The organism is Morganella psychrotolerans, assembly GCF_001676155.1.
Taxonomy (GTDB): domain Bacteria; phylum Pseudomonadota; class Gammaproteobacteria; order Enterobacterales; family Enterobacteriaceae; genus Morganella; species Morganella psychrotolerans.
The window spans coordinates 519,044-573,416 of sequence record NZ_LZEW01000001.1; the positions used below are offsets into that span (position 1 = coordinate 519,044).

Here is a 54,373-nt window from a genome sequence, read left to right on the forward strand (position 1 = left end):
GCGCATCTTTATGAGCCTGACAGCTATCCTGTTTAATCCGTGGATAGCCGGTATTCTGTTGTCCGCTATTCTTGCGGCGGTAATGAGTACGCTGAGCTGTCAGTTACTGGTCAGTGCCAGTGCGCTGACAGAAGATATCTATAAGCCGTTCTTCCGTAAAAATGCTTCACAAAAAGAGATGGTGATGGTCGGGCGCATTATGGTGCTGGTGATCGCGGTGATTGCCATCTATATCGCCAGCGACAAAGACAATAAAGTGCTCGGGTTAGTGAGTAACGCATGGGCCGGGTTCGGTGCCGCATTCGGACCGGTTGTGCTGTTCTCGGTTATCTGGCAGCGCATGACCCGCAACGGTGCACTGGCGGGCATGTTTACCGGTGCCGTTACCGTTCTTCTCTGGATGGAATATAAATGGTTTGATTTATATGAAATTATTCCGGGCTTTATCCTGGCGGTGATTGCAATAGTGGTTGTCAGTCTGGCAGGAAAAGCACCGGGTAAAACAGCGCAGGAGCGGTTTGCTCAGGCGGAGAAGCGGTATCTTGGTCATGCAGAATAAGCGTACCCTTATTCATTCAAACTGCAGGTTCGTTGGCGGTACTCAGCTAGCCGGGTCACATACTAATGTATGCTCCCCAACTATCTTCCCTTGCCGCCTTCCTGCATCCCGAATGACGTTGGGTATAAACATTCTGTAGTATAAACATTCTGTAGTATAAAGATTTCGTAGTATAAATATTTCGTAGTATAAAAAATCCCGGCACAGTACAGACTGCGCCGGGATTTTTTTTATCGTATTTTACAGACTGCGATGTTTTTTTTACCTGCCGGTAGCCGACTGCCAGCAGCACAAACCATAACGGCGTGACGATCAGTGCCTGACGGGTATCCGGCTCCAGGGTTAACAGCACAATCACAAAAGCAAAAAACGCCAGGCAGACCCAGGGGATCCAGCGACCGAACGGCATTTTATATGCAGAGGCAAGGTGCAATTCCGGACGGCGACGGCGATAAGCCAGATAACTACACAGGATCATGCTCCAGATAAACATAAACAGGATAGCCGATACGGTTGTTACCAGGGTGAACACATGCATCACATCCGGGATAAAATAGAGCAGCACAACCCCGACAGAAAGGCAGATGCAGGTAAAAATCAACCCGGTCGCCGGAACAGCCTGTTTCGATAACTGACGAAACTGCTTTGGTGCGCTGCCCTGTTTTGATAATCCGAATAACATCCGGCTGGTGGAGAATACGCCACTGTTGGCAGATGATGCGGCGGCGGTTAATACCACAAAGTTCACCAGGCTTGCTGCCGCAGGTATTCCTATCATAATAAACAATTCAACAAACGGACTTTTATCCGCCGGAATAGAGCGCCACGGCGTTACTGACATAATAATGATCAGCGCCAGCACATAGAATGCAATGATGCGAAACGGGATAGCATTAATGGCACGGGGCAGGGCTTTGGTCGGGTCACGGGTTTCAGCTGCCGCCGTACCGACCAGTTCAATACCGACAAACGCGAATATGGCTATCTGGAACCCGGCAAAGAAGCCGATAATCCCTTTCGGGAACATACCTCCGTCAGACCAGATATTTGACAGCGCCGCCTGATGTCCTTCAGGTGACACAAAGTGCGTGCCGATAAGAAATGCGCCGATAATAATAAGTGCAACAATGGCGACAATTTTTATCATTGAAAACCAAAATTCCATCTCACCAAATAATTTCACGGTCGCAAGATTCAGGGATAACAGCAGCAGAATGCAGAGCAGGGAACTGACCCAGCGCGGAAAATCCGGCGCCCAGTGCATAATATAGCCGGTGATCGCCACCACATCGGCAATGCCGGTAATTACCCAGCAGAACCAGTAAGTCCATCCCACAAAAAAACCGGCCCAGGGACCTATCAGATCACCGGCAAAATCACTGAACGATTTATAATTAAGGTTTGAGAGAAGAATTTCGCCCATTGCCCGCATTACAAAGAACAGAACAAATCCGATAATCATATATACAAATAAAACCGAGGGACCTGCCAGCGAAATGGTTTTTCCGGATCCCATAAACAGTCCGGTGCCGATAGCCCCGCTGATAGAAATAAGCTGAATATGGCGGTTGGTCAGACTGCGTTTAAGTTCGCCCCGGGGCGCGGTTGCCGCGGGTGTGACAGGTGTATTTTCGTCCATAAAGATATCCGGTATATTAAAAAAGTAACTATTATTTTTTTTAATCCAAAAACAGGATTTTCACTAAATAGTGTGACACATTTCTCAGAGCGAGTAACGCAGAATTTTCCGGAGAATTCAGTGAGTTGATGATTTTTATTATGAACAGCATCTATTATCGCATTAGTTTTTTTTATAGGTGAATAAATAACGAAATTCCGGATTTAAGGCAGCAGGATTTATAATTTATTTAATAACATTAATGGGAAGGGCAAAATTAACAGGTGTGAGTCAGAATAGTATATTTAGGGTATTTTCCGGCTATACTCAGTCTGTTGCCGATATGTTTTTTACAGCATTTAAATCTCGGCGGATGAAACTAAGGAGCCAGACTATGAAAGACCCACATGATATTGCGGCGTGGGCAAAAGTTCGCGAAACCTCTGTTGAAATTGCACAGGCTATCTTTGAACTGGCCGGTAATGACGAAATTTTAGCAGAACAAATCTGGGAAGAGGGCTCTGATGAGGTGCTGCCACTGGCATTCTCCAAAACAGATGCGGACAGATTATACTGGGGTGAGGAAACCATTGAGAGAAAAAATGTATAATTTTTGAACCATTATCTGCCGTTTATTGCGGTGGATAGTGGTTATACCCAGGTCATAAAAATATTATTTTTGTTTTCTGTGATCTCTCATAAATAATCAAAAGATTTTTACGCTAAGATATCGCCCTTAAAGGAGCGATGTCTATGATAAGTTTATCTCATCTATCCGGTCTATTCTTAGGGGTATTACTGGGTTTTGTTATGCAGCGCGGCCGTTTTTGTCTGGCCGGTGGTCTGCGTGATCTCTATCTTTTCCGTGACAGCAGAATGCTTATTGCTATTCTGATTGTTATCTCCGTTCAGAGTATTGGTCTTTTCACCTTTTCATATTTTGGTATCGCGCAACTTCCCGGCGGGGCTTTCCCATGGCTGGCAACACTTGTCGGCGGGTTACTGTTCGGAATGGGAATGGCATTTGCCGGCTCCTGCTCAACCGGTGCATATTATCGCGCGGCAGAAGGGCTTGCCGGTAGCATTATTGCCGTTGGCGGGTTTATTGTTGCCAGTTGGCTTATCCGCCGGCCTGTGGCGAAATCTTTTTTCTCTCCGGTGACCACGCCAACACTGGATTCCGCAACTATTACTCAAACATTTAATATCCCGCCTTATATCGCGATATTTATTTTAGTGCTGCTGACCCTTGTTCTGGTAACCAGGTATCTGAATAAATTTAAATCCGTAAAAATACCGAAAATGAAAGCCCGGAAAACCGGCATTGTACATATTTTATTTGAGGCGCGCTGGCACCCGTTTATATCGGCACTGATTATCGGCATTATTGCACTGCTCGCCTGGCCTTCAAGTCTGGCGGACGGACGTGTGGGTGGATTAGGCATAAGCGGGCCGAGTGCGCAGCTATTTTCATTAATCACATCCGGTGACCTGAAATTCTTTAACTGGGCGGGATATCTTCTTATTGGTATTTTTGCAGGTGCTTTTATTGCCGCAAAAGGCAGCCGGGAATTCCGTATGCGAAGTCCGGGGGTACCAGTCATGATAAAAAGCCTGGCGGGCGGATTATTAATGGGCGTCGGCAGCGGATTAGCCGGTGGCTGTATGCTGGGAAATACCCTGGTCAATACCGCCTGGTTCTCCTGGCAGGGCTGGGCTTTTATTCCGTGCATTATCCTGGGTAGCTGGATTATCAGTTATTTTACGATTATCCGTCCTCAGAAAATAAAGTAATTAATAAGGTGAAACTATGAATACGCTGGAATTAGATACCCGCGGGCATTTGTGTCCGTTCCCGTTAATTGAAGCTAAAAAAGCCATTGAAACATTATCAACCGGTGATTTACTGGTTATTAAATATGATTGTGCGCAGGCAACTGAAAATATTCCGCGCTGGGCGGCTGAAGCGGGGCATGATGTTACTGATTTTGAACAAATCGGTGATGCACAATGGAAAATGGCAATTAAAAAAGGCTGAAAAAGCCCGGAAAAAATGGCGGCATAATAAATATAAAGATATGCCGTTAATATTGTGTATTTACAGGGATATTCAATGAAATCAACACTCACGCCTCTTTCCGGTGCGCGGTTTCTCGCACTGCGTTTATTACCCGGAGATGATGTTCTGCCGGTACTGCACCGGTATGTACAACAGCATCATCTGCAATCCGCTTTTATTGCCGGGTGTGTCGGCAGCCTGACCGATGTCGCACTGCGCTTTGCCGGGCAGGAAAAAACCGATTATCTGACCGGGAAATTCGAAATTGTCTCACTGATCGGCACGCTGGATGCACAGGGTGAGCACCTGCATCTGTGTGTATCCGATGAAAACGGGCACACTCGTGGCGGGCATATGATGCCGGGCTGTACGGTACGCACCACACTTGAGTTAATTATCGGCGAACTGGAGCAGGTGGTTTTCACGCGTGAAATGTGCGCGTACTCAGGGTATGAAGAGCTGGTGGTAACACCAAAAACAAAAACATCATCAACTAACTGTGATCAATAAAGGTGCCTGTATGAACGCATCACAACCCCTGCTTTCCAGTCGTACACTTGTTCTGATTGTTGTCGCGATCGCCATTAATATGATCGGCGGGCAACTGAGCTCAACACTGAAACTGCCGGTTTTTCTGGATTCAATTGGTACGATTATTTGCGCACTGCTGGCAGGTCCGTGGGTGGCAATACTCAGCGGATTATTAACCAATCTGCTGTGGGGATTGCTCAGCGGACCGGTTGCCGCCGCATTTGCACCTGTTTCGATGATGATAGGTCTGAGTGCCGGTCTGATGGCACGCGCCGGATGGTTCCGTTCATTGCCGCGTGTTGTTGTCTCCGGCGTAGTGATAACCCTGGCGCTGACAGTGATCGCCGTTCCGATTCGCACGTATTTATTTGCCGGAACAACCGGCAGCGGGGCTGATTTCTTTGTCGCGTATTTGCATGCCGTCGGTGACAATCTGATTGAATCAGTTGCGGTTACCGTGATTGGCGTGAATCTGGCAGATAAAATTTTATCAGCGCTGATCGCCTGGCTGCTGGTACGCAGGTTGCCGCAGCGCGCACAGCGGAACTTCCCGCACATGGCGCGGGTGCGGTAATGCTGCACCCGTTTACCGCCCTGACACTCTGGCTGTGGTTGAGTGCCGGGGTACTGTTTTTATCTTTTGGCTGGCTGCTGTCCGCGGTCAGTTGCGTGACCTTTGCTGCGCTGATTATCTGGCCTGCATCCCGGCACCGCGTAAAATTTGTGGTCTGGCTGCTGCTGCCGATGGCGGCAGGGCTGTGGCTTATCCACAGTGGCTGGCTGGCGCATTGGTTGACAGGTGTAACACCAGATAACAGTCGTCAGGCGTATGCCATTGCCCTGTGGTTCAGACTGCTGGCGATTATCAGCGGCGCGCAATTATGGCTGCAATACGTGACAACAGAACGCTTTATCCGCGCACTGTTCGCCAGTCGTCTGCCGGTGAGTTTTGCCTATCTGCTTGCAGGTCCGCTGTTGCTGGCAGAGCAGCTCCGGCGGCAACTGGGGATTATCCGTGAGGCACAATTAGCGCGCGGAGTCCCTCTGGATGGCAATCTATGGCAGCGGTTAACCTCGCTGCCTGCGCTGATTTTACCGCTGGCGGGACACACGCTGAGTGAGCTGGCAGTGCGGGGTGCGGCTCTGGACATGCGCGGATTTCGTGCTGTTTCCCGGCGCACCACACTGAATGCGCCCGCGGACAGCCGTATACAGCAAAGGGTGCGTTACGGATTGCTGTTCCTTACCCTGATTGAAGGAGGGTTCCGTCTGTGGTGGTAAATTTACAGAATGTCACCTTTACACCAAAAGGTGCTGCGCAGCCTGCGCTTTCGCTGTCTGATTTCCGGCTGGCGTCAGGTGAGTGGGCGGCGGTACTGGGCGGAAACGGCAGCGGAAAAAGTACCCTGGCGCAGGTATTGTGCGGCTGGTTTCCGGAACTGCTGATCGGAACATTAACCGGTACGGCGGATATTCAGGGCATGGCACCCGGCACGCATTCTCTTGTTCAGACCGCCGCTTACCGGCAACTGGTACAACAATCACCGCAATTGCAGTTATCCGGTTGTGCATTCAGTGTTGAGCAGGAAGTGGCTTTCGGACCGGAAAATCTGGGATTACCTCCGCAGGAGATTGAACAACGGGTGAATGACGCACTGCGGTTGACGCAGTGTGACGCGTTGCGTCACCGGCATCCGGCAACCTTATCCGGCGGGGAAGCCCAGCGGGTGGTGATTGCAGGGGCACTGGCGATGCGACCGGCACTGTTACTGCTCGATGAGGCATTCAGCAGAATGACTCCCGCAATGGCACATATAATTCTGATGAATTTAAAACAGTATTCGGATGCGTGCGGATGCAGTGTCATTTTGTTTGAGCGTACATTGTTCCCGGCGGCGGACTATTGTGATCAATTCTTTTTGCTTGAGCAGGGTAAGCTCATGGCAACAGGCTCTTTGCAGACCGTTTTTACCGCCGCACTGCCGGTGATTATGATGCCGGATGCCTGGCGGCTGGCAGGGCAACTGATGTTAAGCGGACACTGGAAAGGTGCCGTTCCGCAGGATGATACGGCACTGATCGCTGCCTTTAAGGAAAATCATGTTACACCTTGAGAGTCTGAGCTATGCCTGGCCGGGCGCCGGACAAAATTGTATCACTCAACTGTCATTGACGATCGCCCCGGGGGAATGGGTGGCGCTGGCAGGGGATAATGGGGCGGGGAAATCCACATTACTGCGTCTTGCTGCCGGATTACTGCGCCCGGATGAAGGTCGCGCGTTATTCCGCGGACAGGAACTGACAGATTACACCGCTGCACAGCGCGCAGACCATATCGGTGTATTGTTTCAGGAAGCAGAGCATCAGATTTTTCACAGCACAGTCTATGATGAGGTGGCTTTCGGGTTACGGCGGCGGAAATTACCGGCAGCAGAGATAAAACGGCGGACATTACAGGCAATAACAGATTGCGGGCTGGATGATGTTATCCAGATTCATCCTCTGGATTTGCATGCCGGTCAGCGCCGGATGGTGGCGGTTGCCGGGCTGAGTGCGGCGGCACCCTCATTTTTATTACTGGATGAGCCGGGGCGGGATTTTGATGCGTTCTGGCTTACGCGTTTTGAATCCTGGCTGGCATTACAGCAGGCCGCCGGAACCGCTATCCTGGCTATCAGCCATGACTTTGATTTTATTGCCCGGCACTTTCCGCGCGTAGTGCATCTTGATGCCGGCGGGCTGATTGCAGACGGCTCCCCGCAGGATGTACTTTATCATCCGCAATTACAATCCCCCGGCGTATTACCGGCACCGACGCTGCATTCATTACGCAGAGCATTGTCACCAAAAACAGAATAATATGCCCTTATGCATTCAAACTGCCGGTTTGTTGGCTGTATCTCGAATGAAAAGAGTGCATTTTTATCCAGTGTCTGCGGCGCTATTTCTTCGCTATTGCTTTATTCGCACAGGGCTCGACAGAAATTGAGTGCTCGACGGTCAGTGCGCCTTCTTCAATATCCATTGTAATATTCCAGTCCGCATCGAAAGGGACGACCATTCTGGCCGGTAACTCATGGAAGAACCCGCTTCCGCCATGTGTCCGGAACGGCATACCATTGCGGTACTGATTAAAATTCATTTTAGTCATCATTAAAACATTACAAGGTCGCCCACAATCGACCACGATGGTATCACCGGCGGTCAGGTGCATTCTTTTATGTAAAAACGGCATCGCTAAGTTCCTTCTTTCGTTCGTCCGGCTCAGATAATTATCTTTGCTAATTTAGCGTAACCACCGGAGGAATTCATTTATTTTCTATTCCCGTGTTTTTAATTACGTAAAACAACTCAGGAATAATCCATATTAATAACTATTAAGGATAGTAGGTATTAACTAACGTCCGTGGATTTAATGCAATAACCTTTTTTTTGTTCATCTGATAGTGTATGCGTCGCTAACCAATCTCTTTTATGCAACTCAAAATCAGGTGATTCTCCCAGGTGTAAGGCCAGGAGATAATTAAAATCTCTGAGGTTATTTTTTTTCAAATAACGAGATTACATCACGGTAACAAATGTTATGAGGTAATTTTATCCGTTCAGTTAACATGCATTCCATCAATTTTAATGAGGGAACCTGCGTATCCTGATAAATAATATTTAACTGTGTTATCGCTTTATCATATCGGGTATCGACAATGAGAAGGTCGCTGTAGAGCTGGCGCAGAGCGATATCATCAGGATGTTGGCTGATCAATGTATCAAACTGATCCAGTACTTTTTCTTTACCCGCATTAGTTGTACTGCCGGAGTATTTTATAATATAAGTCATTGCCTGATCTCTCGGGACCGGCTGTGTATTTGTATAAGCATGTGATGTTAATGAAAAGCCGAACACCAACGCTATTATAATCCAGATCTTCATCGAATACGGTTCCCTGTATATTTACCGTGAAATCACTATAACATAGACAAAATAGTGATAATTTAGGATGTTTACGAAAATCAGGTACAGTATCGGGGATTGATAATAAACAAAATGACAATGAGTTTTCAGGTTTTATAAAATTTTGCTCAGGAATATTCTGATAATATTTATTTGGCATACGGGTTTTTACCTGTATCTATCACTCATATTAAGCGTGTGCAGACAAATTTAGCCTGTTTATATGCGATTGATTTCTCCCGCATAATAAGATGATTCAGTTAGTTAAACGGGTGTTTGTAACTTGTAGCAGCATAAGCAGGTTGTAGTTTTGCTATCCGATTTTTCTGGTGCGTACAGGAGTCTGTCATTGGTCAGCTATTGAACTGCCTATCCATAAGGTGGGTATGCGGTGGGTAAAATTCGGTTAGATAAGTGAACCTCAGCATGTATGGTGAGCTGAAAACCGGAGATCCTCCGGTAATTATCATTTATATTTATCATCAGGATATCTGGCTGCAAAAGCAGCCAGAATGTTAATTTTATTTTGCTATTTCTTCTTTTATTATTCGGTGTGTGTTTTCAATAAAATCAGGAACATTATGGTATTGCTTGACATAATTAATAGCTTTATTTGCTAATAACATCCGATTTTCTTCATCATTCATTAACTGATTAATAGCATCAACAAAAAGGTCAACTTTATCAAAACCATCGCCAAGAACATCCCCGACATGGATACCAAATTTGGAAGTAAGGTCATCGGGATTTCTGTTGCTGACAAGTAATGTGCCATAAGCAAGTGCTTCTAAAAATGAGACAGGGAGCGCTTCATGAATAGACGTGTTGACAAGAATTTTTGCCTCTTTAAGGTGTTTATTTTTCTCTTCACCTTCAACATGACCTGTGAAATATAAATTTTTAATATCTTTGTAGTTATCCATTATTTTATGATTTTCATCATCTTCCCGGAAGATTTTCCCTAATACAAAGAATTCATAATCAGGCATTTTTTTTTGCTATCTCACAAAAAATCCATCCTCTTTTTACTGACGCGATCCTTCCCAGAAAAATAACCTTATTTTTTTTCGGGAAAGTCTGAATATCAAATGAGTGATCTATATCGATAGGGTTAGGCAAGTAATCAATTTTGACATCTTTTTCCAGATGATATAAATCAACTGCTTTTTCATTGAGGCAATAAGCTTGTGTTACAAACCTGACTCTGTTTTGTTGGTACCAGTTATGAACTAAGTCATACAGATGTTGGTTGTAATATGATGTTTCAGGGAATAATTTTACTGTAAAAATCTCATCCCATTCATATTGTGGTCTTGGATCCTGGATCCATAAAATCAATTTTTTATTTTCTGAAGGATCATTTTTTAATACATGCTCATAAGTTGATTCAATACTAAAATAAATATCATAATTTTGTTTTTTCAGCCATTGCTTAGCAAACCAGTTACGTCTTGGAAGACGATAAAGATCGACACCATCGGTATGGTGTTTTTCAGCGAAGAAATGACTTTTTCCTTTCCCCAGAAGTATGTCGAATTCAAAATTATCATTTGGCAGGTATTTAGCTATATAGTATCTCGCTAAGTAGCCATATCCACCAAAACGGGTATTATTTGCACCAAAAAAACTCATCGATAATCAGGCCTACCCGTATTTTTTTTGCTATTCATTCTGAATTCCGTATATCAAGGTTGTTTGCATAAATGCTAGCACAGTAAATTTCAGTTTTATAGTAACGGGTTATCATGTTTACGGTATCGTTCTCATATGAATTACCCCAACACCAACCCAACTCCCGCCATAATCAGTACACCATCGAGGATCAGGGAATAGAATGCGGGCGGAAGAGCAAGGACGATGCGCTTTGCACCCAGTGAGCCGAGGGCTATCATCATGCCGGTGAGCAGGCCGCTGATAATAATGTTCGGGGTGAGAACGCCGAGCCGGGTGAATGCGACGGATTTTGTCAGATAAAGCAGAAATGAAATGGCAGATTCTGTTGCCAGTAAAGGTGCGGGGAGTAACCCGTATGCGCTGAGCAGGGGCAACATCAGTGGACCGGTTGAAAATACTAATCCGGTCAGAAACCCCGTGAATATTCCGCAGAATAATAAATGTAGCGGACGCAGGGTAAAATTGCTGCGTTTCAGCCAGTGCCGTGCGGGGCAAAGCGCCAGAAAAAAGATCCCGAGCGTTGTGTTAAGAATGGACTCCGGCAGGGCAATCAGGGTATTGGCACCGGCAACCACCGCCGGAAGTGCGGGCAGCGCAAACCAGCAAAAGGCTGACCAGTCAATATTCTTCCGCCAGATAACCACCCGCGAAATATTCCCGAGAAGCGCAGCAATTGCCATGACGGGAACCGCTTCTTTTGCGCCAAGGGTGGCGGTGAGTACCGGGATCAAAATTAATGAAGATCCGGTTCCTGTGACGCCACTGATAAGCCCGGCGATAATGCTTGTTAATGATAATAATAAATAACTCATGTTTTAATCTGTTTCCTGCGCAATAATTAAAAAAGGTCAGCGCGGATCAGCATAATTCCTGCACGGGATGCCTGCAGCGCTGAAAACTCACACCCTTGTGAATAAAAAGAGGATGTTAATGCGCGAATTACCTCCGCTCTCTGCATTACGGGCATTTCTGGCTGCCTGTCAGAGTGACAGCTTCAGTGAGGCGGCAGAAAAACTGAATGTTACTCACGGGGTTATCAGCAAACAGGTGCAGGTGGCAGAAACCTGGTTCGGTGCCACCTTGTTTGAGCGCAAAGGCTCCAGGCGCGTGGCGACACCTTATGCTCTGACATTGGCGCAGGAACTGACTCAGGCACTGGAGGGTGTGAGTGATGTTGCATTACGTCACCGCAACGTGATGGTGAGTCATCCGCTGCGCATCAGTGTGCCCGCGTCGTTTTGTCTGTATTGGCTGATGCCGCGTATCGCTCAGTTTTATCAGCAATATCCGGATGTAAACCTGAGAATTGACTCTGCGGTCAGCAGTGAGCAGGAGAGCACCGGGCGGTATGATTTGGTTATCCGCCGTCAGCCTGATGCGATATCACAGATAAAACCGTTTTTTTTGTGATCACAGTACATTGCTGGCGTCACCCGGTTTTATCAGCTGCCATCCGGTTTCTGTACCGCAGGATGTTCTCAGTGAGGCGTGTATTGAAACACTGACCCGTCCCCGCAGTTGGACAAAGTGGTGTGAAGCCGCCGGAATCAAACATGTGCCGCGCAGTAGTGTGCACCGGTTTGATCATTTCTATGTAACGGCAGAAGCCATTAAAGCAGGGCTGGGGTTTGGCATTGGTCCGGTGAATCTGTTGCAGAACAGTCTGCAAAAAGGGGATATTCAGATTGTTTTCCCCGACATTATCACCGATGCTTATTGTTATTATGCCCTGACACCGGTCGGCGTTCAGAAAACGGTAGCACACCGGGCGTTTGAATCCTGGCTTTTCAGTACAGGAAATGCAGCCGGATAACGGAGGAATTATGTGGAATATTCACCCGACGCGGGAGAAATTCGAATTATTGTCTCAGTATCTGTCACCGCTGGAAGCCCGTATTGAAGCGGGGTTACTGGAATCTGAAGGGATTGGGGTGATGTTGCTGGATGAGAATATTGTCTGGAACAACCAGATGTATGCACAGGCGGTCGGTGGCGTGAAATTGCTGGTAAGCCATGATGATGTGGAAAAGGCCCGGGCTGTTCTTGATGAATTACACCGTGGAGCGTATGGCATTGATGATGACGGTGAACCGGCAGAAGCAGAATCTTGTGTGGCGGTAAAAAGCCGGGCCGGAGATCATCTTAATACAGGGTTTGTTTTTCTCATTTTTCTGACACTCGGGCTGGCATTGCCGTTTAAGGCGCTGCACCGGCACCTGCGCGATAAAAAAGAGAAGACAGAGTAACAGGCAGCGGCACAATACCGCCACCTGTCGGATAACTTAGTGATCAACAAAGACAAATTTCAGTACAAACAGCAGCGCAACCAGGATCACGCACGGATTCAGCTCTTTCCAGCGCCCGCTGCCCAGTTTCATCACACAATAAGAGATAAAGCCGAGGGCTATACCGTCCGTGATTGAGAAACTGAACGGCATCATTATTGCGGTAATAAAGGCGGGAACAGCATCTGTTAAATCATCCCAGTTCACCCGCGCCAGGCTGGACGTCATCAACACCCCGACATAGACCAGCGCACCGGCAACCGCATAAGCCGGCACCATCCCCGCCAGCGGAGACAGAAAAATCACCAGCAGGAACAGGAAACCGACCACCACCGCCGTCAGTCCTGTCCGGCCACCAACAGACACCCCGGACGTACTTTCAATATACGCGGTGACTGATGATGTCCCGATATACCCGCCGACAACGGAACTGATGCTGTCCACGTAGAGCGCTTTTTGCATATTTGGAAATTTGCCGTCTTTATCTGCCAGCCCGGCTTTGTCTGTCACGCCGATCAGGGTGCCGGAGGAGTCAAACAGGTTTACTAACATAAACGAGAAAATAATACCGGCCAGACCGATATCAAAGGCACCAGCCACATCCACCTTACCCAGCACGCTGGTTACATCCGGCGGCATGGAGAAAATACCCTGATAAGTCACATCGCCCAGCGCCCAGCCAAGCAGTGTTGTGACCACAATAGAGATAAGGACCGCCGCATGGATACGGCGTGCCGCCAGGATAGTAATAATGAAAAAGCCCAGCGCGCCGAGCAAAACGGAGTGTGAGGTCAGGTCGCCCATTGACACAAGCGTGTCAGGGTTCGGGACAACCAGCCCGATATTTTTCAGCCCCATCATGGCGATAAACAGCCCGATCCCGCTGGTGATCCCTATCCGCAGCCCGGACGGAATACTGGAAATCATCCAGTAACGGATGCGGAACACCGTCAGCAGCAACATGCCGAGTGCCCCCCAGAAAATCGCGCCCATCCCTATCTGCCAGGTGTAACCCATTGCGGTAACCACGCCGAAAGCAAAAAACGCATTCAGCCCCATTGCCGGTGCCAGTGCAACCGGCAGATTGGCAAGGCAGCCCATCAGAATACAGCCGAAGGCGGCAATCAGACAGGTGGTAACAAAAACAGCCTGCGTATCCATACCGGCAGCGCCGAGGATTTGCGGGTTAACGAACACGATGTATACCATGGTCAGGAAGGTGGTTAAGCCCGCTATCACTTCAGTACGTGCTGTTGTTCCGTGTGCCTGTAAACGGAAAAAACGTCCCAGTGCACCTGTCTCCCGGCATGTCTCCGGTGTGTGATTATCCATTTTATGCTCCTGTCGCCCGTGGGGGGAAAATAACTGGTCTGATAAATGCATAATCAATGCCAGTATCGTAATAACATCCCACAGAGGCGGTAATCATCCGGCGGTGTCGCAGTAATTTGAAACAATTGCGGCGGGGATCACCTTTATATCGGCGCAGCTCACACAACAGGGATTACGCCGCGAAATCACATTATCAATGTGAGAGAAAAACAGGGGACAGTGATGAACAGTGAGAAAAATAAACATACACGTACGCCGGATCGCGACGCGATGACAAAACTCCTTGCCGTTGCCCGCAGTGAAGTACCTGCTGATTATCGTATTGATAATGTCCGGATCATGGATTTGGTGAATGGCGGTGAGTTTCAGGGACCGGTGGTGATAAGCGGCACATCAATTGCCGGCGTGGGCGCGGTGTATAAAGAGGCTCCGGCGCATCAGGTCATTGACGGAAAAAATGCCGTGATCGTTCCGGGCTTTATTGATGCGCATCTGCATATTGAATCAAGCATGATGACACCGGTGACCTTTGAAAGTGCGACCTTGCCGCTAGGGGTGACGACAATTGTCTGTGATCCGCATGAAATTGTGAATGTGATGGGTGAAGAGGGTATCGAATGGTTTTTGCGTTGCGCGCAAACCGCGCAGCAGAATCAGTTTGTGCAGATCAGCTCTTGTGTACCGGCACTGCCGGGCAGTGATGTAAACGGTGCAGATTTCCCGCTGACAGACATGCTGAAATACAAAGATCATTCGCATGTACTGGGTCTGGCGGAGATGATGAACTTCCCGGCGGTGATTGCCGGTGAATCAGATACGCTGGATAAACTGGATGCATTCCGTGATATGACACTGGATGGTCACTGTCCGATGGTCACCGGTAAAGATTTGAACGGGTATATTGCCGGGGGAATTGAAAACTGCCATGAATCTCACCGTTATGAGGAAGGGCTGGAGAAACTGGCGCTCGGAATGGCGCTGATGATCCGCGAAGGCTCGGCGGCACGTAATCTTGATGCGCTCGCGCCGCTTATTACGCCGATGAGCAGCCCGCAATGCATGCTGTGTACGGATGACCGTAACCCGTGGGAAATTATTCATGAAGGGCACATGAATGCCCTGGTTTACCGGCTGATTAATCAGCACCATATCCCGGTGCATGTGGCATACCGGGTATCGTCCTGGTCAGCGGCACGGCATTTCGGACTGAAAAATCTCGGGCTGGTGGCGCCCGGAAAAAGAGCGGATTTGATCCTGCTGCGTGATGAGAAAACAGTCGATATTCAGGCAGTGATGTGCGGCGGGCAGTGGGTGGATGAAACCGCGCTGTTGCGCTCCCGCGAGGCAAAACAGACAGCTTCGCGCCCGCCGTTACAAAATACGGTGAAACGCAGTGCAGTGACAGCGCAATCCCTGACATTTGTGCCGGAAGACGGGCGGCGTTACCGTGCCATCAGTGTTATTCCGAATGAGCTTATTACCGGGGAGAAGCTGGTTACGTACAGTGGCAATCACTTTGATTGTGAAGGAGTTTGTTCTCTGGCGGTGATCGAACGCTACGGGCGTGAAACCCCACCGGCGACCGCACTGCTGCACAATTTCGGGCTGACACGCGGTGCGCTGGCCTCAACGGTCAGCCATGACAGCCACAATATTGTGGTGGCAGGAATCGATCCCGCAGATATGGCGCTGGCGGTGAATCAGCTGATCGCCGGTGGCGGCGGCATGTGTGTGGTGGCAGACGGACAGGTTCTGAGCCATGCGGCGCTGCCCATTGCCGGGCTGATGAGTGACAAAACAGCAGATGAGATCGCGGCAGAAATTGAATTACTGAAAGCCGCCTGCCGGAAGTGCGGTGTGATGCTGGATGAGCCGTTTATTCAGATGGCGTTTTTGTCGCTGCCGGTGATCCCGGCACTGAAACTCACCAGTCTCGGGTTGTATGATGTGAATAAATTTGTCTTTACACACAGTGAGTTAACAGTATAGCTGTCTGTTCAGCTGAATAAGCGATTCTGTGACTATCAAACGGGAATGTTGCGGGTAAAACGCATCATTCCCCAGTAACTGTTGTGTGTTTTTTCAGTCAGTTGCCAGCCCTGTTTTTCCAGCTCTGTGCGCAGTGCACGGTTGATAATTCCGTGTGCCATCACCAGTACCGCACCGTGCTCCTCTGCGTGCAGGCTTAGTGTTTGTGCGGCGCTCTGTGCCCGCTGGCGCACCTGTGCCACTGACGGCACAGACTTTCCGCCACCTGCCAGCCACAGAAGGCGAAAGGCGGTCACCCACCACATCGGCGGCAATTTCAGCGGCATCAGCAGTGCGGGGGAGAAGACCGGCAATATAACTTCATGCAAATCATCAATAATAACACGCGGGGTTATTCCTAATTCAGCCAGAGACGCTGATGTCCGGATAAGCGGGCTGGCGACCGGGAAATAGCGGGATAATTCAGATGCAGACAGGGATAACGGCGGGCTTTGCGGACAATGAACACCCTTTGCATCATATTCCGCCAGCCAGTTTTTCAGGTCACGCAGCGCGACTGGTGTTTTTTTGTCCAGCGCCGGTTCGCCATGACGGATAAGCAGGATTTCCTGTTTATGTGCGGCAGAGTTATGCTTTGTGTTTGTCATGCATTTCCTGAAATTTATTATTTATAATAACTATATTGTATTATTTGATAATAATGACATAAAAGTAATACATTGAAATATAAAAATAATGATAGCTATTGTATTCAATCAGTAAACTTTAAACCGGATTAAGGTAAAAATGCCGGTGATCAGTGATAAATAACATACGGTGTCGTAAGGAGGAGAATTGATAGCTGTCGGTAATGAATACTATTGGAGCCGGGCGGAGCTTGCGGATCATCTTACCGCCCTGGGGTTGAGAAAAGGTGATTCCGTCATGGTTCATACGGCTATGCGCACTGTCGGTTCCTGTCTGAACGGAGCCGATGATGTGATCGCGGCACTGCTACAGGTGATTGGTGATAACGGAACGGTGCTGTGTTATATCAACTGGCTGGAAAATTATGAAGACAGCACTGATGCTGCGGGCAGAGTACCTGAAGCACTGAAACCGCTGATAGCACCGTTTGATGTGAGCAGATCACGTGCAAGTCCTGATCATGGCATTTTTGCTGAATGTTTCCGTACCCGGGCGAATGTATTGCGCAGTGCAAATCCCGGTGCGTCAGTGGCGGCGGTTGGTGCAAAATCGACCTATTTTACAGAGAACCATTCGCTGTTATATGGTTATGGTGAAGATTCTCCGTTTGGCCGACTGGTAGCGGAAAACGGAAAAGTGCTGATGCTGGGAGCGCCCGCAGACACCATGAGTTTGCTGCATCATGCGGAAAGCATCGCTCCGCTAAAAGATAAACGATTACGTTTCAAAGAGTTACCATTGTATCAGGCCGGCGGGCATGTTCGTTGGGTGATGTGTGAGGAATTTGATACCGTCGATTCTGTATGTGACTGTTTTCCTGACGGATATTTCGCTGCGGTTGTGGTGGGTTTTTGCCGGGAAATGACTGATGCACGGCATGGAAAGGTGGGTAGTGCGGATTCGCTGCTGGTCAGCGCCCGACCGATGTGTGACTTTGCTGTCAGATGGATGACGGATTATCAGCAAAACAGTTATTCTGCTAAATAATAAAGAAAACCGGCGCTTTCTGACGGCGCCGGTTTTTGTATTACGTTTTATGCGGACTTGTTTACACGTAAAAATACTTCAGAACATGGAAGAAGACGGGGGCTGCGAAACAGAGTGAGTCCAGCCTGTCCATCATGCCGCCGTGTCCTTCTATCATTGAGCCGAAATCTTTGATCCCGGTGTCTCGTTTGATGGCGGACATACATAATCCACCGGCAAAGCCCGCCAGACAAATCATCAGTGAGAGCAGGAACGCCGCCCACGGGCTGAACGGTGTTGCCCACCACAGCGCCATGCCGACAAAGCTTGCACTGATAATGCCGCCGATAAACCCTTCCACTGTTTTGTTCGGGCTGAGTTTCGGCACAATCGGGTGTTTGCCGAACAGTTTACCGAACACATACTGAAGCACATCTGAAATCTGAACCACGATCATCAGAAACAGCAGCAGATTGATATTATCCGTAAAATCCGGGATTGGCAGCAGGAGCAGCGCCGGTGCGTAACTCAGGCAGTAAACTGCAATCATCACACTCCACTGTATTTTTGCCATGCGCTCCAGAAAGTGGCGCGTATCACCTGAAAGCACCATGCGGGTCGGGATAAACAGAAAAGCATAAACCGGGATAAATACTGCCAGCAGGTTATACCACTGAACACCAACCAGAATGTACTGGATCGGCAGAATGATAAAGAAGCACCAGAAAAGTGCGCCGTGGTCGCCCCTGTGGGTTGGCGTGAGAGTAATAAGCTCGCGCAGCGCAAGCAGGGACATAAAGGCAAACAGTACCACTGAGCCTATCGGTCCTATGCTGATGGCGACAGCGGAAATAATACACATCAGCCACCAGGCACGGATGCGGGCATTAAGATTGCTTATTACCGATGTGTTGCCTTTCACCTGTTTCAGGGTAAGCCCGATAATGGTTGCGACGGTCAAAAAACCAAACAGTCCGGCGAATATCCAGAATAATTCATTATCTTTCATGATGCATTGCCTCTAACACCCGGCGGGTCCGTAATAAAAAGTCTGCTTTTTCTTCATGTTCGCCCGCAGGTTCAACAGGCGCGCCAAATGTTGCGGTACAAATTATCGGCACGACAACCCGTGAGCCTTTCGGCAACACGCGGTTGAGGTTTTCCAGATAAACCGGCACCAGTACCACATCCGGATTATGGCGGGAAAGATGCCAGAGCCCAGCTTTAAAATCCTGAATTTGCTCACCGTCACCGCGCGTACCTTCCGGAAATAAAATCAGGGAATCTCCGCTGCTCAGTACTTTTTGCATAATATCCAGCGGGTTTTCTGCCGGCGGGGCATCACTGTGCTCTGTTTCATTGACCGGCTCAATCTTTTTGCCGCGTGCAATTAATACCGCACCAAAAATACGCTGTGCGATATAACGGCGGAATTTGGTTTTATCCCAGTAATCCTGCGCGGCGACCGGATGGACGTGCTCACGGGCTTCACCCTTTAAGCATGACCAGATAACCAACCCGTCCAGGTGGCTGGAGTGATTGGCGTAATAAATGCAGGGTTTGTCTTCCGGCAGCGGCGCATTCTGTTTTGCGCGGATCCCGGTCAGGAACCGGCAGACCGATACCAGCAGCGCGGAGACGATTTTCTTATCCGGTGAAATCTTTTTGCGGGTCATCTTTCGTTATCCTTACGTAAATCGGCCATCAATACGGATGTGCGGCGCAGTGTCGTCCAGAATGCGCCCAGTGTGATTACCCATAACACGATGAAAAATAAGCTCTGAGCCCAGTCCGCAGGCAGAAAACAGGCGATAACGGCAATGATAGTGAGCAGTGCCATCCGGTGCTGTTTTGCCATCGGGCCGAGAAATTTTTGTGGTTGTTCACAGGCGCCGCCGAGGACGCGGACATAGGCGGTCATGACCGCCATCAGTGCGGCAGCCCAGCCAAGCTCCGGTGTCCATGTGATAAACCCGGACAGCCCGTAACCCACACCAATGAGGATCAGTGAATCTGATATGCGATCCGGTAAATCATTAAATACCGCCCCGACCGGGCTGCGCAGCCCGCCTTCCACCGCCACCATGCCATCGAGGAGATTACAGATAAGCCGTCCCTGAACCAGCAACGCCGCCAGTACAAACAGCAGTATGCGCAGTACGGTTATCTCACTGTTCAGTGCGCCGAAAAAAGCGAGTGCGGCGAACAGGGCGAAGACAACGCTTGCCACTGAAATGCCGTTTGGTGTAGCACCGCGCTGTTGTAACCATCGGGCGCTTGCTGTTGCCCAGCGGGTCTGGCGGGCTTTTATCGGACGTCTGTCCTTGATTTCAGGATCCATATCTTTTCCGTTATGTGAATATTTGAAGATTACGCTGTTGATACTATAAGATTTCATCACCTATTAATAATATAGATGTAACAAAACAGATAAAACAGAACATAAAAAAAGCCGGGAGAGATCCCGGCGTGATGATTCTATGATGATACCTGTTTATCAGATATTCGGCAGATAGCCGGCAACCTTAATAAATTCAATGGAAATAACCAGCAGCCCGAACAGGAAGACGAACAGTAAAATGAGATTACCGCCCGCAACGCGGTAAGCACCTTTTTTCGGGTTTTTCCGCACATTGTAAGCCAGCATGGCAGGCAGAAGCAGTGCCAGGAATGACAGTGCCACGGCGGCATACGCCAGTGCCTGGGTAAAGCTGCTGTAGAACAGGGCGCAAATGAGTGGTGGTGCGAAAGTCAGTATCCCGGTTTGTGAGCGTCCGAATGCACTGTTGCTGCGTCTGAACAGATCGGCGAGGTAATCAAATAACCCGAGCGCCACACCCAGGAAAGAGGTGGCTAATGCCAGATCCATAAACAGGCTGACCACGATATTAACGTGTTTGTTGGCAACAGTGTCACTGATGGCGGTCAGAAGCCCGTTCAGACCAGCTTTCTCAGAGAGGATCCCGAAGAAGGTATCAGACGGGATAGCCCCGAGTGTTGCGACCTGCCATAACAGGTAAGCAATCAGCGGGATGGCACTCCCCGTCAGAAAGACAAAGCGCAGTTTTTTGCTGTCGCCGTTCATGTAATTTACCAGGCTCGGTACACTGCCGTGGAAACCAAATGAGGTGAAGACCAGCGGAATGGCGGAGAGTACCAGCCCGTTCTGAATCGGCATGCTGGCAAGGTTTGCCATATTAACGTGCGGCATCATGACAGCGAGCATCACGATCAGGAAAATAATTTTCCCGGTAAACAGCAGGCGGTTGATAAAATCCACAGAGTGAGTCCCGACACACACCACAAGGCCGCCAATCAGCGTAAAGACAATGGTGGCGGTGCCCGGTGTAACAGATATTTGCCACCAGGTTTGAAAGCTTGCGGAGATCATCTCACCCGCGCCGCCGATATACGCCGTTGTCAGGGCATACATCAGGAGTAACATACTGAATCCTGTGAGAATTTGTCCGGGTAACCCGAGGTATTTGCGGGCGACTGTGCCTAAGCCCGTATCCGGTGAACTGTACTGATAAACTTCAACCATCAGTAAAGCCGTATAACTCATGATCGCCCACAGGCCGATCAAAATAAGCGAAATGACCGGAAACCCGATCCCCGCAGCCGCCAGTGGCATTGCCAGCATACCGGCACCAATCGTCGTCCCTGCAACGATCAGCACACTTCCCAGTGTACGATTTTTCACCAAAACCTCATGATATATCTATTAATAATAAGTGAACAAAGCCTAATGAAAAACAGGAAAGGTGTCAAATTTAAATTACGCATTTCGTAAAGATATCGTTACACCATGGGCGTAAAAAAACCGGATTGCAGATCCGGTCACAAAAATGGTCATGAACTGGTTCAGAGCTCGAGTTCAATATCACTCATCGGGTAACAGCAGCAGGGGAGAATTTCGCCGTCGCGGATAAAGGCGACCGGGCGGGTGCGGTAACCGACTTTTCCGCGTTTCAGCCGGACACGACAGGCACCGCAATACCCTTCACGGCACTGAAATTCGACAGGAACGGATTGTTCGAGAGTATTGAGCAGGGTGTGATGTTCTTCACTGACATAACGCAGTTGTATCCCCTGCATGTTGCCATGCAGGGTAATTTTATGGCTTGGCATCAGAGCTCGAAACTACTCAGTTCATCAGTATTGACTTCAGAGTCTATCTGACCGACCAGGTAAGAACTGACTTCCACTTCCTGCGGGGCGACCTGCACATTGTCAGAGACCAGCCATGCATTTATCCACGGGATCGGATTGGAGCGGACATTGAACGGCAGCGGAAGACCCACTGCCTGCATGCGGATATTCGTAATATAGTCCACATACTGGCAGAGAATTTCTTTGTTCAGGCCGATCATGGAGCCGTTACAGAACAGATAATCTGCCCACTCTTTTTCCTGTTCTGCCGCACGGACAAACAGATCATAGCAATCCTGCTCGCATTCTTTGGCAATTTCTGCCATTTCCGGGTCATCCTGACCACTGCGCAGCAGGTTCAGCATATGCTGAGTGCCGGTGAGATGCAGAGCTTCATCGCGGGCGATCAGTTTGATTATTTTCGCGTTTCCTTCCATCAGTTCGCGCTCGGCAAAGGCAAATGAGCAGGCGAAACTGACATAAAAGCGAATCGCTTCCAGTGCATTGACACTCATCAGACACAGGTACAACTGGCGTTTCAGGGCGCGCAGCGACACATTGAGAGTTTTACCGTTGGCGGTATGCGATCCTTCACCAAACATATGGTATTCACCGGTCATACGGATCAGGTCGTCATAATACCCGGCGATATCTTTTGCCCGCTTGATGATTTCTTCATTTGCCACGATATCGTCGAAGACAATTGAAGGGTCATTCACGATATTACGGATAATATGCGTGTAAGAGCGGGAGTGGATCGTTTCCGAGAAAGACCAGGTTTCCACCCAGGTTTCCAGCTCCGGAATCGAGATCAGAGGCAGCAGCGCCACATTCGGGCTGCGTCCCTGAATGGAATCCAGCAGTGTCTGGTATTTCAGATTACTGATAAAAATATGTTTTTCGTGATCCGGCAACGCATTGTAGTCAATACGGTCACGGGACACATCCACTTCTTCCGGACGCCAGAAGAAGGAGAGTTGTTTCTCGATTAATGATTCAAAAATCGGGTATTTTTGCTGATCATAACGGGCGACGTTAACAGGCTGCCCGAAGAACATCGGTTCTTTGAGCTGATCATTATGTACCTGTGAAAATGTTGTATAAGCCATTATTTATTCACCTTAAATTTTACACGCGCCGCCTTCACAACCATCATCATCGGCTGCTTCTATTACTTCATCCGGGAGATCTCCCTGGATATCTTCCGCACCATCGCGGGTATTGTGGTAATAGAGTGTTTTCACACCGAATTTGTACGCGACCAGTAAATCTTTCAGTAACTGATTCATCGGCACTTTGCCGCTCGGGAATCGGGTAGGGTCATAGTTTGTATTGGATGAAATAGCCTGATCCACAAACTTTTGCATGATCCCGACCAGATGCAGATAGCCCTCATTTCCCGGCATCTGCCATAATAATTCGTATGCGGATTTCAGGCGCTCGTACTCCGGTACAACCTGGCGCAGAATACCATCTTTGGACGCTTTCACACTGATGTAGCCGCGTGGTGGTTCAATACCGTTGGTGGCGTTTGAGATTTGTGATGATGTCTCAGACGGCATCAGAGCCGAGAGCGTGGAGTTGCGCAGACCGTGTGTTTTGATCTCTTTACGCAGGGTTTCCCAGTCAAAATGCAGCGGTTCGTCAGTCAGTTGATCCAGTGTATTTTTATAGGTATCAATCGGCAGAATACCCTGTGAATAGGTGGTTTCGTTGAATAACGGGCAGGCGCCGTACTCTTTTGCCAGCTCACAGGAGGCTTTCAGCAGATAGTACTGAATAGCTTCAAAGGTTTTGTGTGTCAGGTTGTTGGCGCTGCCGTCTGAATAGCGCACACCGTGTTTTGCCAGATAATAGGCAAAGTTAATCACACCAATACCGAGTGTACGGCGACCCATAGAGCCTTTGCGGGCAGCTTCAATCGGGTAATCCTGATAATCAAGCAGGGCATCCAGGGCGCGGACAGCAAGCACCGCCAGCTCTTCCAGCTCATCAAGCTCTCAATTGCGCCCAGGTTAAAGGCAGAAAGAGTACAGAGCGCGATTTCGCCGTTTGGATCATTAATATCATTCATCGGCTTGGTCGGCAGGGCGATTTCCAGACACAAATTGGACTGGCGCACCGGCGCGACTGACGGATCAAACGGGCTGTGAGTATTACAGTGATCGACGTTCTGGATGTAGATACGCCCGGTTGAAGCGCGCTCCTGCATCATCAGGGAGAACAGTTCCACTGCTTTCAGGGTCTGTTTGCGGATGGACGGGTCTTTCTCATATTGCACATACAGGCGCTCGAACTCATCCTGATCAGCGAAGAATGCGTCATATAATCCCGGCACATCAGACGGGCTGAACAGGGTAATATTCTGACCTTTGATCAGGCGCTCATACATCAGCTTGTTTAGCTGGACACCGTAATCAAGGTGGCGGACACGGTTTCCTTCAACACCCCGGTTGTTTTTCAGCACCAGCAGGCTTTCTACTTCCAGATGCCAGAGTGGGTAAAACAGTGTTGCCGCACCACCACGTACGCCGCCCTGTGAACAGGATTTAACCGCAGTCTGGAAATGTTTGTAGAACGGGATACAGCCGGTGTGGAATGCTTCACCACCACGGATAGGGCTGCCGAGTGCGCGGATACGACCGGCATTGATACCGATACCTGCGCGCTGGGAGACATATTTGACAATCGCACCGGAGGTCGCGTTAATAGAATCCAGGCTGTCACCGCACTCGATCAGAACACAGGAGCTGAACTGGCGGGTCGGGGTACGGACACCGGCCATGATCGGCGTCGGCAGTGAAATCTTGAAAGTGGACGTGGCATCGTAGAAACGGCGGATATAATCCAGGCGGGTTTCTTTCGGGTAATGCGTAAACAGGCATGCCGCCACTAAAATATAAAGAAACTGTGCGCTTTCATAGACTTCACCGGTAACCCGGTTCTGAACCAGATATTTTCCTTCCAGCTGCTTGACCGCCGCATAAGAAAAATTCATGTCGCGCCAGTGGTCGATGAACTCATTCATCTGATCAAATTCTGATTCGGTATAATCCGTTAACAGACTTTCGTCATATTTCCCGGCCTCAACCATCTTTTTCACATGGGCATATAATTCAGGCGGTTCAAACTGACCGTAGGCTTTCTTGCGCAGGTTGAAAATAGCCAGGCGGGCTGAAAGATACTGATAATCCGGGGTTTCTGCGGAGATAAGGTCAGCGGCTGCCTTGATCATCGTTTCATGGATATCCGCAGTTCGGATCCCGTCATAGAACTGAATCTGGGAACGTAACTCGACCTGGGATACGGAGACATTATTCAGACCTTCAGCGGCCCAGGCAATGACCCTGTGGATTTTATCTAAATCGATACGTTCTTTGTGACCGTCACGTTTGGTAACAAGCAGATTCTGGTTCATCAGTTGATATACCCTGTTTTGAAAATTACACCAGTCAGGTGTTGAAGCCGTTATTATTGCGCAATAAACCAAAAAAAAAACGATCCCCTGAACAAAAATCCCGAGAATGTCAATGGTGGGCGCTAAACGATTCAAACACAAGATGTAGTGTGTCTGTAAAAGATGGGTAACAAGATAATGATAAATGGCGCCGGGATCAAGTGTACAAAATTGGGATCTTTTGTGGATAACCTGAGGACAGTCACCTGCAAACGGAGTGGTAAGCACTGAGATCACTGGAGAAATGAAACTGTGCTTACCTTGTTACGTGAACAGATAATTTTAATAAAATGCGATTCGTTTGGCGTTTTATTAATCTATCCCGTAATTATATTGACACTATAAAATAAAACGCGTATGCAACATATAATTTACATCTACGTTAGGTGCCAGCCAGAATTTATCACTTAACGGATTGTAGTGTAAGCCGATTATATGTTGTTCACGCAGGCCGGTATTATTCATCCACTCAATCATTTCGGCGGGACGTATAAATTTCTTCGCGTCATGTGTGCCGGGTGGCACCATCTTCAGAATATATTCGGCGGCAATAACCGCCATAAACCAGGCTTTTTTGTTGCGGTTGATAGTTGAGAACACCACATCGCCACCGGGCTTCACCAGACGGGCGCAGGCGCGGATAACAGATGCCGGGTCCGGTACGTGCTCCAGCATCTCCATGCAGGTGACCACATCATAGTGCTGCGGGTATTGTTCTGCGTGCTGTTCAACCGTTTCCTGCACATAGGTGATATCGGTACCGCTTTCCAGCGCGTGCAGACGTGCAACCTGTAACGGCTCTGCGCCCATATCCAGCCCGGTCACTATCGCGCCTTCACGCGCCATGCTTTCAGAGAGAATACCGCCGCCGCAGCCGACATCCAGCACCGTTTTGCCGAATACGCCGTTGACCCGTTGCTGAATATAGCCCAGGCGCAGCGGATTTATCCGGTGCAGAGGTTTAAATTCGCCTTCTTTATCCCACCAGCGTGAGGCAACATCCTCAAATTTTTTAATTTCAGCAGGGTCGACATTGGCGGTCAGCGGGGAGGGTTGCGGGCGGGTGGTGTCGTTCATTCGTTTATTCTCTCTCTTTCCTGCGGCAGAACCTGCCGGAATTCGTATTGCCGCCAGTATACAATGCGGATCTGTATGCGCCAGAAATAAAATACTATACTCGTCATACTTCACGATGCTGTTGACTGCGCAAAGCCCGCCGGGTCACATACTTGTGTATGCTCCCCGGCGGGCTTCGCTTGTCGCCTACATGCATCCCGAATTATTCAGAGTATATATTTGTCATACTTCAGGATGCTGTCGCCTGCCTGCATCCTGAATGACGTTGGGTATATAATTTAATATCTCATTTTCTAATTTTCTAAACATTGACGATTTGTGATATAGTTCCAGACCTTGAAATCCGGAGTAATGAGGGATACTGGCTCCATGAGCGACAACGCCAAAGAAATCTTGCCCGTTAATATCGAAGAAGAGTTGAAAAACTCTTATCTTGATTATGCGATGTCCGTCATTGTCGGACGTGCACTCCCCGATGTGAGAGACGGCCTTAAGCCGGTTCACCGCCGCGTATTATTCGCGATGAAAGAACTGGGTAATGACTGGAATAAAGCATATAAAAAAATCTGCCCGTGTGGTCGGGGACGTTATCGGTAAATATCACCCTCATGGTGACAGTGCTGTATATGAAACAATTGTCCGCCTTGCTCAGCCATTCTCTATGCGTTATATGCTGGTGGATGGTCAGGGTAACTTCGGTTCCGTCGATGGTGACTCCGCGGCGGCAATGCGTTATACGGAAGTCCGTATGGCGAAAATTGCCCACGAGCTGTTAGCTGACCTCGATAAAGAAACCGTGAATTTCGTGCCGAACTACGATGGCACTGAAATGATCCCTGAGGTTATGCCGACCCGCATCCCGAATCTGTTAGTGAATGGTTCTTCCGGTATTGCGGTCGGGATGGCAACAAATATCCCGCCTCATAACCTGGGTGAAGTCATTGACGGCTGTCTGGCCTTTATCGACGATGAAGATATTTCAATCGAAGGGCTGATGGAACATATCCCGGGACCGGACTTCCCGACAGCAGCAATTATTAATGGTCGTCGCGGTATTCTGGAAGCCTACCGTACCGGTCGCGGTAAAATTCATATCCGCGCCCGTGCCGAAGTTGAGGCAGATGAAAAATCCGGTCGCGAAACCATTATTGTTCATGAAATTCCGTATCAGGTGAATAAAGCGCGCCTGATTGAAAAAATTGCGGAACTGGTTAAAGAAAAACGTCTTGAAGGGATCAGCGGACTGCGTGATGAGTCCGATAAAGACGGGATGCGCATTGTTATTGAAGTGAAACGCGATGCAGTCGGTGAAGTGGTACTGAATAACCTTTATTCACTGACGCAGATGCAAACCACGTTTGGTATCAATATGGTTGCCCTGCATCAGGGACAGCCGAAGATCCTGAATCTGAAAGAGATCCTCAGCGCATTTGTCCGCCACCGCCGTGAAGTGGTGACCCGCCGGACAATCTACGAATTACGCAAAGCGCGTGAACGAGCGCATATCCTTGAAGGTCTGGCGATTGCGCTGGTCAATATCGATCCGATTATCGAGCTTATCCGCCGTGCGCCAACGCCTGCGGAAGCTAAAGCCGGATTACTGGCACAAGCCTGGGCGATGGGAACAGTTGCCGCGATGCTTGAGCGTGCCGGTGATGACGCAGCCCGTCCGGAAGGGCTGGCTGAAGAGTTCGGGATCCGTGACGGACAGTATCACCTGACAGAAGTTCAGGCTCAGGCAATCCTGGATCTGCGTTTGCAGAAACTGACCGGTCTTGAGCATGAAAAACTGCTGGATGAGTACCGCGAATTACTGGAACTGATCGCTGGTCTGTTGTATATCCTGCAAACCCCGGAGCGGCTGATGGAAGTCATCCGTGAAGAGTTGGTTGCAGCGAAAGAGCAGTACAATGATGCCCGCCGGACTGTTATCACAGAAAACACCGCTGATATCAATATTGAAGACCTGATTAATCAGGAAGACGTGGTTGTGACACTGTCACATCAGGGGTATGTGAAATATCAGCCGCTGACAGACTATGAAGCACAGCGCCGTGGTGGTAAAGGTAAGTCAGCCGCCCGCATCAAAGAAGAAGATTTCATTGAGCGTCTTCTGGTTGCGAACACGCATGACACTATCCTCTGCTTCTCCAATAAAGGGAAACTGTACTGGCTGAAAGTGTACCAGTTACCTGAAGCAAGCCGTGGTGCCCGTGGTCGTCCGATTATCAATATATTACCGTTGGATCAGGCACAGAACGAGCGTATCACTGCTATCCTGCCTGTCCGTGAATATGAAGAAGGTAAATTCGTCTTCATGGCAACGGCAAGCGGTACTGTGAAGAAAACCTCACTGACTGATTTCAGTCGTCCGCGCAGCGCCGGTATCATTGCGGTTAATCTCAATGAAGGCGATGAACTGATCGGTGTGGATCTGACTGACGGTAATAACGAAGTTATGCTGTTCTCGGCGGAAGGGAAAGTTGTCCGTTTCCGTGAAGATGCTGTCCGTGCCATGGGGCGCACCGCAACAGGTGTCCGTGGTATCCGTCTTGGTGATAATGATGCGGTTGTATCCTTAATTATCCCGTGTGATGACGGTGAAATTCTGACAGTGACAGAGAACGGTTACGGTAAACGGACTGCGCAGGCGGAATATCCGATAAAATCCCGTGCCACACAAGGCGTTATCTCAATTAAAGTGAGTGAGCGTAACGGGAAAGTCATTGGCGCCATCCAGGTCAGCACGGATGATCAGATAATGATGATAACCGATGCCGGTACACTGGTGCGTACCCGTGTTTCTGAAGTCAGTATCGTGGGACGTAATACCCAGGGTGTGACACTTATCCGTACGGGTGAAGAAGAAAAAGTAGTTGGTTTACAGCGCCTCGCCGAACCGGAAGAGGATGAAAGTGAACCTGATTCTGACAGTGAAAGTACGGATGTCGCAGATATCGCAGAAAACGGTGATACTGATACAGAAGATAATATCGGTTAAATTTACCGGGTTTTTGTAATATAAACCTAGGTGTATACCCAACGTCATTCAGAGTGCAGCCAACACACCTGCAGTTTGAATGAATAAGGGTATATTAATAAAGCAGGAACAATAATATTGTTCCTGCTTTTTATTTAGCTCCGGGATTTTGTAAACATTGCACAGTGGTATATCCTAGGCATAAGAGTCTGAAACCTTATGAATATATAAGGTTCATTATTGGCGGAGCCCCTTTGAGATACTTTTCATCATTCCAGACATCACTAAAAATTTCGCGTTATCTGTTCCGGATCGTCGGTGTGATGTTATGGGGATTGGGCGCACTGGTTACCGTATTCTATTTGCTGAATATCTATAACGGGATGCGTAATGATATCCGCCAGCAATATCTTTCAGATTATGATGCGTTATTAGCGTATTTCCGGCAATCCGCAGATATTACGCGTGATATTCAGTATATGAATGAGCGGTTTGTCGAGGGTAAAAATGAGCAGGGACTGATCCCGACACTCAAACGCACGACAGACGGGTCTTTTATTGGTTATCAGCCGTTGAATGCCAAAGCGGATTGTGGTGTATTCCGCACCACCACCGGCTCTTATATTATCGCATTTAAAGATCTTCTTACTTATTGGCAGGATAATATTTCTGCACCCCAGGGACTGAACCAGGTTTTTCTGATCGGTTCTAAAACATTTTGCATGGTATCGTTCCCGATAAAAAACCTCTCCACCGACCCGGAAACGCTGCGCAGAATGGTCAATGATTATTCACAGTATTATTTCAAACTGAAAAGTCAGGGAAAAGAGCGGACTATTTACTGGATTGCGCCGGGGAGCAATCAGGGGACGGGCAGTCTGTTTATTATGATGCCAATCTATTATGACGGGCAGTTTCTTGCGCTGATGGGAATTGAACGTAACCTGCAATTGGAAAATTATAATCGTCTGCGTCAGTTCCCGGTCAATCTTCTGATTATGAATGAGCAGAATGAGAGAGTATTGTCGTATCCGAATGAAGTTAATACGCAGAAGAATAAAGACAGCTATCAGGTTGAAGATAATTATTTCGGTTATGATGCAGAATTTACCCAGTTGATGCTCAAACGCAAACTGACACCTTCCTCTTTTAATGTGATTTATACCACGCCGCTGAGTGCCATTTATGAAAAACTGAAATTTCAGTTGCTCAATGGTGCAATACTGAACCTGATCTCCGCCATTTTTATCGGGCTGTTTACCTGGATTCTGGAACGGCGGATTTTTATGCCAGCCGAGAATAATGCCGTGCGTCTGGAAGAGCATGAGCAGTTCAATCATAAAATTGTAGCCTCTGCACCTGTCGGTATCTGTATTTTGCGGACTCAGGACGGAACCGCACTGCTGAGTAATGAGCTGGCACATAATTACTGGCGTATGCTCTCTTTTGAGGATCGCAACCGTATCGGGCTTCTGATTAAAGAAAAGCGCCAGGGAATGGAAGATATGGTGACCCGTAACGGAGGACACCTTCAGGTCAGTTTTGTGCATTCGCGCTATCAGAATGAGGAAGTGGCTATCTGTGTGCTGGTGGATATCAGCGCCCGTGTACAACTGGAAAGCTCGTTACAGGAAGTGGCACAGGCGGCAGAGCAGGCGAACCAGTCCAAGTCCATGTTCCTCGCAACCGTCAGCCATGAGCTGCGTACCCCGTTGTACGGCATTATCGGTAACCTGGAACTGCTGCAGTCAATGGCGCACTCCCAGGATGCACAGCGCCTGCTGGGCACCATGAATAACTCCTCATCTCTGTTACTGAAAATTATCAGCGATATTCTCGATTTCTCTAAAATTGAGTCCAAACAGCTGAAAATTGAGACGAGAGAGTTTAATTTCCGCGAACATATCCATTTTGTTGTGGCGAACTATTTGCCGCTGGTGGCAAAAAAACACCTTTCGCTGTACTGCTTTATTGAAAAAGATGTGCCGGAGCTGGTGTGTAATGACCCGGTACGTATGCAGCAGGTGATCGCCAATCTGTTTAATAATGCGATTAAATATACGCAGGTTGGTATGGTATGCATTCATGTTTATGTACACGGTGACTATCTGCATGTGGATATTCAGGATACCGGCGGCGGCATAAGCGATGATGAATTGCGCCAGTTGTTTGATCCCTTCTATCAGATTATACCGAACAGGGACAGCCCGTCTCAGGGCACCGGGCTGGGGCTGCCTATCTGTGAGAAACTGATCTCACTGATGGACGGTGACATGATTGTGGAGTCACAGAAAGAAGTCGGCAGCCTGTTCGGGATACGTTTTCCGCTTTATACCGCGTACCGGTCCGGCAATTGTACTGATATTGAGCCGCTGACATTCCCTCTGGTGTTTGAATTCAATAACCGTGTGCTGGCCGATTATATGCAGTGTGCGTGGTCAGGGATCGCCCCGGCACTGCTCAGTGTGGATGAGTGCACGGATTTATCGCAGGCGGTGGTGATAACGGATATGGTTACACCGGCGATGAAGCAGGCGCGGCTGCTGATTGAACTTAATGCAGGTTATACCGATAAGCCCGTGCCGCAGGGTGGAAACCACTGGCTTCATAATACCCATCAGCTTGATGGTCTGTATGAATTTATCGCTGACCGGCTGGATAATCGCAAAGAAGAGCCGGATGATATGCCGCCACCGGCACTGCCGGATAATCAGCAGGCGAATTATGTCCGTATCCTGATTGTGGATGACCATCCGATCAACCGCCATCTGCTTTCAGATCAATTGCATCTGTTTGGTTTCCATACGGCGACGGCGGATGACGGACTGGATGCCCTGAATTTTCTGGAAACCCATGAAGTGGATATCATTTTGTCGGATGTTAATATGCCGAATATGAACGGCTATGATTTGACACGGGCATTGCGCGGGAAGGGCGTGGTGCTGCCGATTATCGGTATCACCGCAAATGCGATGGCAGAAGAGCGTGAGCGCTGTCTGGCCGCCGGTATGAATGATTGCCTCTCCAAACCGGTATCAATGCAGTCACTGCGCACCATGATGCAGAAATATGTACCGGAGGTTACCCCGGTAAAACCGGCGTAACCGGGTGTGGTAACAGGATAAAAAAACCGCCGTTCACTGAACGGCGGTTTTGTATTAATAACCGGTACGGTTACATTATACTTCTCTGTGACTGTCAATAGTGACAGACGAAAGATAGTTCAGCAGAGCGATGTCATTTTCAACACCCAGTTTCAGCATGGCAGATTTTTTTCTGGCTGCTGATGGTTTTGATACTGCGGTTGAGTTTACGCGCAATCTCAGTAACCAGATGTCCTTCGGCAAATAACCGCAGAACCTCACTCTCTTTTGGTGACAGGCGTTTATCACCATAACCGTTGGCATTTACTTTCTCCAGCAGTTTGGCAACACTTTCAGGTGTAAATTTCTTCCCTTTCTGCAATGAAGCCAGTGCTTTCGGCAGATCAGCCGGAGCACCCTGTTTCAGTACGATCCCTTCGATATCAAGTTCCAGTACGGCACTGAGTATCGCCGGGTTATTGTTCATGGTAAGAACAATAATAGCCAGGTCAGGATAATGGCGCTTGATATACTTAATCAGCGTAATACCATCACCGTATTTATCTCCCGGCATAGAGAGGTCAGTTATCAGAACATCTGCATCAAGACGAGCTAAATTATTGATAAGTGCAGTTGAATCTTCAAACTCACCGACAACAGTGACTGTCTCCAGTTGTTCCAGGGACTTTTTAATCCCGAAAATAACAATGGGATGATCATCAGCGATAATAACATTCAGGTTATTCATACTCGTGGTTACCTTGCTGCAGCAATTCAATGACAATGGCATCGATTTCACGGATACCTTCATCAATCTTAATTTTGTTTTTGTCTGCGATATACTGTTCTATATCTTCACACCGTGTTTTCAGATAATCAAAGTCAAGCACAGCAAAGACCCCTTTAACCCGATGTACCGTCAGCGCCAGTGGCTGCAATTCACTTAATTCTGCTTCGGTGTACATCTTATTTATATCAGGAGGTACTGTGGTGGCAAACAAATCGTTATACGTACTTTGTGCCAATTGATTTTTATATAAAGCTACAACTTCCCCTACAGAAAGTGTACTTGTATTAATACCCGAATCTCCGGGTAAGAATCTATCATCAAACTCGTCCGAAGTTAAGCTTTGTTCGATGAGCAATGTAATTGCATTCAGAATCTCATCATTGAAATTATAATTACATTCCACAAGAGAGGGTGTAATCATTTTATGTTCAACAATATCATTACGTAAAAATAATATCGGCTTTCTCGCTTTCTTATCAAAATCCGTTATCAATATATCGTACTCATCTTGCAATAACGCGCGATTTTTATCAAATAAAATTCCGCCGTTTTCACTTATAATTGCATTAATTATTTCCCGAATACTCGGATTAATGATATTGAGCTTGAAAAGAGTGTCTTCCAGAATACCGGATGGCTCACCACGCGACTCCGTCGCAGGCAGCGGCAGCTCTACAATGTAGTGGGTACCGATATCCGGTTTACTGTCAATCTTCAATTTACCTTTAAGCTTCTTACATAATAAATCACATAAATAAAATGCCAGACCTGAATTAGGACGATTCTCTGTTTCTGCTACCTGACACATAAAAGGATCATAGCGATTAACAAGATCAGAAGAGGGTAAACCAGAGCCGCTGGCAATTATCTCAAACTTGATATTATTATGTTCATCCTTGAATATATTCTTGAGGCGAACAACTAATTTTCCATATTTTAAATTACTGACAGCATAATTCAGCAATAATAAAATAATTTTACTTATGATCGGCCCATCACCAATATAGTTTAGCTGTCTGTTTATCCCGTTATGAAAATAAAGGGGGATCCCTTTGTCATTAATTTGTCGTGAAAACTGTTTCACAATATCTTCAATGGTTGTTGATAACAGGAACTCATCATTTGTTGGCTTCCAGTCATCAGTTTCGAGGTCGGCCAGTAAAATAATATTTTCAATCCATTCACTGAGGTAGCCGGACTCTGTCGCGACTTTATTCATTAACTGTCTGCCGGTATTGTCGGTGACATACATTTTCAGCGCGTGCAGATCATTACCAAGCTGCTTAACCGGTATCGCTAACTCAGATTTAATATTCTTCAGTACGGAGTGGCGGGCTTTAATACTCTTATTATATTCACGGTCAGATAATTGCAGACGCCGCGCCGTCAATGCTTCCTGATCTTTATCCTGGAACAGGATCAGATAGGTATCATTCATACTGCGGACAGGGTTCATACTGACTTCATAGACGACATTATCAATGGTGGTTTGGATCCGTCCCTGATGTTCGCGGGCCATGTCACGGGTTTTACTTAAATCACTCAATGCCAGTAGCTGATTGGCAATCGTATTATTTATCAGCCGCTTATTGGTGGCGAAATCATAAATTGCAAGCCCGAGCGGAAGTTGAGCGACTATTTCATTCGTCATCGCTTCGCTGTTTTTTGCCTGGCGGACTAATGAATTCAGCGGCGAAATAAATCGCTTGCGGATATAAATAAGACCGCCAACGGATAAAATACTGAAAAGCAAAATTGAAATTAATAACCATATATTGGCTGAAAGCATCTCTTGAGCCAGCGCGAGCAGGGAGAGCTGATAGATAACCTGATACGGCATATCACTGAGGCGGTAGCTGAGTTTCAGTGACAGCCCGTTAATACTGATTTGCACCGGACTTGTCCGGTTGCTGATGATATTTGATTCCGCCGGGACCAGTGCCAGGTTTGCGAGGTCGAGGTTATCAGGCACCATGGTATTAATTGGTAAATCGAATGCGACTACACTGGTTAATTGACCGGGGTTATTAAACATCGCCCGGTATGTGTAGTAATAGGTCGACTCAGTCCGCAGTTTAGTAAATGACGACAATGTTTCCCGTTCATCCAGCGCCGTTGAATCCGCCAGCATTTCTGTACGTTTTTCATCAGCACTGAGTGTCAGATAGCTTTCGCGGTAGCGTAATTCCGGACGCAGGGCAGAGTGAGAGGTGACTAACAGCAGGCTGTTATCCAGACCATTAAGGTAATACATGGAATTGAATTGGTTATTTCCGCCCCACAAAATGGTCAGATAATCAGAAAACCGTCTGGCAATCGAATAGGTTTCGTCATCGGTCCGTCCGAACAAAATAGCATCGACAATCGGTACACGGCTGTCAATCCAGTAAATGTCATTCAGGATCTTATGCGGAGGAACGAGTTCGGGACGTTTTTCCGTATCCGCTGCATTGGCGAGCCTGAACAGCTCAATTGACTGATATCGGTATGTTTCAACCTGATGTTCTATCCGGTTGCTGAAACTGAGTAATGCGCCTTTTTTGCTTCCCAGCCAGGCATCGTAGTAGTTATATCCATATAAGAAGAGAGATAAAACTAACAGCGAAACAAATGATGCATAAAAGCCGGGTATCGTATAAGGCTTGGAATTTGAATGTCTGTACATATTTTCCGTTACAACCTTATTAGTAAGTACTTGACTGAAAATCCACCGGGAATTGATTCTAGCATATTAATTACCGGCACAATAATAGCTGTAATCAGCCATAGATAAGGCGGAATGCCTGAATGTTGAGCAGACAGACAAAAAAAATGATTTTTTTTGCTTACAGGGGTAGACAGGTTCCTCATTTTTCAGGATAATCGCGCCCCATGGAAGGATGGCCGAGTGGCTTAAGGCAGCGGTCTTGAAAACCGCCGACGGGAGACCGTCCTAGAGTTCGAATCTCTATCCTTCCACCAAATTAGCCGGCTTAGCTCAGTTGGTAGAGCAACTGACTTGTAATCAGTAGGTCACCAGTTCGACTCCGGTAGCCGGCACCATATAAAACCCGTTAACTCTCAACCAGTTAGCGGGTTTTTCATTTGCACTCACCAACTACACTTAGCGCGGTGTGGGACATATTTGGGACATCCTCACCAAAAACGGCATCAATTTGCTGTGCGTGCTGGCTTAAATGTCTCGGTGCCAGGTGAGCATAACGCCGTACCATTTCGATTGACTCCCATCCTCCCATTTCCTGCAACACAGACAGTGGTACGCCCGCCTGAATTAACCAACTCGCCCATGTGTGCCGCAGGTCATGAAACCGGAAGTTTTCAATACCGGCACGTTTAAGTGCAGTCCTGAACGCAGTGTTTCCGTCAACCCGCATTTTTCTGATAACCGGAGTCATTGAGCCATCAGATCTGTTTTTTGCCTTTGTATGAACAAAAACATATTTAGTGTGGTTGCCTATCTGTTCCCGCAGAACTTTACATGCAGTATCGTTCAAAGCAACGCCCAGCGCCTTTCCTGACTTGGTCTGATCCGGATGAATCCAGGCTACTTTTCTCGGCATATCTATCTGTGACCATTCCAGATTAACAATATTGGAACGTCTCAGACCGGTAGCGAGAGCAAATGTAACGACAGATTTAAGCGGCTCACTGCATTCATCGATCAGGCGTTTTGCTTCCCACGGCTCCAGCCAGCGTATCCGGTTGTTCTTCGGTTTTGGCACCCGGATGTTCGGGGCTTTATCGAGATATCTCCAGTCACGTTCGGCAGCGCGGAGTAGGGACTTAATAAAGGCAAGGTAGGCGGCTTTGGTTGCCACAGAAACCGGTTCTGATTTCTTACTGACGGGACGCCGTTTCCTGCCGGCGACATGCTTTTCCCAGTTCTCTTCCTGCTTCTGATTTTTCAGCTTGCTGACAGCATCATAGATTTTAATTTCATCAATATCTGCTAGGTGCATCCCTTCAAAGTGATCGAGCCAGAACAGGATTTTGGTCTTATCATCATCAAGTGATTTTTTACCTGATTTTTCCTCAAGCCACCGCGTGCAGGCAACCTCAAAAGTAACCTTCGGAGTTTCACCAAGTGCGCTTACACGCCACAGCTCGGCCTTTCGTTTATCATGCAACTCCTGCGCTTGCTTTTTGTCCGTTGTACCAAGCGACTCCTTAATTCTTTTACCATTGTGCGAGTAACTGGCGTACCAGGTCTCACCTCTCCGGAAGATTGACATGTCCTTTCCTCTTCCGCACTAATCACGCTTTCAGGCGTATTGTGCATTTTGTAGTTGATGGCTGCAATGCAATTTGCCCTGGTGAACTGCCACGGCGATTTGGGCTTAAGTGGGTCTTTTCTCGCACCAGCCAGTCTGCCGGCATCAATCCATTTTTTCAGAGTAGGGTACGATATCCCCATGAAGACACACGCTTCACGGCTATCCATCGGGTAGGAGTCTACCGCCGGCCGGCACAAAGTTAGTGCGCGGGGTTTAGCTAAAGTCGGTTTAGTTGCAACCTCCATCCTTCATCTCCTTCTCCAACTTAAATAAATACACGTTCAGCCAAATAGCCGGTATCGACCGCTTATGGTGATACTCGGTTAATAGTGACGTGAATTGCCTGAGGTGTTTCTTCAATATGGTGCGGCGCTTGTCGTCGTTAAGCGGGCGATTCGCGTCGAGTTCGTGATAGCATTCCCTTGCTATTGTGCGGCGTCCGTTCTCTGCTTCCTGTGGTGTCATTGGTCACCTCAGATTTGTGCTTCAAGTAACCGGCTGCCGATATCCATCAGGTCATCACGATTGACTGTGGTAATTATTTGGCGGGGATTGGTGAACGGTCGCCATATTAAAAGCATTGATCCTTTGTTATTCCCATTCACTGGCTTATTTGTTCCGGCATTGATAAATGATATCCGTCCACCGGTAATAAACCTGGCTTCATCGACCGTATCTAATGCTGACTTAAACCAGCCCACAGAAGTATCAGCAGGAACTAACATCACGACTGGTTGCAATTGCTCACTGGATTGCTCGGCGGCTTTATTAATCCAAGGCTGGATATCTGAATAAGGCGGGTTACAGAATATTGAGCCGTAACTCTGCCAGTCGGAGATTAATGCGTTGTCTTTTTCGGTGAGGTAATAAGGGCAGAGGGTATTATTTTTATCGGCGGCGGCATCAAGGTAAAAGCCGAATTCAGCGTCCAGTGCTGAGAATAACGGGAGGGGAGTTTGCCACAAATCACGCAATTCCTTTGGTGTTGCGCTCCCGCCGTAATCAGCTTTCATTCTCAGCCCTGCTATCATTTATATTAAACGGCATCCCGTCTGCCTTCATTGGCTTGATGCTGGCGAAATCACAAGGAACTATTATCCCGCCAAATTCCTGAGCCATCATTAATACTTGCTTTGCCTGAAGCGCCACTATGTTTTTCGGTAGCGCTATTTGATATGTTTCACCATTAATTAAAACCAATGTCGTTACTGCTTCAACTTTTTTCATTCTCCGCATCCTTCATCAGCAAATAAACCTCGCAACCGGCGCGGTATGGATTTTTACGAATACACCAGTATTCTTTGTGCTTTGCGCATACCATGTTGCCGACGATGTGAGTTAAGTCGATTTTGTTATCCATAATAATCGGCATTGCGTCAGCTGGGTTGTTGCAGGGGTCGAATTCTATAAGCTCATCACCGCCAATTAAATATATAATATTGGAGTCTGGCCTTATGCCTATAACCTTGCCAAGAGCAATAGCCATAGCCTTATTAATCTCAAAGTCTGACTTGTCACTGTATTTGTTCATTGACTAACTCCAGACCTGTATCGTCTAAATTACATTGGTACATGTCGCCGTTTTTATCAATCACATGAATAAAATCATCATAAACGCGATAAACGGTAACTGGGAATGGCAGAAACGACACGCGAATGCTATCACCTTTCTTTAATTCAATGTCCATTCAAAACCTCTGTACACACTAATTCAACATCCCGGACTATCATTAATTGCCGGACTCTCTGCTCACATTCTGCGAGCGTATAAATATCATCGGTAACAGGCACAGCAGAGCCGTGCATTACTAGTAGTAATACAAATCCGATGATGTTCATGATTTATTTATAACCAATATTTCCCAACTGCCGCGACAGATAAAAATACAACCCCACCAAAGAGGAACGAAACGACAAGGCAAAAGCAATAATTTAATGGGTCGTCTTTCATCACCCCTCCTGAATCTGCTTAATCACCAATAATTAGTTAAAGTAGTTGCTAAAAACGAGCCTTTAACATCTTTGTTTGATGGGTAGTAATATGTGGAATATCCATCACGCGGAACAGCTTTGAAATAACCAACATCGAACCTGTCGTGCTTTTCCCATTGCTGGCGGTCTTCTTCTTCAATTTCTTCTGACTTAATGGCTGCGTCAATTACCTCTCCCACCGTGTGTTCGCCACGCATCATCAGCGTTTTTGTGTCATCTGTTTTCAGAAACTCAACGATTTCTTTTTTCATATTCATTCCTCTGTTATCAGCATATAAGCCCTTATGAACTCTTCTGCGACCGGCGCAACGATGGCATTTCCGTAGGCGCGAATTTTTGCCACGCGACCGGCAACCCCATCAGCCAGCGGGAATGTTCCGGATTCAACTGCCCGCCACTTGTCATCCCGGCAGAACAACCAGTCAGCATCTCGCCAGTAGCCGTTAGTCGGGCTGGATATTGGCAATATATCAGTTCGTGCATCTGGTCTTTCAGATTTGAGCAACCGCCTTTTGTTTTGGCTCTCGCTAAGGCTTCCTGAGAGCGAATCGGCAACGAATCCATTGTGTTTGGAGTCGCCCATCCCGCCATCCATGCTACCCGACCGAGCAGGGCATTCAGCGGAACGTTCTGGCATTCCTTTCCATCCTTCCAATCCCGCGTTGTCGGTGTCGGCCACCCAGAACAATCGCTGTCTGATATGCGGCGCACCGTAGCCCGCAGCGCATAAATCGACCGCCGCTGTGGAGTAGTCCTTTGCTTCCAGGTCAGTTTGTACAAGGTCGAGCCAACCGAGGCCGTCTTTGCTTGCAACCTGTTCACCAAAGATAATGCCAGGCCTGCACTCGCTGATGAGATGGAAGAATGCCGGCCAAAGGTGCCGCTCGTCAGCAAACCCATTTCCTTTGCCTGCCGCGCTGAAAGGTTGGCACGGACAGCTTCCTGTCCAGACTGGTTTATCATCCGTCCATCCTGCACGGCGCAGGGCAAGTGACCACACTCCGATACCGGCGAAGAAGTGGCATTGTGTGAATCCGCGTAAGTCATCTGGTGTGACATCTTCAATACTCCTTTCGTCCACTACACCCGGCGCTATATGACCGGCAGCAATGAGATTCCGTAACCACTGAGCAGCGAACGGATCGATTTCGTTATAGTAAGCAGTCATTGTTATTTCCTCAGCATCCCTGCATTAAGCTTCATCCTGAAACGGTGGGGTTATTCGACGGGCGCTATTTCGTCTTTGCGGATTTGGTAAATATCAGTTGCCTTATCCAGCAGCTCCGCGTTATCTGCTAATTTTTTAGCACTGTATTTGTAGAACTTTTCGAGTTCGTCGATACTTTTCGCGCTGCCGGCCGCTTCCGTAAAGTCACATAAAATCTGATCTGGTGAGCGGTCGTCAGATGGTTTCTCTTCGACAGGTTTATTGTTAATCAGATTATTGAGGTCTTGTTTTGTGGCTCTTGGTGTTATGTCCCGCACTGCCCGTGGCTCTGAATCAAATTCGTCAGGCGTGTAAACTCCCAAGATGACCTCGGGGCAGTAGAGTCGCGCCCAATATTTCACCGCAAGGTAAGCGATCTGCTGCTTTGGTACTGTTTTCCAAAGCGGGGAGTTTCTGGTGGTAATGTCGAGCATATAGAGTGGTTCGCCCCAGGTGATTTCCGTATCACCGCGCAAAATTGCACCAACCTCAACATACAGACCGGTTTCATCTGATTTGTTTTTCGTGCCGGTAATGCGTGTCCAATCGCCACCGTACCGGTAATGAAAACGACTGGTAACAGCTTTTGAGCTGGTCACAACGGCATTAACCAACTGCGCCTCATAGCCCAAAACACCATTTACCAGGTGTGTTTTTTGAGCGACCGCGTAGGGATTCATCTTCCACTGCGCCGCTTGTAGAGCAATGGCGAGACAGTCAGCTTTATTCCCCGCCAGATGCTTCGGAATCGTTGCGATACCCATCGACATTACTTCTGCAAATGCCTGTAACTTTTGCAGCCCTGATGGACTGAAGATTGCGCTCGATGTGTCAGCTTCGCGATCGACATCAATTGTCGTTATTTCCTGTGACATATTAATTTTTCCTTCTTGCCCACTCGGGGCGCGATATTGGTTCTATGCCGCCCCAATCATCATTGACGCGACACTCATGAAAGGTTTGCAGGTTTTTTTTGAATAAATTAAACCCGACGTCGACGTCTTCAGAATCAAGCTCAAAAACATGGACAGGGTAGCGACCGCAGTCGATGGTTTCGCTGACAGCGATAAATAAAAAAACGGGTGATTCACCAAAGTGACGCAAATAACCTTCCTGATACATTGCGTGCTGTACGTGATAGCGAAATTCTTCGATGTGCCGCGGAAAACGCTCCATGTCTGCGACTTTTTTTACATCGATGATCACCGGCTGATTTGATAAAAACTTATCGGGTCTGATCCTGCATAACTCATCAACATCCGTGTCGTTCCAGTAAATTGACGCCTCGCTATACCCGTCCGCCTCAAGGAAATATCTGGCGGCGTGATGAGCCATTGCGCTGTCTCTCATGATCTTCAGCTTCCGGTGCTGTTCGTAATCTATTACGATCTTCCCTGTGCTTTCGCACGATTTCAGAAATTCCTTTTCGTCTTCCTTCCCTTGGTTCGTTCTGCGGTTAAACTCAGGCGCTTCAATGAACCGGCTATCGAACTCATCAGGCTCAAGCAAAAGGCAGTGCAGGGCGGTTCCCATATCCAGAGCCTTTAATTTCTCTTCATCAACCGGTGCTTTTTTACGCCACTGATAAACAGCAGGGTTTTTTGCTATATCGTCGAGCTGGGATTTACTAACACCTGATCCCTGGTGATAGTCCTCGTTACTAAGCCCGTAAAATATTCCCGTTTCCATGCAGCATGCTCCGTTTTCTGAGTGTGGTTTCGATTGCCTTCCTGACTTCGTTTTCTCCCTGATCTCCGAGCGACGCCAGCGTTTCCGTGCTGAGTCCGAATATCACGTCCTGTATGAATTCCTCAAAGTCACGCGACACAGCATCCTGCCATGCTGCATGCTCCATCCGCCGCTCTTCCTGAGCATCCTGCACTGCGTATGCGTTCATGCCGCCTCCCTGCCTGCCAGTGCTGCTATGACGTCCATGTCGAATCCCGCTTTCCGTAGCGTTTCAACAACTGATTGCTCATCCATGAGCCGTAATTCAGTACCGACTAACTCCTGTATGTCGGCATCGCTATTTCCTATAGCCTCAGAATCAAGTCCGTTGATAAATACCCGTCCGTGGGTAGTGATTACCGCCTTACCAGTGCCGCTTGAAACGCTGAAGTGGTCGCATGTTATTTTCACGCATGCCTCCCGTAACTTTCTCTGAGTAATTCCATTGCTAACCACCAGATGTCATCACAATTCTGGCGTATAGCTACCCGCGCCTGCGCTTGCGCCAGACGGAAAACGTTCTGATTGATAGTCATGTGATTACCGTAAAATAAGTAAGATGAGTGATGCTGATATGAAGAGTGTTGCCGCGTAGAGTGCGTGGTTCATGGCGTCAGTAAGAGATTTTTACTGATGATACGGTGCCTTTTGCAATGGCGATTATGCATGCTTTTGCACACTCTTCCGGGATGCCGGCAGCGATTAAATCCTGCATTGCCTGATTGTTCACTTTCGCACGATGATCGGTATCAGCCTGACGCTTTAACTCTTCCTGCTTCTGGCGCTCAACTTCTGCCAGTCGTGCTTTTTCGGCTTCCTCTGCCTTGCGACGCTCTGCTTCAATAGCCGCCAGCTTTTCACGTTCGGCGCGCTCCTTCGCTTCTTTGGCATCATTTGCAGCCTTTGCGATAGCTTCCTGCTTTTCGCGTTCAGCACGTTCCTGTGCTTCTCTGGCTTCACGTTCACGCGTTGCTGCTGCCTCGACTTCCTGTCGGGCTTTTAATTCAGCGGCTTCGCGTTCGTGCTTAACTTTCAGCTCGGCAGCTTCACGGTCGCGCTGTGCTTTTTGCTCGGCTTCGATGCGCGCCTGCTCAGCTGCCTGACGCTTGATTTCGTTTTCGTGCTCAATGCGCTTGCGCTCTTCTTCGGCTTTGCGCAGGTCGTGCAGTTCGTTCATCTGCAACGCTTCGTCGTGGTCACGTTCGATTTTTTTTAACCAGCTCTTCGGCTTCCACTCGCGCCTTTTCAGCATCTTCCCACACGGTGACAGGCTTGCGGATTTCATCGCTCAGTGCGTCGAGTTCATCACGGCATTGCTTGCGGCTGGCATCTACTTTCTTCGGTAGCTCTTTTAATTCATCAACGACCAATTTACCGGCTTTGTCGATGTATGTTTTCGACTGCGTTACTTTGTAGGCCAGTGATTTAATGGCGTCGCGGTTCTTTGCTTTGGATAAATCAGTATCCAGTTCAGCCTGCTCTGCGAGGGCTTTCTCCCGGATGCTGGACAACATCATTTGAACCTTATCCGGTGCCGTAAAAATGTCGAGCGCCGTCTCTGGTTCGATAATGACCAGTTCGTTTGACATAATTAACTCCGTTTATTTATAGGGTGGGTTACTTCTGTGTGAAAGAGAGCAGGGCGACTATGTGGCTTCTGCTGCTTCTGCTGACAAATGTATAAGCCCGCACTGAAGTAAAAATACGTCGCCATCATCGCCTTGCCATATCTGCGTGCACAATCCTTTGATTGTTATGTCAGCTATCACATAACATCTTCCAATCTCCGGCGGCTCCCGCACCGGCTCCGGAACCTGATGCCCGTTAATGTCGATGTAACGAGGCTTAAGGCGGTATTCTCTGTGCGTTTGAAAGAAGACGTCTGACATTGGATTCCACTTATCAGTGCTGTGAAATTTTTCCTCAAAATGTCGCTGCCAATACTGATCCGTCTTCGCTATCTCTGCTGCCTTAGCCATAAGGTCAGCATGTGGGTGTCCTGACATTGTTACTTCCTCCTATGCACTTCCCTGTGCTACGTGATGTCCGAATAGTTATCCCCGCTGCGGGGTGTTAGTCAGTTATGCCGCTTCTGATTCAGTCGGCAGACCAATAAGAGAGTTGAGATTTTCGACCTTAACCGCAGGTAAAGTTACACGCTCAATTTGCTCACCATCCGGAAGAATCTCTTTTACTTCAGGCCATACTGATATGAGCTTCTTAATCGTAGTCACTGAGTCCAGCGCAGATTTTACATTTGCTTTTATTTCGGCTTCTCTTTTCTCTATACTGGCTTCTTTCTCGTTAATTTGAGTAAACCGCTTACTTAGTTCATGATCTGCTGGGAATAAGCACTTATCATCACTTGGTGTGAGTAGAGAAATCGATTTCCCCTGACTATCGTCGCCATACGCCAAGCGATTTCGCTGCCCGCCAAATGCTGGATATATATAATAATCTTTAGCATTAGTTAGGTAGATATACCCATCCACTGTGTTTTGCAGATCTTTCACCAGCGCCAGTATTGAAGCCAGTTTTTCTTCTGCTCTTGCGGCGGCGTCATTACCGCCGAAAGAGGCGATCCTTGCGTCATTTGCCAGAGTGTTTTTTTCTACTCTTAACTTTTCTTTTTCTTCATATATTCCTGCTTTTTTCAAAGCGCTTCTGATGATTTCTGATTTGATGTTATTGGTTAACCGTGTCATATCTATTCCTCGTTGTGATCCCGAACTCACTCGGGAATATGGTTAGTCAGTATTGGTGATTGGTGGCAGGTGCTGATCTCCTGCTTGCTGATTAGAGCGCCCTCACTATCAGCGGCACTGTCTTGAGACGTCGAGTGGTTACGACAATCATGAGCGCTGTTTATACATCGACCGCGAGTCAGCCTCTCGCATTCACCAATCCCAATACTGACTGGATGCCTGCTTTTAACCACATCAGGCGAGGTGTCCGTGTGCCACTGATGGAAATAAGTTAAGATGCTCTTAACCCTATAAAATGAGACAAATAAAAATGAATAATAAAGACATTGCAAAGCGCTTGGACGCGCAGCATATTTTGCTGAAATCAATTTTTGACGCGCTGACTACTGAGCAAAAATCCGAGGTTGAGGAAAATATTAAAAGCCTGAGTCAGGCAGCTAAATACTCAGATATTCTGGAATCGTTTGACGACCCGGAAGATGCAGAGAAATCAGCATTGGATTTGCTTTACCTTAAATAAGACTATTATCTGAAAGAGATTAGCCCATCCGTGGGCTATATCTGCGCTCACACAATCCATCCCGCCGGTTATGCCCGCACTGTTATCCCGAACTCATCTTTCGGCTGCTTAGCCTTCACTCCGCTGAAAATTGCCACTTTAGGTAAGCAACAGTTATCACCGGACGGGAAGTATTCTGCTGGTTTCAGAGTCAGCGTAGGCAGGGGGGCTTTAACTGGCGGGAACACTGAGTCGAATATTTCTTCCACTGAGCGGCTTTTAGGCTTCGCTGCATACTCCGCACGCTTTCTGTCCCAGAAAGCCATCTGTTTAGCCAGACGGCGATTCTTCGCGTTATCTTTCTTTGGAATAACAGTAATTGTTGCCATATTGCCTCCTGAGTAATTTTTGGCGATTGGCCGATGGCGCTCTATCCATCATTCCCGTCATGCCTTTGGCGACGGCGGTCATGACCAATCCCAAAAACCACTCAGTGGTGATCTGACACTTATTCAGATCAGGTTCTAATTTGTTAAAGAGCTAATTCCGTTTTATCTTTGGCTCCGTGCCGTTGATGGGTTTAATTGTGTACCTTTAGTACGATAAAGACAAGACCAAAAGTACGGAAAATTAATAAAATAGTGACTATTAGTACAATGTTATTGATTTAACAGATAATTTATTTTCAAAAAATCGTCACGATTGGACGCAGATCACACCGGAGGGGGTGAGAAGTATACAATTATTGCCTGTCCAGACACTGTCGCGGGTGTTACTGTTGAGGAAATATATAGAGGTGACGTATGAGTAATGACCGCGAATTGATTTACAGTGAGGTATGCAGAGTAACGGGCAGAGCCGCTATTATGTTGCTGGATTCACGACAGATGATATCAAAAGCAAATATCCGGCAATTGCTGTGTTCCCATAAAGAACAAGAGGTTGATAGGTTTATGAGCGAGGTTTACGAGGTCGCTATCGACCTGATGAGTAACAGCTGACACAAAAAAGCCCTCGCGGGGAGGGCTGGGGTAACTGTCAGGATGTTATTTTTATCGTCCTTTCAGCAAGAAGAGAAAACTGTTCTTTAAATGCCGTTCTGCTTTCTTTCATAGTATTTAATGAGTGACCAAACTGCCCTGAATCTTTTATATTTTGGTCTGTTATATCAAAAACAGGTACTGATAGCGTTTGACTTATTGCAATCAATGAGTTGAAGTCTGATATATGAGCTAAATCATATGCAGATAATCCATTTCCATGGCTCTCATCCAGCACGTTTTGGATTAACGACTTATCTGCTACACAATTTATTTGGCTTAACTCAGGAATCAAAGTGTTATCTACAGCCTCTCTTATTTTCGATATCCATAATTCAAAAGATTTCGCTGGGGCTCCATTGCGCGGACGATAGCGCTGCTGAATCATGCCAATGAATTTAGGCTGGTTTTTAATGGCCTTAGCAGAGGCTCCGTCGTGAGATATTTTAAAGAAAGATAATTCTGCATGCCATTTCGGAATATTAATAGCCAGTGATTTGACTGCTTGCCAGCAAAAGAAATCTGGCGTAGCTGGTACTATAAAATAATCGCTAGACATTAATATTACTTCATTTAAACCGCCAACATTTGGGCTAAGGTCATATATAACATAATCTATTTCATGTTGGTCAGCTATTATCTGCAGGGTCTTTGGTAGGTTTCCTGGTATATTTCTCGTTGCTGGTATACCGGCGGCAATTTTAAGAGATACGCTAATTTGCGAATCAAGCTCCGCAACACTTAAATGCCCCGGAAGCAAGAATAGATTATTGTTTAATGTAGTCGTTAGTTGACCAGCCTCTGTTTCCAGGTATCTTTCTGGTTGTCCGCCATTAATTAAAAACTCAACAATCGGCCCCATTGTTAGGTTATTTCTACTAGCGTAAAACCCTTCGAGCCCATCAAAAATTCTCGAAAATCCGAGGACCATTCCCGTTAAATTACATTGTGAGTCCAAGTCAACCAATAAAACTTTTTTACCTTGATTTGCTAACTCCCAACCAATATTGAATGCCGTGGTTGTTTTACTAACTCCTCCTTTGTGGTTGAAAAAACATATAGATTTAGCCATTTTATTTCCGCCTTTGTTGCTCATTTATATTCCTTATTTTATCTCACTTGAGATCATTAGTAACCTACATTCACGGAATAATATTTGTTAAATTACATCGTCAACCACACCCTAAACCGCATCACCGCGCCCAACTCACCCACAGCACCGCATCTATCACAATCACAGCTATAAGCAGAGTGTACAGCTTGTGGCAGCATATCCAGTTGTATAGGCGCTTCATTGGATTAGTGTCAGGCTGTCAGCCAAAGAATCGATGGGTCGCGTCTTCGTCAATAATTTTTATTGCGTCGGAAAAGCTACCTATCATCTTTGCATCATAGTGTCGCCAATCGTTATTTTCAGTAGACCAGAACAATGACCATGAATTACTGACTCTATTGATTGTTATTTTTGCCAGCATTTCTTCCACGGTTCCGGAACTCCAGGCAAGTTGCCTAACATCAAAAATGACCACGCTATCATCTTCAATGCGATATTGAAGGTCATGCTCATCCCTAATGTGTTTTGGTGGGCGGTATTTTTCCATGAAATAGTTCATGCATTGTTTAATTTGTGCAACTTCAATGTCATTAAATGCCATTTTTTATCCTCAAAACGTGTCGTCAGGCTGTCAAACAAACCGCATCATCATCTGCACAACCACGCCGATAATTTTGCAGTTGCCATTAATAGGCGTCATTGGCCATGCAGGATTTAATCCCTTAAGAAATCTAGCGCTTCCGTCAATTATCAGTTTTTTAAATGTCGCTTCATTAGAATCTGTTAATTTAGCTATAACTAAGCTTCCATTAATGGCATCTCTGCCTGTATCAACAAGCACTAACGACCCATCGGGAATGCTAGTTCCCATCGGAGCGGTCATTGAATCGCCTTCAACCTTCAGCCAAAAGGCAGAGCCTTGAACATGAACTTCTGATTCATACCACTCATCTATTTGATCAAGTGAATATGCCTCACAGGCGTCATTCCACGCCCCAGCCTGGATAAGGCTAATAACAGGGTATTTAGGTGATGGCTTGTATGGCTTAGGTTGAGAGACGTTATTATCAAATCCCGCCATGCTCCCATGCTGCAACCAAACAACATCGCACCCCAAAAACTTAGCTAGGTCATTCATTCTATCTTGTCTTGGTAGCGATTCTCCATTAAGCCACTTACTGACAGCTTTAGACGACACGCCAATAGCTTTAACTATCGCCGCGCCTCTTCCATGTTCATTAAGCCCCGCATCTTTACAGGCCAGTGCTAGCCTCTGGGCAAAACTATTCCGCACTTTTTCAGCTTGTACCATAGGTTCAATTATAAACGCCTTGCAAATAACTTTCAGTACAGAGATAATGTGTACTTAAAGTACGACAATGGAGATCGCATATGGAAAGTATACGCACACCAATTACAGATATTGGGGTTGTCAATGTAGCAAAGGCATGCGGAGTAAGTGAGCGAGCAGTGTACAAATGGATTAACAACGGATTCCTGCCAAAGACTGAATTCTTTGGGAAAACGAACTACGCAGAAATCATCCAGTCCATTTCAAATGGTAAGTACAAAGCGAGCGATCTGCTTACTCTTAGTCAACAAAAACTACTTGCAGCATAACAAACCACCGCTCTTTCAAAATTTAGCCCGTTCCGGATATGCGCTGGAACACTTTTTCAACACAGCAACACCTCACAGGAAGTGAGCGAATAACTGTATCTCAATAAGGACATTGTGAATTATGGAATTATCAAAAAGTATCAAAGTCGATTGCACATCTAACGAGCTGATGAGCTTTTTCATCCGGCAGACGTTCGCCATGAAGAATGACAACCTGGCAAAAGAGTTAGGTATTCATCCAACGGCAGCAAGCCGGGAAAAGACAAGAGCGTTTCGGCTGGCATGTAAAGCAATCACAGCGCTTGGGTTACCGGAAGATTCAGTGAAGGTTGAAAGCAAGCCACCGCGCTTAGTGGTCGAGGGCGCTGATGCTGAATGGCTGATGCAGATGCTGGAGATGAAGGGAAAGGTCAAAAGAAAAGCCCCGGCGGTAACCGAGGCTCAGATGGACTTAACAATTTAAACAGCAAATACACTGTATCAATAAACAGTAATTTAGCAAAGGGGAAATTAACGGCTCCCCTTTTTGATGCAGCAAATTATGGAGTAATTATACATGAGTTTAATTATTAAACAAAGACATGGAGGTCGCTATGAATACAGCGGAGTTGTATGAATTCCCTGTTAAGCCGGAGCAACCACGAATGGCAGATCTGGACGATGGCTATACCAAGCTCGCCAATGAACTGCTGGAGTCTCTTTCATGTTGCAATCTGACAGCCAGACAGTTTCGGGTCATGTTGGCGCTGATCAGAAAAACATACGGGTTCGGGAAGAAAAATGACCGGATAGCTGATTCTCAGTTAGCTGACATTTCAGGTCTGTCCCGGCAGAACGTAAATAAGGCAAAGAAAGAATTAATTTCAATGAATTACATCGTAAAAGATGGCAACAGAATTGGGGTTAACAAAGAGGTTTCAGCGTGGAAAAGTCAACTTAGAGACAGTGTCTCTAATCTGGAGACTAAAAAAAGTCTCTAAGTTAGAGACAAATGATGTCTCTAGTTTGGAGACACACAAAAGAAATACTTTAAAGATAAAAGAAAATATAAACCCTACGTCCGAGAATTCTGACGAATCCTCAGACCCGCCGAAAAGTAAATTTGTTTCTGTCAGACCAGATGCCGCAGTCAGTTCACCCAAGGGAAACCAGTGGGGAACCGCTGATGACCTGAAAGCTGCTCAGTGGATTTACTGCAAAGTCCAAATCATTTGCCCGTCAGCACAGGAACCAACCTGGCACGGCTGGGCTAATGACATCCGCCTGATGCGGCAGATTGACGGCAGGACTCACGAAGAAATCTGCCGTCTGTTCCAGTGGGCGAACAAAGATCCATTCTGGTGCTCGAATGTTCTGTGCCCTGCAAAGCTCCGTGAGAAGTGGGGCACATTGGTAATTCAGAGTCAGCAGCCGGGGAGAGCGCAACGTGGCGCAGCACCTGAGCAGCCTGTCGATTGGAACACAGCAGAATCATGGGAGGGCTTTCTGTGAAACCAAACATCGTTACCGCAATTGCCAATCGTGATGCCGGTGCGCTGGCAAGAATGTCACAAGCGCCTGCCGGGGGTAAAATTATAAATCCCGAGGCAGAACAATTAGTTGATGCGCTATTCCGGCAACTCAAACAGGTGTTCCCTGCCGCAGCACAAACCAACCTGAAATCACCTGACGATGAGCGTTACGCAAAGCAGCAGTGGATCGCCGCATTCGCTGAGAACGGGATTCGCACCAAAGAACAATTGTCAGCAGGCATGCGCTGGGCGCGGGCAAGCAAAAATCCATTCTGGCCGTCACCGGGGCAATTCATCGAAGGCTGCCGCCAAAATGATCCTGTCGGAGTTGGTCTTCCGGACATTGACGAGCTTTACGGCATGGTCATGAAGTTTAGCGCCAACCGCAGCATGTACCGGACGGCAGAGGATTATCCATGGGCTAACAACGCATGCTACTGGATGGTCACGAAATTATACTCGGTTATGCGCGCATCCGGACTAACTGAGTCGGAGCTGAGAAAGCGCTGCGGTCAAGAATTGGCGGGGATGACTGCCAGAATCCGATCAGGTGAAAACATACCAGCTCCCCGAGTGATGATCCCGAAGATGCATATCCCGGTGCCGAAAGATAAGGCGCTGGCACATATCGCGGATATCAAGGCTAAGTTCGGCTTCCGGACGGCATAACCCAAGACAGAAGGACTTTTGATTATGAGCGGATACGCTTTGCTTCAGGAATATTATTTCACTGATGCAGATAAGCACGGATGGATGGATGCGATGAGTTATCTACTGGATAACTACAAAGAATTTCCGGCCGATATGGATGTGAATATTCAGCAGGAACCGGAGTTCAAAAACTTCCGTTTCGTGAAGTCACCTGAAGGCGTGGTTCTGTTTGCAAACTGCATGGTGCCGGGCATAACAGCAGATGATTTTAATCAGTTCAGAGCGATTAACTGAGGACTTTTGATTATGGAACCAACGGAGTTTGAAAAGTGGTGTGCGGGTGAGCTTGGCTATTCGCCTGAGTACATCATGACGCAGCGGAAAGAGAATATTTTCGGTGGCACCGAATACAAGCATGGTGAGATTGGCATCAGATACCGCGCTTATACCGCGGGCGTAATAAGCATGCTGCCATATCAGACACCGGCACTACCACAACCACCGGAGGAGTGATGAAATGACAGAGAAAACACAGAAGCTAAAGCCATGCCCGTTTTGCGGATGCGCGGACATCACAATTCACAAGCCGACATATCAGGATATGACTCTGTTCAGTATTGCCTGTGACGGCTGCGATGTACGGATTAAGCGCTTTAACGAGCCGGAGGCAATTTCAGCCTGGAACCGGAGAGCACCAACAGGGGGTTAAATGCAAAAACAGACATTCCTACTCAGGAATGCGCGAATACTCAGCAATCTCAAAGCAGCACTCGACAATCTTCCGCTCAACGACGATTTTCCCCTCGAAGTAAAAATCTCAGACTCATCCCGAACACTCCCGCAAAACGATATGTTCCACGCACTGTGTGGCAACGTCGCAGAGCAGCGCATCGTGTGGGCTGGTAATGCATGGGGATTGCAGGACTGGAAATGTATTTTTGTGTCCGGTCACGCGAAAGCCACAGGCAGAGACGGGAAACTTATTCCTGGACTGGAGGGCGAGATTGTACCGCTGGCAAGAGAGAGCACTGCAAGCATGGGTAAGAAGCGCATGACGAGCTTAATCGAGTACTCGCAGGCGTGGGCTATAGGTGAGGGAGTGAAGCCCCGCACAACGCGATACAACTTTAATTATTACGGACATCAGGAATAGGGAGCAGGAATCATGACCGAAAAAATGTACCTGAAACTTAATTTTATCATCAGTGCTTTTCGTGACCGCGAGACGTTCACGTCCGGTGACGTGGCGTTGGCTATGGGATGGCTGAGAACAACCGCAAACGCAAAGATGTGCATCCTTGAGGAAATAGGGACGGTCGTCCGGGTCTGCTCGAAAAATAAGCGCACTATTCTGTATGCGGTTACACCCGGTGCGGACGCCTGCCTTGATTCATATTATGCGATGGCGGGTAATCATTTTTTCAAGGGGTTTGACGCGAAGCTGCGGGAGGTGCGGACGTGAAGACTAAGCAGACCTCAATGGAATTAATCCACTATGAAAAAGGCAAAGATAAAAATCCAAAAAATACATGGTGAGACATGACAACGGGAAAACAATACTGGAGCAGGAGCTGAGCGTTACCTGTGAGTTATTTTTTAGCCGCGGCTTCAAAGTTGAAATAGCCATGGATGATTTTCCGAGATTTGATAATGAAACTGATGCAGTACTGAAGTATGCCGATTGGCTTGAGCGGCTCGGTATAGCGCTGCGACGAGAGGCAAAAAGGTCAATTAAGCGAGGCATACCATGACTTGCGCTCTATGCGGTAAAGAACTCGCAGACGACGAAACATACGCCTGTGAGCAATGTGCTGATGACTGCCAGCATCTGGAAGTTGTCGATAAAATCAGAGGGGAGAGTGATGCGTAAATATATCCCGTGGATTATGTGCTGGGTGATATTTTCACTCTGCCTGGGTATCTATGAATACTGGTGGTGATTATGGCTAACTTACGAAAAGAAGCGCGGGGCAGAGAATGCCAAATTCGTATTCCGGGAGTGTGTAACGGCAACCCTGAAACTGTGGTATTGGCTCATTATCGGATGGTGGGATTATGTGGCACCGGAATGAAGCCTGACGACATGTTCGGAGCGTGGGCGTGTATTGCGTGTCATGATGAGATAGACCGGCGTACACGGCTGACGGATGCGGAATATGCAAGGATGTGCCACCTCGAAGGTGTTATCAGGACGCAGGCACAACTTCTGGAGGAGGGGAAGATATCGACATGAATCAATACCACCTGAAATTGCCGTGGCCACCGTCAAATAATACGTACTGGCGTCATGCAAGGGGTCGGCACTACATCGCAGAAAAAGGAACCAAATACCGGCAGCACATCACAGAGTTAATCAAACAGCAAAACCTAGATATCAGCACCACTTCCCGCATCAAAGTCAGCATCACAGCAAATCCCCCGGACAAACGACAGAGAGACCTCGATAACCTTCCAAAGGCGGTATTCGATTCGCTCACGCATGCCTGTTTCTGGAAGGACGACAGTCAGATTGATGATATGCGCATTCGGCGCGGGGAGAGGGTGAGTGGCGGTTCTCTGGATATCACGATATGGGAGATAGATGATGACAGCATTTACTGATATTTCCTCGGCAATCGAAGAAGCCCGCTGGCTCAGGCAGGAAACAAAGCATCACCACGTAGTCACACAAAGAAGAGACGGACACCTCACAGTACGGCAGGAAGCCGGTGAAAGTAAGGAATCGTTACTGAGGAAGGCATACAGCACCCGGTACGACTGCCACAAGCACACTGTATTGCCGGAGGTAAGATGAGCTATATCGGAGAAAAGGAACTCACAAAGGATCAGTTGGACTGGCTTAATCAGTGGCTGGAACTGTGGGGTGCGTGGGTTCACTCGGGCAGGATTGATATCCGCAAAATA

The 54,373-nt window shown here is 47.6% G+C and carries 64 protein-coding genes, 2 tRNA genes and 4 pseudogenes (2 of these 70 cut by a window edge); 33 read left to right on the forward strand and 37 right to left on the reverse strand.

Annotation, left to right across the window (positions count from 1 at the left end):
- Nucleotides 1–559 carry the end of a sodium/proline symporter PutP gene (gene putP, locus AYY16_RS02515; protein WP_067364564.1) on the forward strand. It extends 929 nt beyond the left edge of the window, so only the last 559 of its 1,488 coding nucleotides appear in the window; its start codon lies off the left edge, out of view; the stop codon is at nt 557–559.
- 55 nt (nt 560–614) lie between these two features.
- Here putP and cycA read toward each other — a convergent pair whose 3' ends face one another.
- Nucleotides 615–2,198: a D-serine/D-alanine/glycine transporter gene (gene cycA, locus AYY16_RS02520; RefSeq protein WP_235846189.1), complete on the reverse strand. Its 1,584-nt coding sequence runs from the start codon at nt 2,196–2,198 to the stop codon at nt 615–617.
- A 373-nt stretch (nt 2,199–2,571) separates the two neighbouring features.
- On the opposite strand from cycA, the gene AYY16_RS02525 reads away from it, so the two are divergent.
- From AYY16_RS02525 to AYY16_RS02560, 8 genes are all read left to right on the forward strand, one after another.
- Nucleotides 2,572–2,787, forward strand: coding sequence for a YccJ family protein (locus AYY16_RS02525; RefSeq protein ID WP_067361661.1), 216 nt, complete (start codon nt 2,572–2,574; stop codon nt 2,785–2,787).
- 200 nt (nt 2,788–2,987) lie between these two features.
- A complete protein-coding gene (locus AYY16_RS02530) occupies nt 2,988–3,971 on the forward strand; it encodes a YeeE/YedE family protein (protein ID WP_235846190.1) in 984 nt (327 codons plus the stop codon).
- Nucleotides 3,972–3,987: 16 nt separating this feature from the next.
- Nucleotides 3,988–4,215 carry a sulfurtransferase TusA family protein gene (locus AYY16_RS02535; protein ID WP_067361668.1) on the forward strand — a complete coding sequence of 76 codons (228 nt, stop codon included), beginning with the start codon at nt 3,988–3,990 and terminating at the stop codon, nt 4,213–4,215.
- 75 nt (nt 4,216–4,290) lie between these two features.
- Entirely contained in the window at nt 4,291–4,746 is a 456-nt protein-coding gene (locus tag AYY16_RS02540) for a PPC domain-containing DNA-binding protein (RefSeq protein ID WP_067361674.1), read from the forward strand.
- Nucleotides 4,747–4,756: 10 nt separating this feature from the next.
- Nucleotides 4,757–5,341, forward strand: a complete 585-nt coding sequence (locus AYY16_RS02545; protein WP_067361681.1) for an ECF transporter S component — start codon at nt 4,757–4,759, stop codon at nt 5,339–5,341.
- A 2-nt stretch (nt 5,342–5,343) separates the two neighbouring features.
- A complete protein-coding gene (locus tag AYY16_RS02550; protein ID WP_067364567.1) occupies nt 5,344–6,048 on the forward strand; it encodes an energy-coupling factor transporter transmembrane component T in 705 nt (234 codons plus the stop codon).
- Nucleotides 6,039–6,881 carry an energy-coupling factor ABC transporter ATP-binding protein gene (locus AYY16_RS02555; RefSeq protein ID WP_067361683.1) on the forward strand — a complete coding sequence of 281 codons (843 nt, stop codon included), beginning with the start codon at nt 6,039–6,041 and terminating at the stop codon, nt 6,879–6,881. Before AYY16_RS02550 ends, AYY16_RS02555 begins: the two co-directional genes overlap by 10 nt.
- Nucleotides 6,868–7,626, forward strand: a complete 759-nt coding sequence (locus AYY16_RS02560; RefSeq protein ID WP_067361686.1) for an energy-coupling factor ABC transporter ATP-binding protein — start codon at nt 6,868–6,870, stop codon at nt 7,624–7,626. The genes AYY16_RS02555 and AYY16_RS02560 overlap by 14 nt, the downstream gene beginning before the upstream one ends.
- A gap of 82 nt (nt 7,627–7,708) precedes the next feature.
- Here the strand turns inward: AYY16_RS02560 and AYY16_RS02565 are convergent, their stop codons facing one another.
- The 5 genes from AYY16_RS02565 to AYY16_RS02580 form a co-directional block, all read right to left on the reverse strand.
- Complete coding sequence (locus tag AYY16_RS02565) at nt 7,709–8,002, reverse strand: DUF1883 domain-containing protein (protein ID WP_067361688.1); 294 nt, start codon at nt 8,000–8,002, stop codon at nt 7,709–7,711.
- Between the two features lie 303 nt (nt 8,003–8,305).
- Complete coding sequence (locus AYY16_RS02570) at nt 8,306–8,602, reverse strand: hypothetical protein (RefSeq protein ID WP_156664943.1); 297 nt, start codon at nt 8,600–8,602, stop codon at nt 8,306–8,308.
- A 635-nt stretch (nt 8,603–9,237) separates the two neighbouring features.
- Entirely contained in the window at nt 9,238–9,705 is a 468-nt protein-coding gene (locus AYY16_RS20590) for a glycosyltransferase (protein WP_208020717.1), read from the reverse strand.
- The gene (locus AYY16_RS20595; RefSeq protein ID WP_208020718.1) at nt 9,698–10,348 is read right to left on the reverse strand and encodes a glycosyltransferase family protein; all 651 of its coding nucleotides are present in this window, start codon (nt 10,346–10,348) and stop codon (nt 9,698–9,700) included. Before AYY16_RS20595 ends, AYY16_RS20590 begins: the two co-directional genes overlap by 8 nt.
- Nucleotides 10,349–10,488: 140 nt before the next feature.
- Nucleotides 10,489–11,202: a sulfite exporter TauE/SafE family protein gene (locus AYY16_RS02580; RefSeq protein WP_067361692.1), complete on the reverse strand. Its 714-nt coding sequence runs from the start codon at nt 11,200–11,202 to the stop codon at nt 10,489–10,491.
- A 118-nt stretch (nt 11,203–11,320) separates the two neighbouring features.
- Here AYY16_RS02580 and AYY16_RS21345 point away from each other — a divergent pair, with 118 nt between their 5' ends.
- From AYY16_RS21345 to AYY16_RS02590, 3 genes are read left to right on the forward strand one after another with little or no spacing between them, the layout of a single operon-like run.
- Nucleotides 11,321–11,800 (forward strand): LysR family transcriptional regulator, encoded by a 480-nt coding sequence (locus AYY16_RS21345; RefSeq protein WP_162271034.1) that lies wholly within the window; start codon nt 11,321–11,323, stop codon nt 11,798–11,800.
- 10 nt (nt 11,801–11,810) lie between these two features.
- The gene (locus tag AYY16_RS21350; protein WP_082970562.1) at nt 11,811–12,203 is read left to right on the forward strand and encodes a LysR substrate-binding domain-containing protein; all 393 of its coding nucleotides are present in this window, start codon (nt 11,811–11,813) and stop codon (nt 12,201–12,203) included.
- A gap of 10 nt (nt 12,204–12,213) precedes the next feature.
- Nucleotides 12,214–12,636 carry a putative signal transducing protein gene (locus tag AYY16_RS02590; protein WP_067364570.1) on the forward strand — a complete coding sequence of 141 codons (423 nt, stop codon included), beginning with the start codon at nt 12,214–12,216 and terminating at the stop codon, nt 12,634–12,636.
- Between the two features lie 36 nt (nt 12,637–12,672).
- Here the strand turns inward: AYY16_RS02590 and AYY16_RS02595 are convergent, their stop codons facing one another.
- Nucleotides 12,673–14,007 carry an NCS2 family permease gene (locus AYY16_RS02595; protein WP_067361695.1) on the reverse strand — a complete coding sequence of 445 codons (1,335 nt, stop codon included), beginning with the start codon at nt 14,005–14,007 and terminating at the stop codon, nt 12,673–12,675.
- A 222-nt stretch (nt 14,008–14,229) separates the two neighbouring features.
- On the opposite strand from AYY16_RS02595, the gene adeD reads away from it, so the two are divergent.
- A complete protein-coding gene (gene adeD / locus AYY16_RS02600; RefSeq protein ID WP_067361697.1) occupies nt 14,230–15,996 on the forward strand; it encodes an adenine deaminase in 1,767 nt (588 codons plus the stop codon).
- 35 nt (nt 15,997–16,031) lie between these two features.
- Here adeD and AYY16_RS02605 read toward each other — a convergent pair whose 3' ends face one another.
- Nucleotides 16,032–16,643, reverse strand: coding sequence for a histidine phosphatase family protein (locus AYY16_RS02605; protein WP_067361699.1), 612 nt, complete (start codon nt 16,641–16,643; stop codon nt 16,032–16,034).
- A gap of 187 nt (nt 16,644–16,830) precedes the next feature.
- Here AYY16_RS02605 and aac(3) point away from each other — a divergent pair, with 187 nt between their 5' ends.
- Entirely contained in the window at nt 16,831–17,670 is an 840-nt protein-coding gene (gene aac(3) / locus AYY16_RS02610) for an aminoglycoside 3-N-acetyltransferase (protein ID WP_208020719.1), read from the forward strand.
- Between the two features lie 61 nt (nt 17,671–17,731).
- On the opposite strand, the gene AYY16_RS02615 is transcribed toward aac(3), so the two are convergent.
- The 8 genes and pseudogenes from AYY16_RS02615 to ubiG form a co-directional block, all read right to left on the reverse strand.
- Nucleotides 17,732–18,658 carry a phosphatidate cytidylyltransferase gene (locus AYY16_RS02615; RefSeq protein WP_067361702.1) on the reverse strand — a complete coding sequence of 309 codons (927 nt, stop codon included), beginning with the start codon at nt 18,656–18,658 and terminating at the stop codon, nt 17,732–17,734.
- A complete protein-coding gene (locus AYY16_RS02620; protein WP_067361705.1) occupies nt 18,648–19,325 on the reverse strand; it encodes a lysophospholipid acyltransferase family protein in 678 nt (225 codons plus the stop codon). The genes AYY16_RS02615 and AYY16_RS02620 overlap by 11 nt, the downstream gene beginning before the upstream one ends.
- Nucleotides 19,322–19,990, reverse strand: a complete 669-nt coding sequence (locus AYY16_RS02625; protein WP_067361708.1) for a CDP-alcohol phosphatidyltransferase family protein — start codon at nt 19,988–19,990, stop codon at nt 19,322–19,324. Before AYY16_RS02625 ends, AYY16_RS02620 begins: the two co-directional genes overlap by 4 nt.
- 156 nt (nt 19,991–20,146) lie before the next feature.
- Nucleotides 20,147–21,352: a tyrosine transporter TyrP gene (gene tyrP / locus AYY16_RS02630; RefSeq protein WP_067361711.1), complete on the reverse strand. Its 1,206-nt coding sequence runs from the start codon at nt 21,350–21,352 to the stop codon at nt 20,147–20,149.
- A 161-nt stretch (nt 21,353–21,513) separates the two neighbouring features.
- Nucleotides 21,514–21,780 carry a class I ribonucleotide reductase maintenance protein YfaE gene (gene yfaE / locus AYY16_RS02635; protein ID WP_067361714.1) on the reverse strand — a complete coding sequence of 89 codons (267 nt, stop codon included), beginning with the start codon at nt 21,778–21,780 and terminating at the stop codon, nt 21,514–21,516.
- Nucleotides 21,780–22,910, reverse strand: coding sequence for a class Ia ribonucleoside-diphosphate reductase subunit beta (gene nrdB / locus AYY16_RS02640; protein ID WP_067361717.1), 1,131 nt, complete (start codon nt 22,908–22,910; stop codon nt 21,780–21,782). Before nrdB ends, yfaE begins: the two co-directional genes overlap by 1 nt.
- Before the next feature lie 12 nt (nt 22,911–22,922).
- Nucleotides 22,923–25,219 (reverse strand): annotated as a pseudogene (gene nrdA / locus AYY16_RS02645) (class 1a ribonucleoside-diphosphate reductase subunit alpha).
- A gap of 378 nt (nt 25,220–25,597) precedes the next feature.
- Nucleotides 25,598–26,335 carry a bifunctional 2-polyprenyl-6-hydroxyphenol methylase/3-demethylubiquinol 3-O-methyltransferase UbiG gene (gene ubiG, locus AYY16_RS02650; protein ID WP_067361719.1) on the reverse strand — a complete coding sequence of 246 codons (738 nt, stop codon included), beginning with the start codon at nt 26,333–26,335 and terminating at the stop codon, nt 25,598–25,600.
- 369 nt (nt 26,336–26,704) lie between these two features.
- Between ubiG and gyrA the strand changes: the two are divergent.
- Together gyrA and rcsC are read left to right on the forward strand one after the other, a co-directional pair.
- Nucleotides 26,705–29,336, forward strand: a pseudogene (gene gyrA, locus AYY16_RS02655) (DNA topoisomerase (ATP-hydrolyzing) subunit A).
- 233 nt (nt 29,337–29,569) lie between these two features.
- Complete coding sequence (gene rcsC, locus AYY16_RS02660; protein ID WP_082970563.1) at nt 29,570–32,419, forward strand: two-component system sensor histidine kinase RcsC; 2,850 nt, start codon at nt 29,570–29,572, stop codon at nt 32,417–32,419.
- A 75-nt stretch (nt 32,420–32,494) separates the two neighbouring features.
- Here rcsC and rcsB read toward each other — a convergent pair.
- Nucleotides 32,495–33,146: pseudogene (gene rcsB / locus AYY16_RS02665) on the reverse strand (response regulator transcription factor RcsB).
- Nucleotides 33,139–35,853, reverse strand: a complete 2,715-nt coding sequence (gene rcsD, locus AYY16_RS02670; RefSeq protein WP_067361724.1) for a phosphotransferase RcsD — start codon at nt 35,851–35,853, stop codon at nt 33,139–33,141. The pseudogene rcsB and the gene rcsD overlap by 8 nt, the downstream one beginning before the upstream one ends.
- Nucleotides 35,854–36,061: 208 nt before the next feature.
- Between rcsD and AYY16_RS02675 the strand changes: the two genes are divergently transcribed.
- Nucleotides 36,062–36,149, forward strand: a tRNA-Ser gene (locus tag AYY16_RS02675).
- Nucleotides 36,150–36,154: 5 nt separating this feature from the next.
- Nucleotides 36,155–36,230: transfer RNA gene (locus AYY16_RS02680), tRNA-Thr, on the forward strand.
- Between the two features lie 38 nt (nt 36,231–36,268).
- Here the strand turns inward: AYY16_RS02680 and AYY16_RS02685 are convergent.
- The 15 genes from AYY16_RS02685 to AYY16_RS02750 form a co-directional block, all read right to left on the reverse strand.
- Nucleotides 36,269–37,420: a tyrosine-type recombinase/integrase gene (locus AYY16_RS02685; RefSeq protein ID WP_067361727.1), complete on the reverse strand. Its 1,152-nt coding sequence runs from the start codon at nt 37,418–37,420 to the stop codon at nt 36,269–36,271.
- Between the two features lie 515 nt (nt 37,421–37,935).
- Entirely contained in the window at nt 37,936–38,475 is a 540-nt protein-coding gene (locus AYY16_RS02695; protein WP_067361733.1) for a phage N-6-adenine-methyltransferase, read from the reverse strand.
- A complete protein-coding gene (locus tag AYY16_RS02700; RefSeq protein ID WP_067361737.1) occupies nt 38,465–38,689 on the reverse strand; it encodes a hypothetical protein in 225 nt (74 codons plus the stop codon). Before AYY16_RS02700 ends, AYY16_RS02695 begins: the two co-directional genes overlap by 11 nt.
- Nucleotides 38,676–38,993, reverse strand: a complete 318-nt coding sequence (locus AYY16_RS02705; protein ID WP_067361740.1) for a phage protein NinX family protein — start codon at nt 38,991–38,993, stop codon at nt 38,676–38,678. Before AYY16_RS02705 ends, AYY16_RS02700 begins: the two co-directional genes overlap by 14 nt.
- Nucleotides 38,977–39,150 carry a hypothetical protein gene (locus AYY16_RS20105; RefSeq protein WP_156664944.1) on the reverse strand — a complete coding sequence of 58 codons (174 nt, stop codon included), beginning with the start codon at nt 39,148–39,150 and terminating at the stop codon, nt 38,977–38,979. The genes AYY16_RS02705 and AYY16_RS20105 overlap by 17 nt, the downstream gene beginning before the upstream one ends.
- A gap of 285 nt (nt 39,151–39,435) precedes the next feature.
- A complete protein-coding gene (locus AYY16_RS02710) occupies nt 39,436–39,705 on the reverse strand; it encodes a hypothetical protein (RefSeq protein WP_067361743.1) in 270 nt (89 codons plus the stop codon).
- A gap of 2 nt (nt 39,706–39,707) precedes the next feature.
- A complete protein-coding gene (locus tag AYY16_RS02715) occupies nt 39,708–40,622 on the reverse strand; it encodes a DNA cytosine methyltransferase (RefSeq protein ID WP_082970564.1) in 915 nt (304 codons plus the stop codon).
- A 50-nt stretch (nt 40,623–40,672) separates the two neighbouring features.
- On the reverse strand, nt 40,673–41,536 hold the full coding sequence (locus AYY16_RS02720; RefSeq protein WP_067361749.1) for a RecT family recombinase: 864 nt from the start codon (nt 41,534–41,536) through the stop codon (nt 40,673–40,675).
- A 1-nt stretch (nt 41,537) separates the two neighbouring features.
- Entirely contained in the window at nt 41,538–42,350 is an 813-nt protein-coding gene (locus AYY16_RS02725; RefSeq protein WP_067361752.1) for a PD-(D/E)XK nuclease-like domain-containing protein, read from the reverse strand.
- Entirely contained in the window at nt 42,322–42,558 is a 237-nt protein-coding gene (locus AYY16_RS02730; RefSeq protein ID WP_067361755.1) for a hypothetical protein, read from the reverse strand. Before AYY16_RS02730 ends, AYY16_RS02725 begins: the two co-directional genes overlap by 29 nt.
- Nucleotides 42,555–42,800 carry a hypothetical protein gene (locus AYY16_RS02735; RefSeq protein ID WP_067361757.1) on the reverse strand — a complete coding sequence of 82 codons (246 nt, stop codon included), beginning with the start codon at nt 42,798–42,800 and terminating at the stop codon, nt 42,555–42,557. Before AYY16_RS02735 ends, AYY16_RS02730 begins: the two co-directional genes overlap by 4 nt.
- Nucleotides 42,797–42,925 carry a hypothetical protein gene (locus AYY16_RS21355; RefSeq protein ID WP_263317258.1) on the reverse strand — a complete coding sequence of 43 codons (129 nt, stop codon included), beginning with the start codon at nt 42,923–42,925 and terminating at the stop codon, nt 42,797–42,799. The genes AYY16_RS02735 and AYY16_RS21355 overlap by 4 nt, the downstream gene beginning before the upstream one ends.
- Before the next feature lie 77 nt (nt 42,926–43,002).
- Nucleotides 43,003–43,641, reverse strand: coding sequence for a cell envelope integrity protein TolA (locus tag AYY16_RS02740; protein WP_235846192.1), 639 nt, complete (start codon nt 43,639–43,641; stop codon nt 43,003–43,005).
- Entirely contained in the window at nt 43,586–43,978 is a 393-nt protein-coding gene (locus AYY16_RS20765) for a hypothetical protein (protein ID WP_235846193.1), read from the reverse strand. Before AYY16_RS20765 ends, AYY16_RS02740 begins: the two co-directional genes overlap by 56 nt.
- Before the next feature lie 492 nt (nt 43,979–44,470).
- Nucleotides 44,471–45,094: an Nmad5 family putative nucleotide modification protein gene (locus tag AYY16_RS02750; RefSeq protein ID WP_067361762.1), complete on the reverse strand. Its 624-nt coding sequence runs from the start codon at nt 45,092–45,094 to the stop codon at nt 44,471–44,473.
- Between the two features lie 310 nt (nt 45,095–45,404).
- Between AYY16_RS02750 and AYY16_RS02755 the strand changes: the two genes are divergently transcribed.
- Complete coding sequence (locus AYY16_RS02755) at nt 45,405–45,614, forward strand: hypothetical protein (protein WP_067361767.1); 210 nt, start codon at nt 45,405–45,407, stop codon at nt 45,612–45,614.
- 68 nt (nt 45,615–45,682) lie between these two features.
- Here AYY16_RS02755 and AYY16_RS02760 read toward each other — a convergent pair whose 3' ends face one another.
- Nucleotides 45,683–45,982: a hypothetical protein gene (locus AYY16_RS02760; protein ID WP_067361769.1), complete on the reverse strand. Its 300-nt coding sequence runs from the start codon at nt 45,980–45,982 to the stop codon at nt 45,683–45,685.
- Between the two features lie 414 nt (nt 45,983–46,396).
- Here AYY16_RS02760 and AYY16_RS02765 point away from each other — a divergent pair, with 414 nt between their 5' ends.
- The gene (locus AYY16_RS02765; RefSeq protein WP_067361771.1) at nt 46,397–46,594 is read left to right on the forward strand and encodes a DUF2767 family protein; all 198 of its coding nucleotides are present in this window, start codon (nt 46,397–46,399) and stop codon (nt 46,592–46,594) included.
- 37 nt (nt 46,595–46,631) lie between these two features.
- Here the strand turns inward: AYY16_RS02765 and AYY16_RS02770 are convergent, their stop codons facing one another.
- From AYY16_RS02770 to AYY16_RS02780, 3 genes are all read right to left on the reverse strand, one after another.
- A complete protein-coding gene (locus AYY16_RS02770) occupies nt 46,632–47,729 on the reverse strand; it encodes a ParA family protein (RefSeq protein ID WP_223861160.1) in 1,098 nt (365 codons plus the stop codon).
- Between the two features lie 217 nt (nt 47,730–47,946).
- The gene (locus AYY16_RS02775) at nt 47,947–48,288 is read right to left on the reverse strand and encodes a DUF3024 domain-containing protein (RefSeq protein WP_067361773.1); all 342 of its coding nucleotides are present in this window, start codon (nt 48,286–48,288) and stop codon (nt 47,947–47,949) included.
- Between the two features lie 30 nt (nt 48,289–48,318).
- The gene (locus tag AYY16_RS02780) at nt 48,319–48,999 is read right to left on the reverse strand and encodes a LexA family protein (protein WP_067361779.1); all 681 of its coding nucleotides are present in this window, start codon (nt 48,997–48,999) and stop codon (nt 48,319–48,321) included.
- Nucleotides 49,000–49,079: 80 nt separating this feature from the next.
- Between AYY16_RS02780 and AYY16_RS02785 the strand changes: the two genes are divergently transcribed.
- From AYY16_RS02785 to AYY16_RS02845, 13 genes and pseudogenes are all read left to right on the forward strand, one after another.
- Complete coding sequence (locus AYY16_RS02785; protein WP_067361783.1) at nt 49,080–49,307, forward strand: helix-turn-helix domain-containing protein; 228 nt, start codon at nt 49,080–49,082, stop codon at nt 49,305–49,307.
- 121 nt (nt 49,308–49,428) lie between these two features.
- Nucleotides 49,429–49,770, forward strand: a complete 342-nt coding sequence (locus AYY16_RS02790) for a hypothetical protein (RefSeq protein ID WP_067361785.1) — start codon at nt 49,429–49,431, stop codon at nt 49,768–49,770.
- A 130-nt stretch (nt 49,771–49,900) separates the two neighbouring features.
- Nucleotides 49,901–50,798: pseudogene (locus tag AYY16_RS21825) on the forward strand (replication protein).
- The gene (locus tag AYY16_RS02800; RefSeq protein WP_223861159.1) at nt 50,795–51,487 is read left to right on the forward strand and encodes a replication protein P; all 693 of its coding nucleotides are present in this window, start codon (nt 50,795–50,797) and stop codon (nt 51,485–51,487) included. The pseudogene AYY16_RS21825 and the gene AYY16_RS02800 overlap by 4 nt, the downstream one beginning before the upstream one ends.
- A 24-nt stretch (nt 51,488–51,511) precedes the next feature.
- Nucleotides 51,512–51,763 carry a hypothetical protein gene (locus AYY16_RS02805; RefSeq protein WP_067361790.1) on the forward strand — a complete coding sequence of 84 codons (252 nt, stop codon included), beginning with the start codon at nt 51,512–51,514 and terminating at the stop codon, nt 51,761–51,763.
- A gap of 12 nt (nt 51,764–51,775) precedes the next feature.
- Nucleotides 51,776–51,982, forward strand: a complete 207-nt coding sequence (locus AYY16_RS02810) for a hypothetical protein (RefSeq protein ID WP_067361794.1) — start codon at nt 51,776–51,778, stop codon at nt 51,980–51,982.
- Nucleotides 51,983–51,986: 4 nt separating this feature from the next.
- Nucleotides 51,987–52,178: a Lar family restriction alleviation protein gene (locus tag AYY16_RS02815; protein WP_067361796.1), complete on the forward strand. Its 192-nt coding sequence runs from the start codon at nt 51,987–51,989 to the stop codon at nt 52,176–52,178.
- Nucleotides 52,179–52,622: a recombination protein NinB gene (locus AYY16_RS02820; protein ID WP_067361799.1), complete on the forward strand. Its 444-nt coding sequence runs from the start codon at nt 52,179–52,181 to the stop codon at nt 52,620–52,622.
- A 12-nt stretch (nt 52,623–52,634) separates the two neighbouring features.
- Nucleotides 52,635–52,931 carry a hypothetical protein gene (locus AYY16_RS02825; RefSeq protein WP_067361803.1) on the forward strand — a complete coding sequence of 99 codons (297 nt, stop codon included), beginning with the start codon at nt 52,635–52,637 and terminating at the stop codon, nt 52,929–52,931.
- 285 nt (nt 52,932–53,216) lie between these two features.
- Nucleotides 53,217–53,339, forward strand: coding sequence for a protein NinF (locus tag AYY16_RS21360; RefSeq protein ID WP_263317257.1), 123 nt, complete (start codon nt 53,217–53,219; stop codon nt 53,337–53,339).
- Between the two features lie 72 nt (nt 53,340–53,411).
- Entirely contained in the window at nt 53,412–53,702 is a 291-nt protein-coding gene (locus tag AYY16_RS02835) for a DUF1364 domain-containing protein (protein ID WP_067361806.1), read from the forward strand.
- Nucleotides 53,699–54,070, forward strand: a complete 372-nt coding sequence (locus AYY16_RS02840; RefSeq protein ID WP_067361810.1) for a RusA family crossover junction endodeoxyribonuclease — start codon at nt 53,699–53,701, stop codon at nt 54,068–54,070. The genes AYY16_RS02835 and AYY16_RS02840 overlap by 4 nt, the downstream gene beginning before the upstream one ends.
- A gap of 189 nt (nt 54,071–54,259) precedes the next feature.
- Nucleotides 54,260–54,373 carry the 5' end (the start) of an antiterminator Q family protein gene (locus AYY16_RS02845; RefSeq protein ID WP_067361813.1) on the forward strand. The gene runs 390 nt beyond the window's last position, so the window shows 114 of its 504 coding nt (coding positions 1–114); its start codon is at nt 54,260–54,262; its stop codon lies off the right edge, out of view.

Bases quoted from the DNA above. Each gene is read 5' to 3' on its own strand.
- cycA (WP_235846189.1), bottom strand. From the start codon at position 2,198: ATGGACGAAAATACACCTGTCACACCCGCGGCAACCGCGCCCCGGGGC.
- AYY16_RS02525 (WP_067361661.1), top strand. From the start codon at position 2,572: ATGAAAGACCCACATGATATTGCGGCGTGGGCAAAAGTTCGCGAAACC.
- AYY16_RS02530 (WP_235846190.1), top strand. From the start codon at position 2,988: ATGCAGCGCGGCCGTTTTTGTCTGGCCGGTGGTCTGCGTGATCTCTAT.
- AYY16_RS02535 (WP_067361668.1), top strand. From the start codon at position 3,988: ATGAATACGCTGGAATTAGATACCCGCGGGCATTTGTGTCCGTTCCCG.
- AYY16_RS02540 (WP_067361674.1), top strand. From the start codon at position 4,291: ATGAAATCAACACTCACGCCTCTTTCCGGTGCGCGGTTTCTCGCACTG.
- AYY16_RS02545 (WP_067361681.1), top strand. From the start codon at position 4,757: ATGAACGCATCACAACCCCTGCTTTCCAGTCGTACACTTGTTCTGATT.
- AYY16_RS02560 (WP_067361686.1), top strand. From the start codon at position 6,868: ATGTTACACCTTGAGAGTCTGAGCTATGCCTGGCCGGGCGCCGGACAA.
- AYY16_RS02565 (WP_067361688.1), bottom strand. From the start codon at position 8,002: ATGCCGTTTTTACATAAAAGAATGCACCTGACCGCCGGTGATACCATC.
- AYY16_RS02570 (WP_156664943.1), bottom strand. From the start codon at position 8,602: ATGACTTATATTATAAAATACTCCGGCAGTACAACTAATGCGGGTAAA.
- AYY16_RS20590 (WP_208020717.1), bottom strand. From the start codon at position 9,705: ATGCCTGATTATGAATTCTTTGTATTAGGGAAAATCTTCCGGGAAGAT.
- AYY16_RS20595 (WP_208020718.1), bottom strand. From the start codon at position 10,348: ATGAGTTTTTTTGGTGCAAATAATACCCGTTTTGGTGGATATGGCTAC.
- AYY16_RS02580 (WP_067361692.1), bottom strand. From the start codon at position 11,202: ATGAGTTATTTATTATTATCATTAACAAGCATTATCGCCGGGCTTATC.
- AYY16_RS21345 (WP_162271034.1), top strand. From the start codon at position 11,321: ATGCGCGAATTACCTCCGCTCTCTGCATTACGGGCATTTCTGGCTGCC.
- AYY16_RS02590 (WP_067364570.1), top strand. From the start codon at position 12,214: ATGTGGAATATTCACCCGACGCGGGAGAAATTCGAATTATTGTCTCAG.
- AYY16_RS02595 (WP_067361695.1), bottom strand. From the start codon at position 14,007: ATGGATAATCACACACCGGAGACATGCCGGGAGACAGGTGCACTGGGA.
- adeD (WP_067361697.1), top strand. From the start codon at position 14,230: ATGAACAGTGAGAAAAATAAACATACACGTACGCCGGATCGCGACGCG.
- AYY16_RS02605 (WP_067361699.1), bottom strand. From the start codon at position 16,643: ATGACAAACACAAAGCATAACTCTGCCGCACATAAACAGGAAATCCTG.
- AYY16_RS02615 (WP_067361702.1), bottom strand. From the start codon at position 18,658: ATGAAAGATAATGAATTATTCTGGATATTCGCCGGACTGTTTGGTTTT.
- AYY16_RS02620 (WP_067361705.1), bottom strand. From the start codon at position 19,325: ATGACCCGCAAAAAGATTTCACCGGATAAGAAAATCGTCTCCGCGCTG.
- AYY16_RS02625 (WP_067361708.1), bottom strand. From the start codon at position 19,990: ATGGATCCTGAAATCAAGGACAGACGTCCGATAAAAGCCCGCCAGACC.
- yfaE (WP_067361714.1), bottom strand. From the start codon at position 21,780: ATGCCAAGCCATAAAATTACCCTGCATGGCAACATGCAGGGGATACAA.
- nrdB (WP_067361717.1), bottom strand. From the start codon at position 22,910: ATGGCTTATACAACATTTTCACAGGTACATAATGATCAGCTCAAAGAA.
- ubiG (WP_067361719.1), bottom strand. From the start codon at position 26,335: ATGAACGACACCACCCGCCCGCAACCCTCCCCGCTGACCGCCAATGTC.
- rcsD (WP_067361724.1), bottom strand. From the start codon at position 35,853: ATGTACAGACATTCAAATTCCAAGCCTTATACGATACCCGGCTTTTAT.
- AYY16_RS02685 (WP_067361727.1), bottom strand. From the start codon at position 37,420: ATGTCAATCTTCCGGAGAGGTGAGACCTGGTACGCCAGTTACTCGCAC.
- AYY16_RS02695 (WP_067361733.1), bottom strand. From the start codon at position 38,475: ATGAAAGCTGATTACGGCGGGAGCGCAACACCAAAGGAATTGCGTGAT.
- AYY16_RS02700 (WP_067361737.1), bottom strand. From the start codon at position 38,689: ATGAAAAAAGTTGAAGCAGTAACGACATTGGTTTTAATTAATGGTGAA.
- AYY16_RS02705 (WP_067361740.1), bottom strand. From the start codon at position 38,993: ATGAACAAATACAGTGACAAGTCAGACTTTGAGATTAATAAGGCTATG.
- AYY16_RS20105 (WP_156664944.1), bottom strand. From the start codon at position 39,150: ATGGACATTGAATTAAAGAAAGGTGATAGCATTCGCGTGTCGTTTCTG.
- AYY16_RS02710 (WP_067361743.1), bottom strand. From the start codon at position 39,705: ATGAAAAAAGAAATCGTTGAGTTTCTGAAAACAGATGACACAAAAACG.
- AYY16_RS02715 (WP_082970564.1), bottom strand. From the start codon at position 40,622: ATGACTGCTTACTATAACGAAATCGATCCGTTCGCTGCTCAGTGGTTA.
- AYY16_RS02720 (WP_067361749.1), bottom strand. From the start codon at position 41,536: ATGTCACAGGAAATAACGACAATTGATGTCGATCGCGAAGCTGACACA.
- AYY16_RS02725 (WP_067361752.1), bottom strand. From the start codon at position 42,350: ATGGAAACGGGAATATTTTACGGGCTTAGTAACGAGGACTATCACCAG.
- AYY16_RS02730 (WP_067361755.1), bottom strand. From the start codon at position 42,558: ATGAACGCATACGCAGTGCAGGATGCTCAGGAAGAGCGGCGGATGGAG.
- AYY16_RS21355 (WP_263317258.1), bottom strand. From the start codon at position 42,925: ATGACTATCAATCAGAACGTTTTCCGTCTGGCGCAAGCGCAGGCGCGG.
- AYY16_RS02740 (WP_235846192.1), bottom strand. From the start codon at position 43,641: ATGCTGAAAAGGCGCGAGTGGAAGCCGAAGAGCTGGTTAAAAAAAATC.
- AYY16_RS20765 (WP_235846193.1), bottom strand. From the start codon at position 43,978: ATGTCAAACGAACTGGTCATTATCGAACCAGAGACGGCGCTCGACATT.
- AYY16_RS02750 (WP_067361762.1), bottom strand. From the start codon at position 45,094: ATGACACGGTTAACCAATAACATCAAATCAGAAATCATCAGAAGCGCT.
- AYY16_RS02755 (WP_067361767.1), top strand. From the start codon at position 45,405: ATGAATAATAAAGACATTGCAAAGCGCTTGGACGCGCAGCATATTTTG.
- AYY16_RS02760 (WP_067361769.1), bottom strand. From the start codon at position 45,982: ATGGCAACAATTACTGTTATTCCAAAGAAAGATAACGCGAAGAATCGC.
- AYY16_RS02765 (WP_067361771.1), top strand. From the start codon at position 46,397: ATGAGTAATGACCGCGAATTGATTTACAGTGAGGTATGCAGAGTAACG.
- AYY16_RS02770 (WP_223861160.1), bottom strand. From the start codon at position 47,729: ATGAGCAACAAAGGCGGAAATAAAATGGCTAAATCTATATGTTTTTTC.
- AYY16_RS02775 (WP_067361773.1), bottom strand. From the start codon at position 48,288: ATGGCATTTAATGACATTGAAGTTGCACAAATTAAACAATGCATGAAC.
- AYY16_RS02780 (WP_067361779.1), bottom strand. From the start codon at position 48,999: ATGGTACAAGCTGAAAAAGTGCGGAATAGTTTTGCCCAGAGGCTAGCA.
- AYY16_RS02785 (WP_067361783.1), top strand. From the start codon at position 49,080: ATGGAAAGTATACGCACACCAATTACAGATATTGGGGTTGTCAATGTA.
- AYY16_RS02790 (WP_067361785.1), top strand. From the start codon at position 49,429: ATGGAATTATCAAAAAGTATCAAAGTCGATTGCACATCTAACGAGCTG.
- AYY16_RS02805 (WP_067361790.1), top strand. From the start codon at position 51,512: ATGAGCGGATACGCTTTGCTTCAGGAATATTATTTCACTGATGCAGAT.
- AYY16_RS02810 (WP_067361794.1), top strand. From the start codon at position 51,776: ATGGAACCAACGGAGTTTGAAAAGTGGTGTGCGGGTGAGCTTGGCTAT.
- AYY16_RS02815 (WP_067361796.1), top strand. From the start codon at position 51,987: ATGACAGAGAAAACACAGAAGCTAAAGCCATGCCCGTTTTGCGGATGC.
- AYY16_RS02820 (WP_067361799.1), top strand. From the start codon at position 52,179: ATGCAAAAACAGACATTCCTACTCAGGAATGCGCGAATACTCAGCAAT.
- AYY16_RS02825 (WP_067361803.1), top strand. From the start codon at position 52,635: ATGACCGAAAAAATGTACCTGAAACTTAATTTTATCATCAGTGCTTTT.
- AYY16_RS21360 (WP_263317257.1), top strand. From the start codon at position 53,217: ATGACTTGCGCTCTATGCGGTAAAGAACTCGCAGACGACGAAACATAC.
- AYY16_RS02835 (WP_067361806.1), top strand. From the start codon at position 53,412: ATGGCTAACTTACGAAAAGAAGCGCGGGGCAGAGAATGCCAAATTCGT.
- AYY16_RS02840 (WP_067361810.1), top strand. From the start codon at position 53,699: ATGAATCAATACCACCTGAAATTGCCGTGGCCACCGTCAAATAATACG.